Annotated in this window: 47 protein-coding genes and 1 pseudogene (2 of these 48 only partly in view); 27 read left to right on the top strand and 21 right to left on the bottom strand. The window is 72.5% G+C overall.

Annotated features, from left to right (window positions below):
• Positions 1-1,013, bottom strand: partial view of a glycerol-3-phosphate dehydrogenase/oxidase gene (locus ACQPZZ_RS27505; protein WP_432923763.1) — the 5' portion only. It extends 496 nt beyond the left edge of the window; the window shows 1,013 of its 1,509 coding nt (coding positions 1-1,013); it begins with the start codon at positions 1,011-1,013; the stop codon falls past the left edge of the window.
• Positions 1,014-1,070: 57 nt separating this feature from the next.
• Between ACQPZZ_RS27505 and ACQPZZ_RS27500 the strand changes: the two genes are divergently transcribed.
• The 3 genes from ACQPZZ_RS27500 to ACQPZZ_RS27490 all read left to right on the top strand — a co-directional run bounded on the left by ACQPZZ_RS27500 (position 1,071) and on the right by ACQPZZ_RS27490 (position 6,275).
• Entirely contained in the window at positions 1,071-2,747 is a 1,677-nt protein-coding gene (locus ACQPZZ_RS27500; protein ID WP_432923761.1) for an FAD-binding oxidoreductase, read from the top strand.
• A gap of 213 nt (positions 2,748-2,960) precedes the next feature.
• The gene (locus ACQPZZ_RS27495; protein WP_432923759.1) at positions 2,961-4,460 is read left to right on the top strand and encodes a metallophosphoesterase family protein; all 1,500 of its coding nucleotides are present in this window, start codon (positions 2,961-2,963) and stop codon (positions 4,458-4,460) included.
• 120 nt (positions 4,461-4,580) lie between these two features.
• Positions 4,581-6,275 (top strand): bifunctional 3'-5' exonuclease/DNA polymerase, encoded by a 1,695-nt coding sequence (locus tag ACQPZZ_RS27490; RefSeq protein ID WP_432923757.1) that lies wholly within the window; start codon positions 4,581-4,583, stop codon positions 6,273-6,275.
• Between the two features lie 30 nt (positions 6,276-6,305).
• Here ACQPZZ_RS27490 and ACQPZZ_RS27485 read toward each other — a convergent pair whose 3' ends face one another.
• The 5 genes from ACQPZZ_RS27485 to ACQPZZ_RS27465 form a co-directional block, all read right to left on the bottom strand.
• On the bottom strand, positions 6,306-8,213 hold the full coding sequence (locus ACQPZZ_RS27485) for a serine/threonine-protein kinase (protein ID WP_432923755.1): 1,908 nt from the start codon (positions 8,211-8,213) through the stop codon (positions 6,306-6,308).
• Between the two features lie 183 nt (positions 8,214-8,396).
• A complete protein-coding gene (locus tag ACQPZZ_RS27480; RefSeq protein ID WP_432923753.1) occupies positions 8,397-10,526 on the bottom strand; it encodes a protein kinase domain-containing protein in 2,130 nt (709 codons plus the stop codon).
• Positions 10,527-10,678: 152 nt separating this feature from the next.
• On the bottom strand, positions 10,679-12,064 hold the full coding sequence (locus tag ACQPZZ_RS27475; protein ID WP_432923751.1) for a DUF1116 domain-containing protein: 1,386 nt from the start codon (positions 12,062-12,064) through the stop codon (positions 10,679-10,681).
• Between the two features lie 94 nt (positions 12,065-12,158).
• A complete protein-coding gene (locus tag ACQPZZ_RS27470; protein WP_432923749.1) occupies positions 12,159-13,574 on the bottom strand; it encodes an FdrA family protein in 1,416 nt (471 codons plus the stop codon).
• A 95-nt stretch (positions 13,575-13,669) separates the two neighbouring features.
• Positions 13,670-14,572, bottom strand: coding sequence for a DUF2877 domain-containing protein (locus ACQPZZ_RS27465; protein WP_432923747.1), 903 nt, complete (start codon positions 14,570-14,572; stop codon positions 13,670-13,672).
• Between the two features lie 317 nt (positions 14,573-14,889).
• Between ACQPZZ_RS27465 and ACQPZZ_RS27460 the strand changes: the two genes are divergently transcribed.
• From ACQPZZ_RS27460 to cutA, 6 genes are all read left to right on the top strand, one after another.
• Positions 14,890-16,467 (top strand): PucR family transcriptional regulator, encoded by a 1,578-nt coding sequence (locus ACQPZZ_RS27460; protein WP_432934567.1) that lies wholly within the window; start codon positions 14,890-14,892, stop codon positions 16,465-16,467.
• Between the two features lie 9 nt (positions 16,468-16,476).
• Positions 16,477-16,704: an RNA-binding S4 domain-containing protein gene (locus ACQPZZ_RS27455; RefSeq protein ID WP_363638750.1), complete on the top strand. Its 228-nt coding sequence runs from the start codon at positions 16,477-16,479 to the stop codon at positions 16,702-16,704.
• Between the two features lie 146 nt (positions 16,705-16,850).
• Positions 16,851-18,233, top strand: coding sequence for a uracil-xanthine permease family protein (locus tag ACQPZZ_RS27450; protein ID WP_432923745.1), 1,383 nt, complete (start codon positions 16,851-16,853; stop codon positions 18,231-18,233).
• A gap of 147 nt (positions 18,234-18,380) precedes the next feature.
• A complete protein-coding gene (locus ACQPZZ_RS27445; protein ID WP_432923743.1) occupies positions 18,381-19,256 on the top strand; it encodes an FAD binding domain-containing protein in 876 nt (291 codons plus the stop codon).
• Positions 19,253-19,741, top strand: coding sequence for a (2Fe-2S)-binding protein (locus ACQPZZ_RS27440; protein WP_432923741.1), 489 nt, complete (start codon positions 19,253-19,255; stop codon positions 19,739-19,741). Before ACQPZZ_RS27445 ends, ACQPZZ_RS27440 begins: the two co-directional genes overlap by 4 nt.
• On the top strand, positions 19,738-22,122 hold the full coding sequence (cutA, locus tag ACQPZZ_RS27435) for an aerobic carbon-monoxide dehydrogenase large subunit (protein ID WP_432923739.1): 2,385 nt from the start codon (positions 19,738-19,740) through the stop codon (positions 22,120-22,122). Before ACQPZZ_RS27440 ends, cutA begins: the two co-directional genes overlap by 4 nt.
• Before the next feature lie 5 nt (positions 22,123-22,127).
• Here the strand turns inward: cutA and ACQPZZ_RS27430 are convergent, their stop codons facing one another.
• The 5 genes from ACQPZZ_RS27430 to ACQPZZ_RS27410 all read right to left on the bottom strand — a co-directional run bounded on the left by ACQPZZ_RS27430 (position 22,128) and on the right by ACQPZZ_RS27410 (position 26,715).
• Entirely contained in the window at positions 22,128-22,520 is a 393-nt protein-coding gene (locus ACQPZZ_RS27430; protein WP_432923738.1) for a type II toxin-antitoxin system VapC family toxin, read from the bottom strand.
• Positions 22,517-22,777: a type II toxin-antitoxin system VapB family antitoxin gene (locus ACQPZZ_RS27425; protein ID WP_432923736.1), complete on the bottom strand. Its 261-nt coding sequence runs from the start codon at positions 22,775-22,777 to the stop codon at positions 22,517-22,519. The genes ACQPZZ_RS27430 and ACQPZZ_RS27425 overlap by 4 nt, the downstream gene beginning before the upstream one ends.
• Before the next feature lie 57 nt (positions 22,778-22,834).
• Positions 22,835-23,746, bottom strand: a complete 912-nt coding sequence (gene cydB, locus ACQPZZ_RS27420) for a cytochrome d ubiquinol oxidase subunit II (protein WP_432923734.1) — start codon at positions 23,744-23,746, stop codon at positions 22,835-22,837.
• A gap of 11 nt (positions 23,747-23,757) precedes the next feature.
• A complete protein-coding gene (locus tag ACQPZZ_RS27415) occupies positions 23,758-25,227 on the bottom strand; it encodes a cytochrome ubiquinol oxidase subunit I (protein WP_363638768.1) in 1,470 nt (489 codons plus the stop codon).
• Positions 25,228-25,650: 423 nt separating this feature from the next.
• Positions 25,651-26,715, bottom strand: a complete 1,065-nt coding sequence (locus tag ACQPZZ_RS27410) for an alkene reductase (protein WP_432923732.1) — start codon at positions 26,713-26,715, stop codon at positions 25,651-25,653.
• 124 nt (positions 26,716-26,839) lie between these two features.
• Between ACQPZZ_RS27410 and ACQPZZ_RS27405 the strand changes: the two genes are divergently transcribed.
• The 6 genes from ACQPZZ_RS27405 (at position 26,840) to ACQPZZ_RS27380 (ending at position 34,187) form a co-directional block, all read left to right on the top strand.
• Positions 26,840-27,349 (top strand): MarR family winged helix-turn-helix transcriptional regulator, encoded by a 510-nt coding sequence (locus tag ACQPZZ_RS27405; protein WP_432923730.1) that lies wholly within the window; start codon positions 26,840-26,842, stop codon positions 27,347-27,349.
• A 117-nt stretch (positions 27,350-27,466) separates the two neighbouring features.
• On the top strand, positions 27,467-28,132 hold the full coding sequence (locus tag ACQPZZ_RS27400; protein WP_432923728.1) for an SRPBCC family protein: 666 nt from the start codon (positions 27,467-27,469) through the stop codon (positions 28,130-28,132).
• Between the two features lie 178 nt (positions 28,133-28,310).
• Positions 28,311-30,356, top strand: a complete 2,046-nt coding sequence (locus tag ACQPZZ_RS27395) for a hydantoinase/oxoprolinase family protein (protein ID WP_432923726.1) — start codon at positions 28,311-28,313, stop codon at positions 30,354-30,356.
• On the top strand, positions 30,346-32,178 hold the full coding sequence (locus tag ACQPZZ_RS27390; RefSeq protein ID WP_432923724.1) for a hydantoinase B/oxoprolinase family protein: 1,833 nt from the start codon (positions 30,346-30,348) through the stop codon (positions 32,176-32,178). The genes ACQPZZ_RS27395 and ACQPZZ_RS27390 overlap by 11 nt, the downstream gene beginning before the upstream one ends.
• 84 nt (positions 32,179-32,262) lie before the next feature.
• Positions 32,263-32,418: a hypothetical protein gene (locus ACQPZZ_RS27385; protein ID WP_432923722.1), complete on the top strand. Its 156-nt coding sequence runs from the start codon at positions 32,263-32,265 to the stop codon at positions 32,416-32,418.
• A gap of 266 nt (positions 32,419-32,684) precedes the next feature.
• Positions 32,685-34,187 carry a carboxyl transferase domain-containing protein gene (locus tag ACQPZZ_RS27380; RefSeq protein ID WP_432923720.1) on the top strand — a complete coding sequence of 501 codons (1,503 nt, stop codon included), beginning with the start codon at positions 32,685-32,687 and terminating at the stop codon, positions 34,185-34,187.
• On the opposite strand, the gene ACQPZZ_RS27375 is transcribed toward ACQPZZ_RS27380, so the two are convergent.
• The 5 genes from ACQPZZ_RS27375 to ACQPZZ_RS27355 are packed head-to-tail and all read right to left on the bottom strand — an operon-like array spanning position 34,166 to position 37,367.
• Positions 34,166-34,618: a hypothetical protein gene (locus ACQPZZ_RS27375; protein ID WP_432923718.1), complete on the bottom strand. Its 453-nt coding sequence runs from the start codon at positions 34,616-34,618 to the stop codon at positions 34,166-34,168. The two genes, ACQPZZ_RS27380 and ACQPZZ_RS27375, sit on opposite strands and share 22 nt — an antisense overlap.
• Positions 34,615-35,073, bottom strand: a complete 459-nt coding sequence (locus ACQPZZ_RS27370) for a hypothetical protein (protein ID WP_225898026.1) — start codon at positions 35,071-35,073, stop codon at positions 34,615-34,617. The genes ACQPZZ_RS27375 and ACQPZZ_RS27370 overlap by 4 nt, the downstream gene beginning before the upstream one ends.
• A 10-nt stretch (positions 35,074-35,083) precedes the next feature.
• Entirely contained in the window at positions 35,084-35,875 is a 792-nt protein-coding gene (locus ACQPZZ_RS27365; protein ID WP_432923716.1) for a carbon-nitrogen hydrolase family protein, read from the bottom strand.
• A complete protein-coding gene (locus ACQPZZ_RS27360; protein ID WP_432934565.1) occupies positions 35,805-36,839 on the bottom strand; it encodes a DUF418 domain-containing protein in 1,035 nt (344 codons plus the stop codon). Before ACQPZZ_RS27360 ends, ACQPZZ_RS27365 begins: the two co-directional genes overlap by 71 nt.
• Positions 36,840-36,890: 51 nt before the next feature.
• Positions 36,891-37,367 carry a hypothetical protein gene (locus tag ACQPZZ_RS27355; RefSeq protein WP_432923714.1) on the bottom strand — a complete coding sequence of 159 codons (477 nt, stop codon included), beginning with the start codon at positions 37,365-37,367 and terminating at the stop codon, positions 36,891-36,893.
• A gap of 164 nt (positions 37,368-37,531) precedes the next feature.
• On the opposite strand from ACQPZZ_RS27355, the pseudogene ACQPZZ_RS27350 reads away from it, so the two are divergent.
• Positions 37,532-37,898, top strand: a pseudogene (locus ACQPZZ_RS27350) (zinc ribbon domain-containing protein); the annotation flags it as partial.
• On the opposite strand, the gene ACQPZZ_RS27345 reads toward ACQPZZ_RS27350, so the two are convergent.
• Positions 37,877-39,562, bottom strand: coding sequence for a RyR domain-containing protein (locus ACQPZZ_RS27345; RefSeq protein WP_432923712.1), 1,686 nt, complete (start codon positions 39,560-39,562; stop codon positions 37,877-37,879). The pseudogene ACQPZZ_RS27350 and the gene ACQPZZ_RS27345 overlap by 22 nt on opposite strands.
• A 184-nt stretch (positions 39,563-39,746) precedes the next feature.
• On the opposite strand from ACQPZZ_RS27345, the gene ACQPZZ_RS27340 reads away from it, so the two are divergent.
• The gene (locus ACQPZZ_RS27340) at positions 39,747-40,631 is read left to right on the top strand and encodes an alpha/beta fold hydrolase (protein ID WP_363638800.1); all 885 of its coding nucleotides are present in this window, start codon (positions 39,747-39,749) and stop codon (positions 40,629-40,631) included.
• A 28-nt stretch (positions 40,632-40,659) separates the two neighbouring features.
• Here ACQPZZ_RS27340 and fxsT read toward each other — a convergent pair whose 3' ends face one another.
• The 4 genes from fxsT to ACQPZZ_RS27320 all read right to left on the bottom strand — a co-directional run bounded on the left by fxsT (position 40,660) and on the right by ACQPZZ_RS27320 (position 49,109).
• On the bottom strand, positions 40,660-44,583 hold the full coding sequence (fxsT, locus tag ACQPZZ_RS27335; protein WP_432923710.1) for an FxSxx-COOH system tetratricopeptide repeat protein: 3,924 nt from the start codon (positions 44,581-44,583) through the stop codon (positions 40,660-40,662).
• Between the two features lie 76 nt (positions 44,584-44,659).
• Positions 44,660-45,943 (bottom strand): TIR-like protein FxsC, encoded by a 1,284-nt coding sequence (locus tag ACQPZZ_RS27330; RefSeq protein WP_432923708.1) that lies wholly within the window; start codon positions 45,941-45,943, stop codon positions 44,660-44,662.
• A gap of 45 nt (positions 45,944-45,988) precedes the next feature.
• Positions 45,989-46,918 carry an aminoglycoside N(3)-acetyltransferase gene (locus tag ACQPZZ_RS27325; protein WP_432923706.1) on the bottom strand — a complete coding sequence of 310 codons (930 nt, stop codon included), beginning with the start codon at positions 46,916-46,918 and terminating at the stop codon, positions 45,989-45,991.
• 4 nt (positions 46,919-46,922) lie between these two features.
• Complete coding sequence (locus ACQPZZ_RS27320) at positions 46,923-49,109, bottom strand: FxsB family cyclophane-forming radical SAM/SPASM peptide maturase (RefSeq protein ID WP_432923704.1); 2,187 nt, start codon at positions 49,107-49,109, stop codon at positions 46,923-46,925.
• Positions 49,110-49,578: 469 nt separating this feature from the next.
• On the opposite strand from ACQPZZ_RS27320, the gene ACQPZZ_RS27315 reads away from it, so the two are divergent.
• From ACQPZZ_RS27315 to aroB, 10 genes are all read left to right on the top strand, one after another.
• On the top strand, positions 49,579-50,745 hold the full coding sequence (locus ACQPZZ_RS27315) for a pyridoxal phosphate-dependent aminotransferase (RefSeq protein WP_432923702.1): 1,167 nt from the start codon (positions 49,579-49,581) through the stop codon (positions 50,743-50,745).
• A gap of 79 nt (positions 50,746-50,824) precedes the next feature.
• Complete coding sequence (locus ACQPZZ_RS27310; RefSeq protein WP_432923700.1) at positions 50,825-51,028, top strand: ribbon-helix-helix protein, CopG family; 204 nt, start codon at positions 50,825-50,827, stop codon at positions 51,026-51,028.
• Positions 51,025-51,402, top strand: a complete 378-nt coding sequence (locus ACQPZZ_RS27305) for a type II toxin-antitoxin system death-on-curing family toxin (protein WP_432923698.1) — start codon at positions 51,025-51,027, stop codon at positions 51,400-51,402. The genes ACQPZZ_RS27310 and ACQPZZ_RS27305 overlap by 4 nt, the downstream gene beginning before the upstream one ends.
• A 266-nt stretch (positions 51,403-51,668) precedes the next feature.
• Positions 51,669-52,604: a carbamate kinase gene (locus ACQPZZ_RS27300; RefSeq protein ID WP_363638817.1), complete on the top strand. Its 936-nt coding sequence runs from the start codon at positions 51,669-51,671 to the stop codon at positions 52,602-52,604.
• Positions 52,604-53,710, top strand: a complete 1,107-nt coding sequence (locus ACQPZZ_RS27295) for a ring-opening amidohydrolase (protein WP_432923696.1) — start codon at positions 52,604-52,606, stop codon at positions 53,708-53,710. Before ACQPZZ_RS27300 ends, ACQPZZ_RS27295 begins: the two co-directional genes overlap by 1 nt.
• 153 nt (positions 53,711-53,863) lie before the next feature.
• Positions 53,864-54,433, top strand: coding sequence for an SseB family protein (locus ACQPZZ_RS27290; RefSeq protein WP_432923694.1), 570 nt, complete (start codon positions 53,864-53,866; stop codon positions 54,431-54,433).
• A 157-nt stretch (positions 54,434-54,590) separates the two neighbouring features.
• A complete protein-coding gene (locus ACQPZZ_RS27285; protein ID WP_432923692.1) occupies positions 54,591-55,337 on the top strand; it encodes a prepilin peptidase in 747 nt (248 codons plus the stop codon).
• A 94-nt stretch (positions 55,338-55,431) separates the two neighbouring features.
• Positions 55,432-56,610: a chorismate synthase gene (gene aroC / locus ACQPZZ_RS27280; RefSeq protein WP_363638825.1), complete on the top strand. Its 1,179-nt coding sequence runs from the start codon at positions 55,432-55,434 to the stop codon at positions 56,608-56,610.
• A gap of 14 nt (positions 56,611-56,624) precedes the next feature.
• Positions 56,625-57,137 (top strand): shikimate kinase, encoded by a 513-nt coding sequence (locus ACQPZZ_RS27275; protein WP_432923690.1) that lies wholly within the window; start codon positions 56,625-56,627, stop codon positions 57,135-57,137.
• Positions 57,134-57,671 carry the start of a 3-dehydroquinate synthase gene (gene aroB / locus ACQPZZ_RS27270; protein ID WP_432923688.1) on the top strand. It continues 539 nt past the right edge of the window, so 538 of the gene's 1,077 nt are visible here — the first part of the coding sequence; it begins with the start codon at positions 57,134-57,136; its stop codon lies off the right edge, out of view. Before ACQPZZ_RS27275 ends, aroB begins: the two co-directional genes overlap by 4 nt.

Here is a 57,671-nt window from a genome sequence, read left to right as displayed (position 1 = left end):
GCGCCGGCGACGTCCGCGCGGGACAGCGGCCGGTCCAGCACCGTCCCGAGGACGTCGAGCAGGTACGCGACGTCGCGCTCGGGAGCCGCGGGGACGTCGGGGACCGGGCCGTCCAGCGGTTCGTCGGTCAGCCCGGCGTAGATCCGCCCGTCGGCCTGGGGGAGCACCAGCGCGAAGCGGGCGCGCTCGCCGGGGATCGGCAGGTGCAGCCCCGCGCGCAGCGCCCCGAGGGCCCCGGTGCGCAGCACGAGGTGGGTGCCCCGCGAGGGACGCAGCGCCACCGAGGGCGTGAGCTCCCCGGCCCACACGCCGGTCGCGTTGATCACCGCGCGGGCCCGGATGTCGAACTCGTCGCCGGTCAGCTCGTCGCGCACCCGGGCGCCGTCCCCGGCGAGCGCCAGCGCCCGGCATCGGGTGAGGACGCGCGCACCGTGGGCGGCGGCCGTACGCGCCAGCGCGACGACCAGGCGGGCGTCGTCCACCACCCGGCCGTCCCACGACAGCAGCGCACCGCGCAGGCCGTCCGCGCGCAGGGGCGGGGCGAGCGCGAGCGCCCGGCCGGCCGGCAGCCGGGAGGGGCCGGGCAGCAGGCGCCGCGGCGTGTGCGCGGCGGCCCGCAGCGCGTCGCCCAGGCGGTAGCCGGCCATGGCGGCCGCGGCCCGGGCCCGGGGGACGGCCGGCGTCAGCGGCAGCAGATACGGGTGGGCGGCGACCAGGTGGGGGGCGGTGAAGCGCAGCAGGGCGTCGCGTTCCACCGCGCTCTCCCACGCCACGCCGACCTGGCCGCTCGCGAGGTAGCGCAGCCCCCCGTGGATCAGCTTGGAGCTCCACCGGGAGGTGCCGAAGGCCAGGTCGTGGGCGTCCACGGCGACCACGGAAAGCCCGCGCGAGGCGGCGTCGAGCGCGACTCCGGCCCCGGTCGCCCCCAGCCCGACCACGAGCACGTCGACGACGTCGGCACGAGCCTCGCCCAGATCCCACAGGCGCCTGGCCGCGTTCAGTGAGGAGTTCATGTCCTCTCCACTACTTGCGGATTACTCTTGAGTAACCTACCTGGAGGCGTGACGGCCATGGAAACCCCTCTCACCTCGGCGGAACCCATGCTCTGGTCGGGCTGGGGCGATCCCGCCAAGGCCGCCGAGCTGCCCGCACCGGTGCGCGGCCTGCTCACGGAGCTCCTCGGCGTCCGGGCGCCCGCCGCCCCGGCGGCGACGTTCGGGGAGGTGCGGCTGCCGCCGGTGGCGCTGCCGCCGCCCGCCCTGGCCGCGCTCGCGGCGGTGGTGGGCGACGAGCACGTACGGGCCGACGACGACGCCCGGATCCGCCACACCCGGGGCAAGTCCACCCCCGATCTGCTGCTCATGCGCGCGGGGGACGCCTCGGACGCGCCCGACGCCGTCGTGCTTCCCGGCTCGCACGACGAGGTCGCCGCCGTGCTGCGCCTGTGCGCCGAGCACCGGGTGGCCGTGGTGCCGTTCGGCGGGGGCACCTCGGTGGTCGGCGGGCTCGTGGCGACCCGGTGTGGCTCCGAGGGGGGTTTCGCGGGCGTGATCGCGCTCGATTCGGCCCGGCTCAACCGGCTCGTCTCCGTCGACCCCGTCTCCATGGTCGCCGAACTGGAGCCCGGCCTGCGCGCGCCGCAGGCCGAGCAACTGCTCGCCGCGCACGGGCTGACGCTCGGGCACTTCCCCCAGTCGTACGAGTACGCCACGCTCGGCGGGTTCGCGGCGGCCAGGTCCAGCGGGCAGGCCTCGGCCGGGTACGGCAGGTTCGACGACATGGTCGCGGGCATGACGGTCGCCACGCCCCGCGGCACCCTGGAGATCGGCCGTGCCCCAAAGTCGGCCGCCGGGCCCGACCTGCGCCAGGTGTTCCTGGGCTCCGAGGGCACGTTCGGAGTGATCACCTCGCTGCGGTTGCGGGTGCACCGCGCCCCGGCCGTCAGGGCGTACGAGGGCTGGCGGTTCGAGAGCTTCGCGGCGGGCACGGCCGCGTTGCGGCGGCTCGCGCAGCAGGAGGGTCCGTCGCCGACCGTGCTGAGGCTGTCGGACGAGACCGAGACCATGGCCGGGCTGGCGAAGCCCGCCGATCTCGGCGCGGCCGGCCGTGACTCCGGCTGCCTGCTGGTGGCGGGCTTCGAGGGCTCCCCGGCCGACGTGGCCGGCCGGCGGGACCGGGCCGCCGCCGTGCTGGTCGAGGCCGGCGGCGTGCACCTCGGACCGGAGCCGGGGGACAAATGGGCGCAGGGCCGCTTCTCCGCCCCCTACCTGCGCGACTGCCTGCTGGCCGCGGGGGCGACGGTGGAGACGCTGGAGACCGCCGGCTTCTGGTCGAACCTGCCGCGCCTGTACGAGGCCGTACGGCTGGCCCTGCACGGCGCGCTGACCTCGCCGCTGGTCATGTGTCACATCTCCCACGTCTACGCCACGGGCGCGTCGCTGTACTTCACCGTGGTGACCGCGCAGACCGGCGACCCGCTCGGGCAGTGGGCGGCGGCCAAGCGCGCGGCGAACGAGGCGATCGTGCGGGCGGGCGGCACGATCTCGCACCACCACGGCGTCGGCCGGGACCACCGGGAGGCGTACGCCGCGGAGATCGGCGACCTGGGCGGCGAGATCCTGCGCGGGATCAAGGAACGCCTCGATCCCGCCGGGATCCTCAATCCGGGTGTGCTGATCCCCGACGACTCCAGTGCCGGCCACGACGGAGCGGGCCGTGGCGGATGGCGGTCGACGGGGGCCGAGTGAAGGCCGGACGCATGGTCCGTCCGTGACCGCCCACCCGTTCCCGACGGCGAGGGCGGCCCCTCCGCGTCGCACGGAGCGCACCTCGCCGGAAGTCGTCGTCCGTGGGCTCCGGCTACGAGCTCCTCCTCCGCCTCGCGATGCACCACTTCTGGACACCGCTCAGTTCGGGCAAATCTTCTCGATCGAGGCGCTGGAAACGCCAAGATTGTTTCCATGGTCGATGTGGGCGCGGCCGCCGCGCGGGGGAAGCAGGTCTCGTCACGGGTGTCGCAGGGCGGAGCGGGCTGGGACTGCCCCGAGATCGGCACCTTCGAGGCGCTGCGGCCCACCCGGAACTCCTTCACCTGGCTGAACCCCGCGACGCTGTGGCGGTCCCGCAACGAGATCCTCGCCCAGTTGTTCGGCGACCCCTCGCCGCAGGTGCGCCGCCGCTGGGTGGCGGCGCAGCGCGATCGCGGCGCCGACCCGGACTTCCGCGTCAGGCTCGACCCGGGCGAGGAGTTCTCGTTCCTGGTGCTCGGCGACACCGGCGAGGGCGACGCCTCGCAGTACGCGGTGGTGCCCGGGCTGCTCAAGCTCGGCGCGGGCACGTCGTTCGCGGTCATCGCCAGCGACGTGATCTACCCGACCGGGTCGGGCAACGAGTATCGCGACAAGTTCTTCCGGCCGTACAAGGACTACCCCGCGCCGATCTTCGCCGTGCCCGGCAATCACGACTGGTACGACGGGCTCGGCGGCTTCATGCGGATCTTCTGCGACGCGCATCCCCTGTCGGCGGAGCAGCGGGGCTTCCGGTTGTCCCCCGACGGGCTGCGCGGACTGCTGTGGAAGAAGCCGGAGACGATCGACGAGGACGCCCTGGCCGAGGCGAGGAGGATGCGGCCCGATCCCGGCCCGGCGCTGCCGGGGCCGTACTGGGTGCTCGACACCGGACGCCTGCTGCTCGTCGGCATCGACACCGGCATCAAGGGGACCCTCGACCGGGAGCAGGGCGAGTGGCTGCGCCGGGTCTCCGCCGACCCCCGGCCGAAGATCCTGATCACCGGCAAGCCGATCTACGTCAACAACGCCTACCACCCCTGCGACATCGAGGGCGGCGGCACGGTGGACGACGTGGTCCGCGACCCGGCCCACAACTACGTCGCGGCCATCGGCGGCGACGTGCACAACTACCAGCGCTACCCGGTCCGGGCGGAGGGGCGGCTCATCCAGTACGTCGTGTCGGGGGGCGGCGGGGCGTTCATGCACGCCACGCACACGATCCCCCGGGTGGACGCGGGCGGCGTCCACGAGGACGACTTCAAGTGCTATCCGCTGCGCGGCGACTCGCTGTCGTTCTACAGCCTGCTCTACAGCAGGAGGCTCCGGATGCGGGGGCTGTACATCACGCCGGAGGAGGGGCTGGCCCTGATGTCCCGGCGGATCGGCAACACCCCGCCCCGGCCCACGCCGGGGGCGCCGATCGGCGCACGCGTGAAGTGGGCGGCCCGGCTGCTCGGCGGCTGGCCGATGCCGTTCCGCCTGCCGGTGGGGCGGGTCTTCCACCGGTACATCTCCGAACTGTCCGACTGGGACACCCCGCCCTTCTTCAAGAGCTTCCTCCACCTGTCGGTCACCGGGGACACGCTCCGGCTGCGGTGCTTCGCAGCCACGGGCTGCCTGCCGCAGGAGGAGGAGCCCCCGCTGGAGGACGAGGTCGAGATCCCGCTCTGATCCCGGAGGCCCGGCGGTCCCGGCGATCAGGGAAGTGCCGGGCGGCGCACCCGGCCCGGCCGCGCCGGGCGGGAGCAGACCGGCGGTGGGATTGTCGGTGTGGCCTGGCACGCTGGTGAGGTGCACGTTGTGGTGGCGGCCGACGCCGACGGTGGCGGGACGATCCGGGCCCTCGGCGAGCACGGGCACCGGGACGCTCTTCCGGAGTGGCTCGGGGGGCGTGCGGGGGGCGGGAGCCGCGACGGGGGGCCCTCGGTCCGGGTGCCCGATCTCGCGGCGGCCGTGCGATCGCTGGAGGCCGCCGCCAGGCCCCGCTGGGTGTGGGCCGACGCTCGCCGTGTCTACCCGGCGCTCCTGTCCGCCGGCGTACGGCTGTCGCGCTGCCATGACGTCGCGCTGACCGAGAACCTGCTGCTGGCCGCCGACGGGCGCTACGGGGAGCCCAGACAGGTCGGGGCGGCCTACGCGCGCCTGCGGGGCCTCACGGTGCCCGACGACCCGCACGAGGCGTCCGACGCGCATCAGGCGGGCGGCACGCAGGCGAGCCTGTTCGACCCGGCGCCCCCGGGGAACGCCGTCCCCGAGGCCGACATGGTCGCCGAGGTGTTCGAGGACCAGCGCTGCCGTGTCGCGCGCACGCCCGACCCCGGGCGGTTCCGCCTGCTGGTCGCGGCCGAGTCGGCCGGTGCGCTGATCGCCGCGGAGATGAGCCACGACGGCATGCCCTGGCGCGAGGACGTCCACGACGCTCTGCTGACCGATCTGCTCGGGCCCCGCCCCGCCCACGGCATGCGGCCGGTGAAGCTCCAGGCGCTGGCCGACGAGGTGTCGGCCGCCTTCGGCCACCTCGTCAACCCCGACTCCCCGCAGCAGATCGTCAGGGCGTTCAAGACCGCGGGGATCGAGGTCCCGTCCACCCGATCCCACGTGCTGAAGACGGTCGGCCATCCGGCCGTCGCGCCGCTGCTGGCGTACAAGGAACTGGCCCGTCTGTACAGCTTCCACGGCTGGACCTGGGCCGCGCAGTGGGTCAGCGGCGACCGCTTCCGGCCCGAGTACGTCGTGGGCGGGGTGGTGAGCGGCCGGTGGGCCACCAGCGGGGGCGGCGCGCTGCAGATCCCCAAGGTCATGCGCAGGGTCGTGGTGGCCGACGACGGCTGGACGCTCGTGGTGGCCGACGCCGCGCAGCTCGAACCACGGGTGCTGGCCGCGCTGTCGGGCGACCGGGGGCTCGCGCGGGCGGCCGGGGAGATCGACCTGTACGCCGCGCTGGCACAGGCGTTCGGCGGGGTCCGCGAGTCGGCCAAGATCGCCATGCTGTCCGCGATGTACGGCGGGACCAGCGGTGACGCCTCCAAGCTGCTGGCCGTCATGCGGCAGCGGTTCCCGAAGGCGTACGCGTTCGTGGAGGACGCGGCCCGCGCGGGGGAGGACGGGCGGCTGGTCCGCTCGTGGCTGGGCCGCACCTGCCCGCCTCCGTCGGAGCGGTGGCGGCGCCTGGTGGCCGGTCCCGAGGGCGCCCGGGCGGCCAGGGACCGGGGGAGGTTCACCCGCAACTTCGTCGTGCAGGCCACGGCGGCCGAGTGGGCGCTGACGCTCCTGGCGGTGCTGCGGGGGCTGCTGCCCGATACGGCGAGGCTGGTGTTCTTCCAGCACGACGAGGTGATGGTGCACTGCCCCCTCGACCTGGCGGGCGAGGTCCGCGAGGCCGTCGGCCGCGCGGCGGACGAGGCGACCCGGCTGCTGTTCGGCGACACCACGGTCCGCTTCCCGATGGAGGCGGTGGCCGTCACCTGCTACGCCGACGCCAAGTGACGGCACGCCCCCGCGGCCGGTGAACGGGCCTCAGGGGGCCTGGCGTGACATCCGGGTGACGAGAGCGGCCAGCAGCAGGCCCGGCACTCCCAGAAGGGCCAGGTAGGCCAGGATCGCGACGGCGATGCCGACGAGCTTCCGTACGCCGGCGGAGGGCGCCGTCCCGACGCCGAACGCGTCCTGGTCGCCGGAGCACGTCACCGTGTAGGTGTCCGTCTTCGGCGCGCGGATCTCGTAGAGCAGCCGCCACCTGCCGCCCTTGACGAACGGCTGGTAGTCCGCCGCCGGCCGGGCGAGCCTGACGTTCCGCCCACGGCCGTTCTCCACTTTGCACCGCGGATCGCCCGCCGCGCCGGAGACGTAGATCGCCGGCATCGGATCGGGGTTCAGCGTGACGGTCAGCGCGGAACCGTCACTGGAGGTCGAGACCCTCTCAGGCACGGCGGAGAGGGCCATGCGGACCTCGCTCACGGCGACGACGGCGATGAGCAGCCCGCAGAGGACCACCCAGACGCGCGTGGTCCGCCGTAACCAGGCGGGGTACCGCCGGGGCCGGCGCTGAGGTGTGGGACGCGCCGGCGGCGGATACGGCCTCGCCGCGCCGCGCGCGGGTCCCGCCGCGTAGGGGGCGGGGGGCGCGTAGGGGGCGGGAGTAAGGTGCGCAGGGCTCGGCGCGGGGAAGGCGGGCCGCGGACCGGGTGCGATCATCCCCGGCCCGCCGCCCGGCCGGGGACCCCCGGGCGTCCCGGCCGTGTACGGTTGCGCCATCCCCGGCGGTCCCGAAGCGCCCCGGGGTCCTGAGGCCCACGGCGGTCCCGGGGGTCCCGGAGCTCTCGGCGGTCCCGGAGCGCCGCGCGGTCCCGAAGCGCCCCGGGGTCCTGAGGCCCACGGCGGTCCCGGGGGTCCCGAACTCCACGGCGGTCCGGGAGCTCCCGGCTGTCCCGGCGTTTCAGGACCACGCGGCCCGCGCGGGCCGGGCATCCCCGGGCCGGGCCTGTCGAACGGCGGCGAATTCCGCGTCTCCGGCGACGCGGGGAGGACGCGCGTGGGGGCGCCGGGCGTGCGCACCGCCTGCGCGACGGCCGGGGGAAGCCACCTGCCCTGCTGGACGGGCGAGACGAGGTCACGGCCGCCGTCGGCCAGTTCGTTCAGCAGGGCCGACACGGTGGGCCGTCCCTCGGGTTCCTTGGCCAGGCACCGGGCCACCAGCGCCCGCGCCGCCGGCGGCAGTGCGCCGAGGTCGGGCTCCTCGTGCACGATGCGATACCACAGCCCTTGCCAGGACCCCTGTCCGAACGGCCCGGCGCCGGTCGCGGCGAACGCCAGCACCAGCCCCAGGCAGAACACGTCGCTCGCCGGTCCGACCCGGGTGCCCCTGAGCTGCTCCGGGGACATGAATCCGGGAGTTCCCATGGCGATGCCGGTCTTCGTCAGCGCGCCGCCCTCGATGGCCAGGGAGATGCCGAAGTCGATGACGCGGGGGCCGTCCCCGGCCAGCAGCACGTTGGACGGCTTGAGGTCCCGGTGCACGACTCCGGCGGCGTGGATCGACTCCAGCGCCTCCGCCAGCCCCGCGCCCAGGGCCAGGACCGAGTCCTCGGGCCACGGCCCGTGCTCGTTCACGGCGTCTTCCAGCGACATGCCCGGCACGTACGCCGTCGCGAGCCAGGGCGGCGACCCCTGCGGGTCGGCGTCGACCACTCCGGCCGTGAAGAAGCCGTTGACCTTGCGGGCCGTGGCGACCTCGCGGTCGAACCTGCGGCGGAACTCGGCGTCGCCGGCCAGCTCGGGCCGCACCACCTTCACCGCGACGGCCCGCCCGCTCCGCGAACGCCCGAGATACACCCGGCCCATCCCGCCCTCTCCCAGGCGTGCCTCGATGCGGAAGGGGCCCACCTGCCGCGGATCGTCCTCCCGCAGCGTCTCGAAGGTCCGCACCGGCACTCCTTGGGATCCGGGTTCACGCCTGGTCGATCAGGACATTCTCTCCAAGCAGCCCACAACAGGTCGCCGGGAACCGGCGCAGACGGGCACAGGGTCCGGGGCGGGCCACCGTCCGTACGGGCGCGAGACCACGCCGCCGGCCCGCCCCGGCCCCTCAGCTCCGTGCAGGCGCCGGCGTCAGGCGGGGCGGAAGGTGCTCCAGAGCGCCTGCCGTACCGGTGCGGCCGACTCGTTCCAGTCGAAGTCGGGCGAGGCGAACAGGACCGCGTAGGCGCGCCCGCCGCCCGTCTCCAGGTAGCGGATGACCGCGTGGACGGTGACCTCGCTGGCGTTGGTGTAGGTGTACTCCCAGTCGGCGGCGGGGTAGCGGTAGTTCACCTCGCGCAGCTGGATCTGGGTGTAGTCGGTGTAGTCCTTGATGTCCAGGTTCTGCTCGGCGGCCCGCAGCGCCTCCAGGCTGCCGTCCGGGATCCGCTTGATCGTGATGCTCTGCCCGCTGTCCTTCGGGCCCGTGAGCCTGACGACCCCGTCGTCGACCGTGGTGCTCCAGTCCTTCGGCACCGCCGTCGACACCCCGCCCTCGGCCACGGCGCGGTAGCCCTCGGGCACGCGTACGGCCGACAGCGGGCGCTCGGCCGACGCGGCGGCGCCGCCCGTCCCCGCGGAGGGGTCCGCCGCGGCCGCCGTGGAATCCTGCCGCGCGACCGTGGCCTCGTCGTCGTCCGGGCCGCTCGGCAGCAGCACGAGCACGATCGCGACGATCACGGCGATCACGGCCACACCGGCGACGGCCGGCAGGAGCATCGAGCGGCCCTCGCGCTCGGGGACCTCGTCGGCCCGCTCCTTGCGCCTGCGGCCCACCCGGGGCCGGTGCGGGCCGGTGGGCTCCGCGACCGGCCCGGAGTCGCCGGCCTGCGGGGAGACGGCCTGCGAGGGTGCCGCGTGCTGGGGTGCCGCGTGCTGGGGTGCCGCGTGCTGCCCGGACCGATGCGGCGGCTGCGCCGTCCCGCCCAGATCGCCGGGCATGTCACCCGGCGTGGGCGTGGGCCACATGGCCTCCTTCGGCCGCTCCGGCGCGTGCGTCGACCCCGAGGGGGACGACAACGCGTCGAAGGCCATGCCGGTGGAAGGGGGCTGCCCGAAGGCACCCAAGGGCCCGAACGCGCCCGGAGGCTCGTACGCCGGCTCGGCGGGCCGCGCCTCCACGGAACGCGCATCCACGGAACGGGGCTCCGCGGGATAGGGCTCCCCCGAGCGCGGCGCGGCGCCGGACAGGTCGTCGGCCGTGAGCGGCACGCGGACCGGGCCCGAGGGCGTCTCGATGATGCGTGAGGGCAGCGGCCCCGAGGGGATGTCGAGCGGTGGCAGCAGCCCCGCGGGCGTGGAGTCCTGCGGCGTCGGCACCGAGGCCGGCCTCCCGCCCCGGCCGGGCAGTCCGGCGCCGTGACTGTGCAGCACCCGCTCCAGCATTTCCGCGACCTGCGCGGCGGGAAGGCGGTCGGCCGGGTTCTTGCGGAGCAGGCCCTCGATGACCGGCAGCAGCGCGCCCGCCCGGCGAGGCCGGTTGGGCTCCTGCGTCAGCACCGCGCCGAGCACGGCGACCGCGTCCGGGCCCTCGTACGGCGGGCGGCCCTCCACGGCGGCGTACAGCGTCGCGCCGAAGGACCACAGGTCGGCGGCGTGCGTGATCGGGCGGCCCTGCAGGCGCTCCGGCGGGATGTACGCGGGCGAGCCCATGAGCAGCCCGGTCTGGGTGATCGTGACGTCGCCCTCGATGGCGGCGATGCCGAAGTCGGTGAGCACCACGCGGTCGGCGGTGAGCAGCACGTTGCCGGGCTTCACGTCGCGGTGGAGGATGCCGGCGGCATGGGCGTGACGCAGCGCGTCGAGCACCCGGATGCCGATCTCGGCGGCCTGCACGACCGGCAGCGGCCCGCTCTGCCGTACGGCCTGTTCGAGGGACCAGGCGCGGACGAGCTCCATGACGATCCAGGGCCGTCCGTCCTCCTCGACGACGTCGTGGACGGTGACGATGCCGGGATGGCTGAGCCGGGCGGCCGAGCGCGCCTCACGCAGCATCCGCCGGTGGGCGACCTGCGCGCCGGTGCTGTCGAGCCCGAACGGCAGGAGCAGTTCCTTGACCGCGACGTCCCGGTCGAGCAGCACGTCGTGGGCGTGCCACACCATCCCCATGCCGCCGCGGCCAACCGGGGACAACAGCCGGTAGCGGCGACCGACGAGACGTCCCTGCCCTTCGGGGGCGCCCCCCGCGGGGACGCGGCCCACAGGCCCCTGACCCTCTGGCATAGGGGGGACCATACCGAGCAGGCGATCGGTCGTCATAGACAAAGTCCCCAATTCACGCTCGTTCCGCAGGATCCCCCGAACGGACCGTGCGAATTGCATCGGATATCTGAGGTTGACGACGATATTACGGTCTGATGACGGTCAAAGGGAATTCACGCGTCGGCCAGCGCGGCGAGGGCGGCCGTGAAGGCCTCGGCCGGAGGGCTGACCAGACCCGCTCCCACCTGCCCCGTTCCGGCGATCCTGCCAGCGATGCCGGTGTTGACGACGGGCAGCAGACCGGTCCTGGCCACGAGCGCCACGTCGATGCCGGCCGGGGTGCCGCGGAAGCCGAGCGCCGGGACCTGGTACGCCGGGTGCTCGGCCACCGTGATTTCGTACATCGAGGTCGTCGCCGCCACGGCGTCGGACACCTCGCCGCCGACGAACCGGACGATCGCCGGGGCCGCCGCCATGGCGAAGCCCCCCAGGCCCGTCGTCTCGGTGATCGTGGAGTCGCCGATGTCGGGGTTGGCGTCGTCCGGGCCGTACCCGCCGAGGTAGAGGCCGTCGGGCACCCCGGCCGGGCCGGTGAACCACCGGTCGCCGAGGCCCGACACCTGTATTCCGAAATCCGTTCCATTGCGCGCCATGGCCACGACCAGGCTCGACCCGGGCACGCCGCGGGCCGCGTCGGCGCTGACTTTCGCCGCCGCCATTCCGGCGTTCAGGAAGAAATGATCATTGCCATTGATGAATCGCAGCACCTCGGCGGCGCGGTCCGGGGCAGCCTCCACGATCGCGGGCGCGACCTCGCGTACCAGCAGGGACGTCGCCGCGCGGTTGCGGTTGTGCAGCTCGTCGCCCATCTGCAGCGCCTGGGCGATGAGCGCGCGCAGGTCGAGCGGGCCGCACCGCTCCAGCGCGGCCGCCAGCACCGGCCCGAGGACCTCGCCCATCCAGCGCAGCCGATCGATCACCTCGGGCCCGTACGCGCCGTAACGCAGGACCTTGCCCAGCCCCTCGTTCAGCGAGCAGTACGCCCTGCCGCCGTGCTCGGCGTCGGCGACCTCGAGCATCCACATGGACGGGCTGACCACGCCCGCCATCGGGCCGACCGTCCGGTGATGATGACAGGAGTCGAGGGTGATCCCCGCGCCGGCGGCCAGGCGGCCCTGCGCCTCCTCGGGGGTGGCGGCCAGGCCCTCGAACAGCATGGCCCCGACGAGCGCTCCCCGCATCGGGCCGGAGGCGCGCTCCCAGGTGATCGGCGGCCCGGCGTGGAAGAACTCCCCGGCGCGCAGGCCGAGGACCGCGTGCGCCGGACGCACACCCGTCAGCATCGGCCGGGCCGACAGCATCCTTCCGGCTGCGGCGGTGTTGGCGCTCTCGCGCCGGGGGTCGGCGAGCACCCGGGCGAGCGCCGCGGAGACGCCCGGCAGCGGCGGCCGCCAGTCGACCTCCCGGCGCGGCACGGCCTGCCGGTCCAGTGCCTCGCCCAGCACCTGCGCGCCCACGGTGATGACGCGCGGCTCGCCGTACAGCATGGAGAGGGTCATGAGAACCTCCGAAGGGACTCCCGCCTTCGGACGGGGAGGGGGCGGACCCCTGCGGAGCAGGGCGGGCGGCTCGCCGCGAGGCGGGGCACGTCCGTCACCCGTCCGCCAGGAGGCGGGCGTGCCGGGCGGCCGCGGCGTTGGAGGTGAAGACCGCCGCCCCGGCCTCGTTGAGCCGGGCGGCCTGGGCGCGCAGCCCCTGCGGGTCGCCGTCGGTGCCGACGACGGCCACGACCACGGCCACGCCCCTGTCCGCCGCGTCGCGGATCGCGGGCGCGAGCCAGGAGGCCGGGTCGGGGTCGGCGCCGTGCCCGAGCACGACGTCCATCAGCACGACGCCGGAGGCGACGCCGCGCAGCGCCTCCAGGCGCAGCGCCGGGTCGATCATCGGATGGGCCCGGCCCCGGGTGAAGGAGTCGTCGCCGAAGTCGGTGAACTCGCCGGCGCCGGCGACCAGAGCCGCCTCCGCGCACAGCGTGCCGCCGGCGTAGAGCCCCCGCAGGGCCTCGCCCGGCTCCGCGGCTCCATCCCGCCCCGCAGCGCCGTCGCGCGGGACATGGGCTGCGGAGTGCGGCCGGTTCGCGGGGGCGGGCCAGGAGGGCCACTCGGGCACCTCGCGGCCGAGGGCCCGCAGCACCTTCTCCGCGGCGGTGGTGAGGTCGTCCTGCCCCGGCCCGAGCAGCGCGGTCACGACGGGCGTCGCCAGGTCGAGGTCCCGTACGGCGCGGGCCACCTCGGGCGCGGGGGGTTTGGAGATCAGCACGATCAGCTCGGTCGCGGGGTCCTCGTCGAGCGCGCGCAGCGCCTGAACGGCCGAGCGCCCGCCCACCTCGGCGGACAGGTCCCTGCCGCCCACGCCGAGCACGTGGGACACGCCGGCCCCGGCGAGGTCGAGCAGGCTCGTCACCTGCTGGGCGCCGGTCCCCGAGGCGGCCACGACGCCGACCGGCCCGGGGCGGAGCACGTTGGCGAAGCCCAGGCCCGCCCCGCCCACGACCGCGGTGCCGCAGTCGGGTCCCATCACGAGCACCCCCCTGGCCCGCGCCCGGTCCTTGAGCAGGATCTCCTGCTCGACCGGCACGTTGTCGCTGAAGATCATCACCGAGAGCCCGGCCTCCACGGCGTCGAGCGCCTCGGCGAAGGCGTGCTCGCCCGGCACGCTCACCAGCGCCAGGCTCGCCTCGAAGGCCCGTGCCGCCGACCGGACGGTGCGCGGCGGCGCGTCGCCCCGCGTCCCGCTCGCCGGCGCCCGTGCGGCGAGCTGTCGTTCGAGTTCGGCGGCGGCGTCCTCCAGCTCCCCGGGTGAGGAGGCCCGGACCGCCACCAGCAGGTCGCCGGGCGTCGCGGGCGGCACCGCGAAACCGAGATCGCGGGCGAGCCCCGTGTTGAGCTCCGTGGCCATCGCGACGACCGCGACGGCCACGCCGGGCCGTCCGGCGAGGGCCCGGCTCACCCGCATGAGCGTCACGGAGTCGCGGTATACCCCGGGGCGCACCTCGACCAGGTCGTTCACCGGCCCTCCCTTCCGGGTCGTGTCCGGCAGATCATGGCCCTGCTGCGCGCGGCCCGGACGGCGCCTCGATCCACGCTCGCGACGGGCGGCATTCGTCAGACCCTCCCGAGGGCGAGGACGGCGGACAGACCGATCTGCACGCCCCACGCCAGATCGGCGCCCGAGGTGTGGCCGAGGCGGAGCAGACGGTGCAGGGCCGGCTCCAGCGGTTGCTGCCCGGCCGCGCCGCGCAGCACCCCGGTGACCTCCGGGCTCGCCTCGCCCCTCGCGGCGCAGTGCAGCAGGGTGGCCGAGATGGGGGTGGTCCGGGTGCGGGCGTCGTAGGTGACCGCGGCGGCGAGCCAGTCCGCCAGCCAGACGGCGCGCGGGACCCCCGCCGCCGCGCCGAGATGCCGCAGCGCGACCAGCAGGCCGGCGAGCATGTCGTCGCCGCTGGGCGTCAGCCCGGGGCCGAGACCGATCAGCCGCTCGGCCGCCGTGATGCTCTCCACCAGCGAACCCGCCAGGCAGCCACGTTCGAGCAGCGCCGGGGCGCCGCCCGGGTCCAGCCCCGGCCGCCGGGGCGAGGCGGCGCGGGCGTCGCGGAGCAGGGCGAGGGCGGGCGCGAGCCGTGCCGGGCCGGCGGGGGCGAGCGGGGGAGCGGGATCCCACCAGCGGCGCACCCGGATCGACAGGCCCCCGACCTCGACGGCGCCCTCGCCGACCCAGGCGTCGTCGCCCGCCGACACCCCGTCGAGGCGCCCGGCGAGCACCACGGCGTTGGGCAGGCGGGTGGCCTCGCCCGTCACCACCGCGACGACGTGCGGCTCGGCCTCACTCCTGATCTCCAGGTAGAGCGCGAGGGGAAAAACCGCCAGCACCCTGGCCGGCCTGCGGGGCGACTCCAGCGCGGGCCGTACGGCCACGCTCGCGGCGCCGCTCACGTAGGCGGGGGCCGCCGGGGGGCGGGACGCGGGCGTCGCCGCCCGCCGCCCTCTCGGGCGCGTGCCAACACTCACCGGACCTCCCGAAGCCAGTCGTTGCCGACGCTAAGGCCCGGTCTCCCCCCTCCGTACGGAGAAAGATGCCAACAGTCGGCCGAATGCTTGGCTCTTCCTGACAGGACCGGTGGTCGTGCACAATCGGGCTGAGACGTTCCCGGGGCCCGCGTAGCGAACGAGGAGCGGTGAGCGACCGATGACCAGGGACGTCGCACCTTGATGAAGCACTGTCCGAAAGCACTGTTCGAAAGCACTGTTCGAAAGCACTGTTCGAAAGCACTGTTCGGCAAGCAGGACCGGAGACGGCATTGCAGAACGACCCGGCCCCGCCCGCGATGCGCCTGGCGAGCACGGGAACGATCCTCCACGGCGTGTCGGTGGGAGAGGTGCTCGGGGTCTCGTCGCTGGCGGACGCCCGCCTGATCGCCGGGCGGGGCGGCCTGAACCGCATCGTGCAGCGCCTCAACGTGATGGAGGTGCCCGACATCCTCGCCTGGGTGAAGCCGCACGAGCTGCTGCTCACCACGGGCTACCCGCTGCGCAACACGCCGCAGTCGCTCGACCGGCTCGTGGCCGACCTGGACGAGCGCGGCCTCGCCGCGTTGGCGATCAAGCTCGGCCGCTACCTGGACGAGCTTCCGGGGGAGATGGTCGAACAGGCCGACCGGCTGGGGTTTCCGCTGATCCTGCTGCCCAACGACGTGGGCTTCGACGACATCCTCAATCAGGTGCTCACCGACATCCTCAACCGGCAGGCGGCGATCCTCGCCCGTACGGAGGAGGCGCACCGGGCGCTCGTGCAGATCGTGCTGGCCGGGGGCGGGATGCGGGAGGTCACGGCGGAGGTGGCAGGGCTGCTGCAGGTGGCCGTGGGGGCGACCGACGCCGCCGGTCACTTCCTCGCGGCCGCCGGGGAGTCCGCGCAGGTGGCGCGGCTGCGGGAGATGAACGCGGCCCTCACGCGGACGCCGGTGGCCCCGCCCGCGGGGGGCGACGGGCACTACGCGGCCGTGCCGATCGTCGCGGGCGGGCACCATCACGGGAGGATCGCGGCCTACAGCGCCCACGGCACGCTGACCCCCAGTGACATCGGCATCCTGGAGCGCGCCGCGACCGTCGCCGCGCTGGTGATCACCAAGCAGGAGGCGGTCACCGCCGTCGAGAGCAAATACCGCGCCGACTTCCTGCGGGACGTGCTCACCGGCAGGGGCGGGCTGCGGGTGGCCGAGCGTGCCCGGGCGTTCGGCTGGGACCTGGAACGCCCGGTGAGCGTGCTGGTCGCCGAGATCGATCCGGACGCCGAGGAACGGCCGGTCCAGGACCGCATGCTGGCGGCGTGGCAGGCGTCGGTGCGCAAGCACGATCCGCGGGGCGCGGTCGCCGGGTTCTCGCACGAGGTCGTGGCGATCGTCGGGGCTGCCGCCGACCCGGCCAAGGTGGCCAGGGACGCGCTCGCGGCCGTCTCCGACGGCACGTTCTCCACCGGCCTCAGCCGGGTCGCCTCCGGAGCGGACGCCCTGCCCGGCGCGTACGGCCAGGCGCTGAAGGCCGCCCGGGTGGGCCGGCAGCTCCACGGGGCGGGCGCGGTCGCCCACTTCGACGAGCTGGGGGTCTACCGGCTGCTCTCGCTGGTGAACGACACCGACGAGCTGCACTCCTTCGTCCGCGAGACCCTGGGCCCGCTGGCGGGGGACGACGACGCCGAGAACGCCGACCTGCGCCGCACCCTGCAGGCGCTGCTGGAGACCAACCTCAACGTCGCGGAGACCGCACGCCGGCTGCACTTCCACTACAACACGCTGCGCTACCGGATCGGGAAGCTGGAGCGCATGCTGGGCAACTTCACCGAGGACGCGCATCTGCGGCTCAATCTCACCCTCGCCCTGCACGTGCTGCGCATGAGGGGTATCTAAGCTGGCGGCGTGAACGACGCGAAAGCCCCGGCCATCATCTTCGAGCTCGACGGCGACTACATCCCGCTCTGCGATCTCCTCAAGTTCTGCCAGATCACCGACAGCGGCGGGGCGGCCAAGCACCTCGTCGCGGAGGGCCGGGTGCGCGTCGACGGACGCGTGGAGCTGCGCAAGGCCTGCAAAATCCGGGCGGGCCAGGTCGTCACCGGCGATGGGTACACGATCCGTGTGGTATGACGCCCCAGAGCGCACCGGTTTGGCAGATCATGCCAATGTCTGTCGCGCACGCCAGTCCTAAAGTGCCCCAAACGGTCTAGAAGCGCCGCGGAGGGACGCCTGGGGGGTGCCTGCCGGCCCACGGCCCATGAGCAAGAGGGGCGTACATGGCTTTCAGATGGACAGTCCACGGCGACGGGAAAGGCCTCGCGCCCGGAGACGTCGTCAGGCCCGGCGAGAGGCTGAGCTGGCCGCGCATGGTCGGCATCGGCGCCCAGCACGTGATCGCCATGTTCGGCGCGACCTTCGTGTTCCCCCTCGTCATGGGACTGGACCCGAACACGGCCGTGATGATGTCGGGCGTCGCGACGATCCTGTTCCTGCTCTTCACGCAGGGGCGGATCCCCAGCTACCTCGGCACGTCGGCGTCGTTCGTCGGCGGCGTGGTGGCCGTGCGGGCGGCGTTCGGCGGCGACACCCCGGCGGCCGACCAGGTCGTGACCGGGGCGATCCTCGTCGCCGGCCTGGTGCTCGCTCTGTGCGGCGTGGCGATCCACGTGCTCGGCGTGCAGATCATCCACCGCGTCTTCCCGCCGGTCGTGACCGGCGCGGTGGTCATGCTGATCGGCTTCGGCCTGGCGTACGTGGTGGCCGACGTCTACTGGCCGCAGGACCCGTGGATCGCCCTGATCACGATGATCGCGACGTTCGTGTTCATCGTGGTGTTCCGCGGCTTCCTCGGCCGGATCGGCGTGCTGCTCGGGCTGGTCTTCGGGTTCGTGCTGTCCTGGCTCGCCGACGAGGTCTTCGGGAACATCACCGCCTACAACGCGGGCACCGGGAAGATCGACACCCACCCCCGGGTGAGCTTCCAGGCCGTCGCCGACGCCGACTGGATCGGGCTGCCGCACTTCCACGCCCCGTCGTTCCAGGCGTCGGCCGTGCTGGTCGTGCTGCCCGCCGTGATCGCCCTGATCGCGGAGAACGTCGGCCACGTCAAGGCGGTGGGCCAGATGACCGGCGCCGACGTCGAGCCCCAGATGGGCAGGGCGGTCATCGCCGACGGCGTCGGCACCGTGGTCGCGACCGCCGTCGGCGGCTCGCCCACCACGACGTACGCCGAGAACATCGGCGTCATGGCCGCCACGCGGGTCTACTCGACGGCCGCCTACTACATCGCCGCGGTCATCGCGATCCTGTTCGGCCTGTGCCCGAAGTTCGGCGCGCTGATCGCCGCCACGCCCGGCGGCGTGCTCGGCGGCGTCACGGTCATCCTGTACGGCATGATCGGGCTGCTCGGCGCGAAGATCTGGGTGGAGAACCGGGTGGACTTCGCCGACCCGGTCAACATGGTGCCGATCGGCGCGGGGATCATCCTCGCGATCGGGCCGGTCACCCATCAGATCACCGGCGACTTCTCGCTCGCCGGGATCGCGCTCGGCACGATCGTGGTGCTCGCCGGCTATCACCTGCTGCGGGCCATCGCGCGCAGACCAGCGAAGGAGGTCACGGGTGGGGAGATCGGGTTCGAACGCGACCCGGCAGTCTGACGGGCACGGGCCGGACACGCCGCCGTCGCACGGGGCGTCGCACGGGCCGTCGCACGGGCCGTCGCATTGGCCGGCGTACGGCGGCCGTGCGGCCCCGGGGGCGGGGCCGAGGACGCGGACGCGCCGGAAGACCTGGCGGACCATCCGGTGAAGCCGCCCCCGTTCGATTACCACGGCCCGGCGGCCCTCGGCGAGGCGCTCGAGGTCCTCGCCGAGGCCGGGCCCGACGGGAAGGTGCTGGCGGGTGGCCAGAGCCTGATCCCGCTGCTCAACATGCGGCTGGCCGCGCCCGCCCAGATCGTCGACGTGAACCGCGTGCCCGGCCTGGACGGGATCGAGGCCGGGCCGTCCGGAGTACGCGTCGGGGCCCTGGCCCGGCACGCCGCCGTGGAGCGTTCGCCCGAGGCCGCGGCCGTGCAGCCGCTGCTGCGGCAGGCGTTGCGGCTGGTCGCCCACCCCGTGATCCGCAACCGCGGCACGGTGGTGGGCAGCCTCGTCCACGCCGACCCCGCCGCCGAGATGCCCGCCGTCCTCGCCCTGCTCGGCGGGTCCGTACGGCTGGCGCGGCGGGGCGGGGAGCGGGAGGTGCCGGCCGCGGAGTTCTTCACCGGACCGATGGAGTCGGCCCCGCGTCCCGGCGAACTGGCCGTCTCGGCGTTCTTCCCGGCGCTGCCCGCCCGGTCGGGCACGGCCTTCCACGAGGTGGCGCGGCGGCACGGCGACTACGCGGTGGCCGGGGTGGCCGCCGCCGTCACCCTGGACGAGGACTACCGGATCGCCGCCGCCCGCGTCGCCTGCGTGAGCGTGGGACCGGTCCCGGCGGTCGTGGACGTGACCGCGGCCTGCGGCCCGCGTCCGGCCGCCTCGGCCGGCTGGGAGACCGTTGCGGCCGCCGTACGGGACCGGATCGATCCGGAGGGCGACATCCACGCGACGGCGGACTACCGGCGGCACCTCACGGGGGTGCTCGCCGTACGGGCGCTGCGGGAGGCCGCCCGCGCGGCACGCGGGGAGGAAGCGTGAACGAGACACGCCACACGGTGACGCTGACGGTCAACGGGGTCGTGCGGGAGGCGACGGTGCCCGGGCGGCGGCTGCTGTCCGACTGCCTGCGCCACGACCTCGGCCTCACCGGCACCCACGTGGGCTGCGAGCACGGCGTCTGCGGCGCCTGCACGGTGCTGCTGGACGGCGAGCCGGTGCGGTCGTGCCTCACGTTCGCCGTCACGGTGGACGGCCACGAGATCACGACGGTGGAGGGGCTGGCGCGCGAGGGCGAGCTGTCGCCGGTCCAGCGGGCCTTCACCGAGTGCCACGCCCTGCAGTGCGGGTTCTGCACGCCGGGGTTCCTGTGCACGGTCACCGCGTTCCTGCGGGACAATCCCGCACCGACCGAGGAGGAGGCGCTGGAGGCCGTGGCGGGCAACCTGTGCCGGTGCACCGGCTATCAGAACATCCTCAAGGCGGTCCACCGCGCAGCGGAGATCCAGGCGGAGGGCGGGGCATGACGACCAGGCTGTTCGGCGAGCCGGTCCGGCGGCGCGAGGACGCCCGGCTGATCGTCGGGCAGGGGCGCTACCTCGACGACCTGGGCGCGGACGCGCTGGCCGCCGCGTTCGTCCGGTCGCCGCACGCCCACGCGCGGATCCTCGACATCGACGTGTCGGCCGCCCTCGACGTCGAGGGCCTGGTCGCGATCTACACGTGGGAGGACCTGCCGGGCGCGCTGGCCGAGCCGCTGCCGCTGCTGATCCCGCATCCCGCGCTCACCCACGGCCGTACGGCGTACCCGCTGGCCCGGGAGATCGTCCGGCACGTCGGCGAGCCGGTCGTGATGGTCGTCGCCCGCGACCGCTACCTCGCCGAGGACGCCTGCGCCCTGATCCGGGTCGACTACGAGATCCTCAAGCCCGTCGTGGGCATCGAGGAGGCCGTGCGCGGCGTTCACCTCGTGCACGAGGACGTGCCGGGCAACGTCGGCGCGCACCTCGTCCAGGAGGTGCCGGGGCCCGGCGGCGTGACCGCGAGGGAGGCGATCGAGGCCGCCCCGCATCGGCTGGAGTTCCGGCTCGACGTCGAGCGCAGCGCGTGCACGCCGCTGGAGGGCAAGGGCGTGTACGCCCGCTGGGACGCCGACGACCAGTCGTTGCGGGTCTACTCCTCCACCCAGTCGTCCACCAGCGTGCGGATGGCGATCGCGGCCAAGCTCGGGCTGCCGCTGCCCAAGGTGGAGGTCATCGCGCCGGACGTGGGCGGCGGGTTCGGCGTCAAGATCGTGCATCCGTGGCCCGAGGAGGTCCTCGTCCCGTGGGCGGCCCGCCTGCTCGGCCGCGAGGTGAAGTGGGCCGAGGACCGGCGCGAGCACTTCGTCTCGTCGTCGCACGAGCGCGGCCAGGTCCAGCACGTGCGGGCCGGGTTCGACGACGACGGGCGCGTCCTCGGCCTCGAGGTCGAGATCCTGCACGACCACGGCGCCTACACGCCGTACGGGATCATCGTGCCGATCATCACCTCGACCCAGCTGCTCGGGCCGTACAAGGTGGGGGCCTACCGGGTCGAGTTCTCCTCGATCTACACCAACACCGTCCAGGTCACGCCCTACCGGGGCGCGGGCCGCCCGCAGGGCGTGTTCTGCATGGAGCGGACGATGGACCGCATCGCCGCCCACCTCGGCAGGGACCGCACCGAGGTCCGCGCGGCCAACTTCATCCAGCCGGACGAGTTCCCGTACGACCAGGGGCTGACGTTCCAGGACGGGCGGCCGCTGATCTACGACAGCGGCGACTACCCCGAGGCGCTGCGCATGCTCAAGGAGCTGATCGGCTGGGACTCCTTCCCCGAGACGAAGGCCCGGGCGGCGGCCGAGGGACGCAGGATCGGCATCGGCGTCGGCTGCTACGTCGAGGGCACCGGAGTCGGCCCGTACGAGGGCGGGCACGTGCAGATCACCTCGGACGGCCGGGTGCACGTCTCGACCGGCCTGACCTCGCAGGGACAGGGCCACGAGACCGTGTTCGCGCAGATCGCGGCCACCGAGCTCGGCGTGCCGATCGAGAAGGTGTCGGTCGTCACCGGCGACACCCGGCGCTTCGGATACGCCGTGGGCACCTTCGCCTCACGGGCGGCCGTGATGAGCGGCAACGCGATCGCGCTCGCCTGCCGCAAGGTCAGGGAGAAGGCGCTGCGGATCGCGGCGGAGGCGCTGGAGGCCGACCCGCGCGACCTGGAGATCACCGACGGGACGGTCCACGTCGCCGGCGTGCCGTCGGCGTCGATCCCGCTGGCGACCGTCGCCGTGCTGTCCAACCCGCTGCGGTACGCCTTCGACGAGGAGGCCAAGCGGGCCACCCAGTTCGCCGGGCACGCCTCCGACGACCGGCCGCCGGTGGCCGAGGGGGAGGAGCCGGGCCTGGAGGGCCGGGACTACTATTCGCCGATCAGGTCGACCTTCGCGGCCGGCATGCACGCCGCGATCGTGGAGACCGACCCGGACACCGCGGAGATCCGGATCCTGCGCTACGCCGTCGTCCACGACTGCGGCAGGCTGATCAACCCGATGATCGTCGAAGGGCAGATCCACGGCGGGGTCGCCCAGGGCGTCGGCGGGGCGCTGTACGAGAAGATGGTCTACGACGAGCACGGCCAGTTGCTGAACGCCTCGTTCATGGACTTCCTGATGCCGTACGCCACGGAGGTGCCGCGCATCGAGACGGCCCACCTGGAGACGCCGTCGCCGCTGAACCCGCTCGGGATCAAGGGCGCGGGGGAGGCCGGCGTGATCCCGGTCTCGGCCGTCATCGCCTCCGCGGTCGAGGACGCCGAGGGCATCCCGATCACCCGTATGCCCATCTCTCCCTCCGACCTCCACCACCTGCGGCAGTCTCGGTGATCGGGTCAGAGTGCCGGGGTCACGTCCGTGTGAACGAAGTCGTCGCCCTTGAACAGCAGCGGTTCCTGGCACTCTCTCGCAAGCGCGTAGGAGAAGCAGTCGCCGAAGTTCAGTCCGGCCTTGTGCCCGCTGCCCCTGCCGTAATCCCAGTAGGCCCGGCGCGCAGTCCGAGCCTGATCAGGTGTCACCGGCATGATCTGCACTTTTATCCGGAGGAGGAGGTCATCCAGAAGCCGTGAGGCGGCGGGGTCGCGGGCGCGTTCGACCACCGCCGCCAACTCGATGTAGGTCCCCGCCGACATCCGTCGCGTCGGTGCGTCCCTGATGGCTCTGGCCAGGTCGACGGCGTCCGGCTCTCCGTTGAGGATCGCGACGATCGCGCTGGTGTCGATGATCACGACGGAAGGCCGGTCGCAGGGTCGTAGAGGAAGTCGCTGGACAGCTCAAGCTCACCTACTCGTGAGCGAATCCTCGCGGCGAGCGCGAGGATGTCGTCTTCCATCGCGACGTCCTCGGTCTGCTGGAGCTTCGCGAGCAGCCGCTCGTGCCGCTCCCGCAGGGCGGAAATAACAGCGGCGGTCTTGCTCTCGCCGGTAAGCGCCCCGATCTCGGCCGCCAGCCGCTCGGCCTCGGGATTCTTGATGTTCAAGCTCACGGCCATCCCTTTCTGCCCTGTCTACCTAAGGACTCTACCCTTTCTGTCGTTCCTCGATCAGGACACTTGGGCGGTGAGGCGCTTGCGGAAGACCCAGTAGGTCCAGGCCTGGTAGGCGATGACGCCCGGCAGGGCGATCAGGCCGATCCAGGTGAGGACGGTCAGCGTGTACGGCGCGGAGGCCGCCTCGGCCAGCGTGAGCCCGGGCAGGGGAGCGGTCCACAGCACGCCGAAGACGGTGGCCGTCGTCGCGGCGATGGCCGTGGCGGTCGCGGTGAAGGCCCAGCCCTCCCGGCGGCCCCACACCAGCGTCACCCCGGCCGCCAGCGCCGCCGCGGCGAGCAGGGCCGTCCCCAGCGTCCACATCGGTCCCTTGCCGGGTACGGACGGCAGCGTGCCGATCGCGACCGGCACCGCGCCGACGGCCGCGAGCAGCGCGGCGCGGCGGGCGCGGGCGCGGACCGCGCCGGTCGTCTTGAGCGCCACGAAAACCGCGCCGTGCAGCACGGCCACCGACAGCGACAGGGCCCCGCCGAGCACGGTCGCCAGCGCCGTGCCGAACAGCAGGTTGCCGAAGATCGCCCCCCACAGGAACGCCGGGAGCACGCTGCCGGTGACGATCCCGGCGTCGCACAGCGCGACCTCGCGCCGGGAGTGGACCTTCCCCCGCCACTCCAGGCCAACGCCGCGGACGATCAGACCGGCGATGACGAGGAAGACCGCCAGGTAGAAGCCGCTCAGCAGGCCGGAGTACCACGCCGGGAAGGCGGCGAACATCGCCCCGATCGCGGTGATCAGCCACACCTCGTTGCCGTCCCAGACCGGCCCGATGGTGCCGAGCACCTGCTTGCGGTCGGCCTCCGACCGCGACAGCAGCGGCAGCAGCGCGCCCACGCCGAAGTCGAACCCCTCCAGGACGAAGTAACCCGTCCAGAGGAACGCGATCACGATGAACCAGAAGGTCGTCATATCGTGACTCCTCAGTACATGAGCGTCGGCGTGAGCCGCGCCTCGTCGGGGCGGGCGGGAACGGCCTCGGCGGGCGCGCTCTCGACCGGCGGCAGCTCCGGGCCCGCCTTGACGTGCCGCACCAGCAGCACGCCCTCGGCCAGCGCCAGCACGCCGTACAGGACCGTGAAGACCGCGAGGGTGATCGCGACCTCGCCGAGCGAGACGCCGGGCGACACGCTGGCGGCCGTCATCAGCTCGCCCTGGACGGTCCACGGCTGGCGGCCGATCTCGCTGAGCAGCCATCCGGCGACGATGGCGACGGTGGGCAACGGGAGCGCCAGCACACACACGCGGGCGAACCAGTCCGGCACCGGCTTCGGCGCGCCGCCGCGCTGCCGCCGGGGCCGGCGGGTCAGCCACAGGCCGAGCGCGGACAGGCCCACCGTGGCCATGCCGAAGCCGATCATCACGCGGAACGACCAGAAGACGACCGGCACGTTGGGGGTGTAGTCGGCCGGTCCGAAGGTCTTCTCGTACCGCGCCTGGATGTCGTCGACGCCCTGGACCGTCGCGCCGGGGTCGTGTGCGGCGAGCAGGCTGAGCAGACCCGGCACCTCGACGCCGGGGGCGATCGAGAACGGCGCCCCGGCGGTGTCGTGGCGCAGGCCCTCCGCCGCGGCGAGCTTCATCGGCTGCTGCTCGCGCAGCAACTGGCCGGACAGGTCGCCGCTGCCGGCGACGACGGCCCCCGCGATCGCCGTCATGACGAGCGCGGCGCGCAGGCTGGTCCGCCACATGTCCGGGAGGCGACGCATCGGCGTGGTGGCGTCTCCCGCGGCCGTACGGATCCGGAGGCCGGGCCGCAGGCCGAGACCGCGCTCGCGCAGGATGCGGTAGCCCGCGACGGCGATCACGAACCCGCCCGCCACGACGAACGAGGCGGCGACCACGTGCGGCACCTGGGCGAGGGCCGTCGAGTTGGTCAGCACCGCCCACAGGTCGGTCATCCTCGCCCTGCCGTTCACGACCTCGTAGCCGACCGGGTGCTTCATCCAGGCGTTGGCCGCGAGGATGAAGTACGCCGACAGGTTGGAGCCGATGACGGCGGCCCACAGGCAGGCGAGGTGGATCCGCTTGGGCAGCCGGTCCCAGCCGAAGATCCACAACCCCAGGAACGTCGACTCCAGGAAGAACGCGAGCAAAGCCTCCAGAGCCAGCGGCGCGCCGAACACGTCGCCGACGAAGGTCGAGTACTCGCTCCAGTTCATTCCGAACTGGAACTCCTGGACGATGCCGGTGACCACGCCCATCGCGAAGTTGATCAGAAAGAGCTTGCCGAAGAACTTCGTGAGCCTGAGGTAGTGCTCCTTGCCCGTCAGGTGCCAGGCGGTCTGGAGCCCGGCGACGTAGACGCCGAGCCCGATCGTCAGAGGTACGAAGAGAAAGTGGTACACGGTGGTCACCCCGAACTGCCACCGTGCCAGGTCAAGCGCGTCCATGTCTCCCTCACGACGGAGCTCTACAGCTCGTAGTTCTATAACCAGTAGTACTACAAGCTGTAGAGCATTGGGGCCCCGCGAGGTGCGATCTTCGTCACAGCCGGGCGGTGCGCCACCCGGACTCTGGTTCGCGGTGCCGGATCCCCGTTCCTTGCAGTACCGACGATTGCGGCCGGATCGTCCCGGCCGCCAGGGACACCGGTCCCGTCCCGCCGGGAGCGCCTCCTGGGGAGGCACGGGATCAAGGATGGGCGAACGACGACGAGTGCCGCGTCCGCCGCGCGGCTGATTCGCCCGTACGCCGCGCGGTTGAGGACCCCGGTCCGCGCGGACGGGTTGCGGGAACGGCGAAGACCCCCGGTCCGGAGAACCGGGGGTCTTCGAGCGCTCTGTGTTCTTGCGCCTCTCGCGCCCTCTGTGCCGCTACGCGGCGGCGGGGTGGAGGGAGAGCGTCGGGTAGTCGGTGTACCCGCGGTGGTCGCCGCCGAAGGCGGTGCTCAGGTCGGCCTCGTTCAGCGGTGCGCCGACCCGCAGGCGCAGCGGCAGGTCGGGGTTGGCCAGGAAGGCCTTGCCCAGTGCGACCAGGTCGGCGCCCCAGCCCAGCAGCCGCTCCGCGGCGGACGCCGGGTCGGTGGCCGCGGGGTCGTTGACGATCAGGGCGTTCGGCCACAGGTCGCGGATGCGGGCGTTGAGCTCGTCGCCGCCGGTCGCCATCAGGTGCAGGTAGACCAGGTCGAGTTCGCCGAGCGCGGACACCAGGGCGGGGTAGATCTCGTGCGCGTCGTCCTCGGCCAGCCCCTGGGCGCCGTTCCTGGGGGACAGCCGGATGCCCACGCGGTCGGGGCCGATCTCCTCGGCGACGGCCCTGGCGGTCTCCACGGCGAACCGGATCCGCCCGGCCGGCGACCCGCCGTAGCGGTCGTCGCGCAGGTTGGCGTTCTGCGACAGGAACTGGTGGATGAGGTAGCCGTTGGCGCCGTGCAACTCGACCCCGTCGAATCCGGCGTCCACCGCGCGCCGTGCGGCGGCGGCGAAGTCACGAACCGCCGACTCCACCTCGGCGGTGGACAACGCGATCGGCACCGGCGTGTCCTGCGGGCCCGACGGCGTGAAGATCTTCTCCCCGATCCGTACGGCCGAGGGGGCGACGGGAAGCCTGCCGGTGTTGGCGGGGTGGCCCACCCCGCCCGCGTGCATGATCTGGGCCACGATCCTGCCGCCGGCCGCGTGGACGGCCTCGGTCACCTCGCGCCAGCCCGCCACCTGCTCGTCCGTGTGCAGTCCCGGTGTGTCCATATAGCCCTGCCCCGCCGCGCTCGGCTGGACGCCCTCCGTGACGATCAGTCCGGCCGAGGCACGCTGCGCGTAGTAGAGCGCGGTCAGCGGAGAGGGGATTCCGTCCACGTATGCGCGTGACCGCGTCATGGGCGCCATGACGAGGCGGTTCGGCAGGTGGAGGGAGCCCAGCTCGAAGGGTGTGAACGGCATGACCGTGTCCTTTCGTCAACGTGTGGCCTGCCAACTTGGTCGGCAAACTTGGTCGGCCAATGCAAGTCATACAACTTGGCCGACCAATATGCAAGCGGTAGGCTCGATCGTCGAGGAGGGTGGGATGGTGGATGCGCTGACAGAAGACGAGAGGATGTGCGGAGAGCCGCCGGATGCGGACTCCGACAGCTTGAGCTGCCTGATGGCGCAGGCGGCCCGGGGCCACCGCGTCCTGCTCGCCGCCCTTCTGGCGGAGATCGATCTCTACCCCGGCCAGGACCGCGTGCTCAACGTGCTGTGGAGCAACGGCCCCATGTCGCAGAACAAGCTGGCCGCGGCCCTGGGCATCGACATGTCCACGATGACCAAGAGCCTGCAACGGCTGGAGCGCAGCGGGTTCGTGAGCCGCACGCCGTCCCCCGCCAACCGGCGGATCAGCGTGGTGAGCACGACCCCGAAGGGCGACGCCCTGCGCCCCGAGGTCCGCCGGGTCGAGGAGGAGCTCCACCGCCGGATGTCCGACGGCCTGACGCCGGAGCAGGTGAAGACGCTCCACGCGCTGCTCACGGTGGTGCGCCGCAACACCTGCAGGGAGGCCGCCGCGTCCCCGCTCGCGGCGCCGGCCTCCCGGTAGCCCGCCGTGCCGCCCGCGCATGTGAACTCCGCACGACCGCCGCGCCGTGACGGGGCAGATCTTGCCGTTCTCGCCGTACGGGTGATTCTCTAGGGTGCTCGGCATCGGAGGTGGCCCATGAAGGTCTCAGGCAGCGCGCTGGTCGCGGCGGAGCGCAAGCGGGTCTGGGACGCCCTCCAGGACCCCGGCGTCCTGGTGCGGACGATCCCCGGCTGCGAGCGCCTGGAGACGGTCGGCGAGAACGCGTACGCGATGACGGTGACCGCGGGAGTCGCCTCGATCAAGGGCGTCTACCAGGGCGAGGTGACGCTGCGGGACCAGGAGGAGCCGGACCGGTTCACGCTTGCGGCGCGCGGCCAGGGCGCCCCGGGCACCGTCGAGGCGACCGTCGCCGTACGGCTCGGCGACGCCGACGGCGGCACCCGGATCGACTACGACGCGGAGGCCGTGGTCGGCGGCATGATCGGCGGTGTGGGGCAGCGGATGCTCGCCTCGGTCGCCAAGAAGACCGCGGGAGAGTTCTTCGCCGCCGTCGAGCGGCACCTGCTGTCCCTTCCCGCCGTGCCCGCCGCTCCCGGTGCGGTGGCGACGGCGGTGGGCGAGGTGGCGCCGTCCGGGGAGACCACGACGCGGGTGTTCACCAGGGAGCCCGCGGTCAGGCCCGCGGGCCGGCCGGGCGTGCCGGCCTGGACCATGCTCGCGGCCTTCGGCGCGGGCGCCGGTGTCGCGCTCGGCAGCGCCGTGATCGGCTGGCTGCTGGGCCGCCAGGGCCGCCGAAAGTAGAACCGCGCGGCCGTCCGCCGGGCCGTCAGGGCCGCCGCATGGCGAACCGCGGCCGTCCGCGGTTCCCGGCCCGGCGCCGTCCCGTACGCCCGTCCGGGCAGGGTATGACGACAGGACGGCGATTCTTCGGCAGAGTGCGCCGGTTCTTCCGGTCGGCGGTGATCGGTAAACACGGAGCATGTCCAGCGTGCGCATCGGGGTCGACACAGGCGGCACCTTCACCGACGTCGTGCTCGTCGACGAGGAGTCCGGCCAGATCGTCACGACCAAGACTCCGTCGACTCCCGCCAACCCGGCCGACGGTTTCATGGCAGGCGTGCACAAAGTGCTCGAGGCCCACGCGGGGTCTCACGCTCTCGACGCCGTGTCCGCCCTCGTCCACGGAACCACCGTCGCCACCAACCAGTTGCTGGAGGATCGCCCGGACGGCACGTCCCACCTGGGCTTCGTCACCACAGAGGGCTTCGAGTCCGTTCTGGAGATCGCCCGGCAGAGCGTGCCGGACGGGTACGGCAACTCCTACTTCTGGGTCAAGCCGCCACGGATCGTGCCCGTCCACCGGGTGCGTACGGTCGGGGGACGACTCGACCACCTCGGCGGGGAGGTCCGGCCGTTCGACGAGGAGCAGGCCGCGGCCGTCGCGCGATGGTTCAGGGAGCGGGGCGTCACCGCGATCGGGGTGTGCTTCCTGCACTCCTACGCCAACCCGGGCCACGAGCGGCGGATGCGTGAGGTGCTGGAGCGCGAGCACCCCGAGGCGGTCGTGTCGCTGTCGAGCGACGTGCTGCGGGAATACCGGGAGTACGAGCGGTCGGTGACCACGCTGGTGGACGCGGCGGTCAAGCCGACCATGCGGCGGTACATCGAGAACCTGTCCGAGCGGCTCGGCCGGCCGTTCTCGGTCATGAAGAGCAACGGCGGCGTGCTGTCGGCGGCCGAGGTCGTGCACCAGCCGATCACGACCGTGCTGTCCGGACCGGCGGCGGGGGCGCTCGGCGCGGCGCTGATCGCGGGGACCGCCGGGCACACGAGCGCCATCACCCTCGACGGCGGCGGCACCTCGACCGACGTGGCGGTGGTGGTGGACGGGGAGCCGTCGCTGACCACCGAGGGCCGCATCGGCCGCTACCCGTGCAAGATCCCGATGATCGACATCGTCACGGTCGGGGCGGGCGGCGGCTCGATCGCCTGGATCTCTCCCGAGGGGACGCTGAAGGTCGGCCCGAGGTCGGCAGGGGCGGATCCCGGCCCGATCTGCTACGGAAAGGGCGGCGCCGAGGTGACGGTGACCGACGCCCACGTCTTCCTCGGCCGGGTGCCCCCGCACCTGCTCGGCGGCGAGATCGCCCTCGACGTCGCCGCCGCTCGGGCGGGTGTCGAGGCGCTGGCGGCCCGGCTGGGGCTGACCCCGGAGCGCTGCGCCACCGGGATCCTGGAGATCAGCGCGTTCAACCAGTCGAACGCGATCAGGCAGATCACCGTCCAGCGCGGCCTCGACGTGCGGGACTTCCCGATGGTCGCCTTCGGCGGCTCCGGGCCGCTGCTGGCCTGCCGTCTCATCGACATCCTCGGCCTGCGGGCCGCGATCGTCCCGCCGGACCCCGGGAACGTGTCGGCGTTCGGCCTGCTCACGGTCGACGTGAAGAACGACTACGTCCGCACGCACGTCGCCCGCGACCCCGCACCGGAAACACTCGCCGGGATCCTCGCCGACCTGGAGGCCGAGGCGGCCGCCGCGCTCGACCGCGAGGGGTTCGCCGGGCACGTCTACGCGCGCAGCGCCGACCTGCGTTACTACGGCCAGGCGTACGAGGTGCGGGTGCCGGCCCCCGACGGGCCCGTGGACGAGGCGTGGCTCGGCGTGGTCGCCGAGCGGTTCCACGCCGAGCACGAGAGGCTCTACGGGTACGGCTACCGCGGCGATCCCCGCCACGCCGTCGAGTGGGTCAACCTCCGGGTGTCGGGCATCGGTCCCATCACCCGGCCGAAGATCGCGCGCAGGCCGCGCCAGGAGGACGAGCCGAGCCCGGTCGCGACCCGCGACGTGTACTACGAGCGGTGGGGCAGGACCGTGATCTACCGCCGCGGCGACCTCGGCGCGGGAGCCGTGGTGCGCGGCCCGGCCGTCGTCGAGGAGTACGGCTCGACCCTGCCGGTGCACCCCGGCTTCACGGCGACCATGGACGACTACGGCAACCTCGTGGTGGTGAGCGATGACCGGTAGGACCGCCGACCCCGTGCTCGTGGAGATCGTGGAGGGCACGCTCGCCTCGGTCGAGATGGAGGTGGAGACGGCGATCGCGCGGACCGCCCGCTCGCCCATGATCCGCGACGCGCACGACTTCCGTGCCGGCATCCACGACGCGCGGCTGCGCAAGCTGACCGGGCGCTCCTATTCGGCGCTGGTGCAGCCGGTCGTCCGCGACTTCCCGATCGAGACGATGCGACCGGGCGACGTGTTCTTCCACAACGACGTCTACCTGTCCGAGGGCGGCATCGGCCACCTGCCCGACCTGTGCGTGACGGTGCCGGTCTTCCATGAGGGCGAGGTCGTCGCGTTCGTCCAGGCGTTCGGCCACCACGACGACATCGGCGGCGCGGTGCCCGGGTCCATGCCGTCGCACGCGCGCAGCGCGTTCGAGGAGGGCCTGATGGTCCCGCCGATCAAGCTGTGGGACCAGGGCGCGCCCAACCGCGCCGCGCTCACGATCATGACGCGCAACTCCCGCATGCCCGACTCCCTGGCCGGAGACCTCGACGCGGAATGCTCGGCCTGCCTCATGGGCGCCCGGCGGCTCGGCGAGCTGTTCGACCGGTACGGCAGGGAGCCGGTCGAGGCGTGCTTCGACGCGATCATCGACACGACGACGGAGACGTTCCGCCGCGAACTGCTGGCGAAGATCCCCGAGGGGGTACACGTCTGGGAGGACTACGCGGAACACGACGGCGTGGACGAGCCGCGCCTGCACGCCCAGCGCATCACGCTCACCGTCGACCACTCCGCGGACACCCCGCTCACCATCGACTTCACCGGCACCTCCCCCCAGGCCAAGGGGCCGATCAACCACGCGGGCGACTACGCCGACGGGGTCTTCCTGAAGAAGTGGCTGGCGCCGGTCCTGCGCAACCTCGCGGACACGCCCGAACGGATGGCCGAGCTCGACGTCAACGAGGGCGTCGTGCCGCTGATCAGGATGGTCTTCCCGGAGAAGGGCACCCTGCTCACGCCGATCTTCCCCGCGCCCACCAACGCCCGCACGTTCGTGATCCTGCGCCTGCTCGGCGTGCTCGCGGGCGTCCTGGCCAAGGCGACCGGCGGCCGCATGCCCGCCGACCAGGAGACCATCCGCTACACCGGCGTGTACGGCGAGTCGGACGACGGGCCGTACCTCATGCGTGAAGTGCTGGGCGGCGGGTCGGGCGGGCGCTGGTACGCCGACGGGGAGGACACCATCCACGTGGTGCCCGACAGCCGCAACATCCCGGTGGAGTTCGCCGAGTCACGCTGGCCGTTCCGGGTGGAGCGGCTGGGCCTGGCCGTGGACAGCGGCGGGCCCGGGGAGTTCCGCGGCGGCCTCGGCTACGACAAGCACATCCGCATGCTGCGGGACGCCTCCTTCATGTCGATCGCCGACCGCTCGATCCTGTCGTGCTGGGGCGTCAACGGCGGCCGGGCGGGCCGTCCCTTCCAGGTCACCGTGGACGGCGTGGAGATGGAGGGCCTGGTCGACGACTTCCCGGTACGCGCCGGGCAGGTCATCCGCATCCGCACGACCGGCGGAGGCGGCTGGGGCTCGCCGTACGACCGGCCGGCCGAGAAGGTGGCCGCCGACGTCCGCGACGGGAAGGTCTCGTTCGAGGGCGCGCGGGAGGACTACGGCGTCGTCCTGACCGGCACCCGCGACGAGATCGTCGTCGACGCCGAGGCGACCGGGCGTCTGCGGGAGCGGCTGCGCGAGACGCGTCCCGCCGCCTTCTTCGACCGCGGCCCCGGCTATCCGAAACTCTCCGGCGGCCTCCAGCGCGCGGAGGTGGACACCGTCTGACGCCCGCCGCCGGGCGCCGGTGATTGGCGGCGGTGTCCGTGGGTAGCCGTTCAGTAGCGGCACAAACGGGATGGTGAGATACAAATGGCGTCTATCGTTCAGCGCATCAGGGACTACCTGCAGAGCCCCAAGGGTCGGGAAAACGTCGAGAAGACCAAGACCGCGGTACGTGATCCGCAGAACCAGCAGCGGCTGCGCCGGCTGATGGACCAGGTGCGCGGCCACCGCGCGCACCGCTGACGGACCGGACGGCCGGCGGCCGTCGCCACGGGGTGTACACGGGGCGCGGCGGCCGGTCCGGGTCACGGCCCTCGCCGGTGGGCAGCGGCGCAAAATCGCTCAGCTACTGGACATCGATCCTGAAATGCCGAAATATGCGACAAACAGGGAGATAGGTTCGTCCAGCGGGAAGAGCTGATCGCCGATATGGAGAAGGCGCTGGCGACGCACGACCCCGAGCACCGGCTCGCGACGTTGCGGGAGATCGGTGTGCCGGCGGGCGCGCCATGAACAAGGCGGACGTGGGCAGGCCGGACGCGAGGACGCTGATCGCGCGGGTGCTCGACCCGCACTCGTGGAAGTCGTGGGACGAGCCCCCGCGTGACCGGGCCGCGCCGGGGTCGGAGTACGCCGCCGAGCTCGCCCGCGTCCGCGCCAGGACGGGATACGACGAGTCGGTCGTCACCGGCGAGGGCACCCTCGACGGCCGCCGGGTGGCCGTCGTCGCCTGCGAGTTCTCCTTCCTGGCCGGCTCGATCGGGGTGACGGCCGCCGAACGGCTCGTCCGGGCCGTCGAACGGGCCACCGCCGAGCGTCTGCCGCTGCTCGCCGCCCCCGCCAGCGGCGGCACGCGGATGCAGGAGGGCGCGCTGGCCTTCACCCAGATGGTGAAGATCACCGCGGCGGTCGCCGCCCACCGCGCCGCCGGCCTGCCGTACGTCGTCTACCTGCGTCATCCCACGACGGGCGGAGTGTTCGCGTCGTGGGGCTCGCTCGGGCACGTGACGGCCGCGGAGCCGGGAGCGCTCATCGGCTTCCTCGGGCCGCGGGTCTTCGAGTCGCTGCACGGCTATTCGTTCCCCAAGGGGGTCCAGGTCGCCGAGAACCTCTACGCCCACGGGCTGGTCGACGCCGTGGTGTCGGCCGAGGACGCACGGGAGATCGCGATCCGGACGCTGGCGGTGCTCTGCGCGCCGCGCGCCGGCATGGAGCCCGGCCCGGAACCCGAGGAGCCGGCCGAGCCGGTCCCGGCATGGGAAGCCATCACCCGCTCGCGCCGCGACGACCGCCCCGGCGTGCGCGACCTGCTCAAGCACGGCGCGCGGGACGTGACCCCGCTGCACGGCACCGGCACGGGAGAGCGCGACCCCGGCCTCCTGCTTGCGCTGGCCAGATTCGGCGCCGCGCCGGCCGTCGTCCTCGGTCAGGACCGGCTGCGGCAGCGGGCGGGCGGCTCACTCGGCCCCGCCGGGCTGCGGGTGGCCCGGCGCGGCATGCGCCTGGCCGCCGAACTGCGCCTGCCGCTGGTCACGGTCGTCGACACCGGCGGCGCAGAGCTGTCGAAGGCGGCCGAGGAGAGCGGCCTGGCCGCCGAGATCGCCCGCTGCCTGGCCGATCTCGTCATGCTCGACGCGCCGACCGTGTGCCTGCTGCTGGGCGAGGGCGCGGGCGGCGCCGCGCTGGCCCTGCTCCCGGCCGACCGGGTGGTCTGCGCGCAGCACGCCTGGCTGTCTCCGCTCCCGCCGGAGGGCGCGTCGGCGCTGCTGTACCGCACCGTCGACTTCGCCCCGGAGATCGCCGCGGCTCAGGGCGTACGGGCCGCAGACCTGCGGCGGGACGGCATCGTGGACCGGGTCGTGCCGGAACGTCCCGACGCGGCGTACGAGCCGGAGGAGTTCTGCCGCAGGGCCGGCCGCACCCTCGAACACGAGATCGCGGGCCTGCTGGAGCGCCCGGCGGGGGAGCGGATCGCGGCCCGGTTCGCACGCTATCGGTCGCTGGGCTCCTGACCGTCCGCCCGGTCAGGAGCGAGCGGCACGGGCACGCGCTCCACCCGGATCGCGTGGACCTCGTCGCGGGGTACGACCACCTCGTACGCGCCGTGGTCCACCAGCCAGTAACCGAGCGCCTCGGCCTTGAGGCCGTTGTGGCCGGTGTAGGCGATGTGCAGGCCGCCCTCTCCGCCGTCGCCGCCGTCGTCCTCGTCCAGCACCAGGCACGGCTCGCCGCCGAAGGCCCCGACCGTGCGCAGCAGGGTGAGCCGTTCCAGCGCGGACCTGCTCACCCGGAGCCGCCAGTAGCCGCCCCCGGCGGTGAACCCCTCCTGCGGCGTCTCGCTGAACAGCACCACGTCGTCGCCACCGGGCCCGACCGCGGCGGCGTAGTCCCGGTCGCGGTAGCGGGCGACGAATCCCAGACCGGCCGGCTCGATCTCGCTCATCGCGCCGGCCGCCAGGTCAGGCCGTCGTACCCGGCGAAGGGACGCTCTCCGGCCGCGGTGAGGTGCACGATCTCCGCGCCCGCGGGGATCGGCATGGGCATCGTGTGGAACTGCGGCACCACCTGCTCGCGCGAGGCGGTGAAGCCGTTCCCGGTGAAGGGCGGTGCATCGCTCCAATCACCGCCCATGTGCGGGCCGTACGGGACGACGTAGGTGTCGATGTCCCGCGCGTCCCAGCGCATGATGTACAGCTCGGGCACGTCCGGCGTCAGCTCCGATCCGTCGAAGCACAGGTCGAGGGCCTCGACGAGCGCGGCGGGGGTGGTGAGGCGGTCGCAGTCCTGCACGCGGTAGACGTAGCCGGAGATGATCGTGCGACGGCCCGACAGGTACGGCACGAGCAGCCGCGGCGGAACCACCTTCTGCATCCGCGTCCTGCGTCCCGGCTCGCTCATGGGGCCAAGTTTACGATCTCCCGACTCCGAGCCGGCGGTGTTCGAGCGAGGGGAGGGTGGCGCGCGCGGTCTCGGTCCACGCCGCGTCGATCTCCGCGATCAGCACGCCGGGGCCCGTGCCCAGGTCATGCCGGGCGACGCCCATCGGGTCGGCGAGCATGCTGCGGCCGACACCAAACCCGTCCGGTATGGCGGGATTGGGTGCTTGACCGACCGCGATGGTCCACGTGGTGTTCTCGATGGCCCTTGCCCGGACGAGAGTCGTCCAGTGGTCCTCCTTCAGCGGCCCCGAGCCCCAGGCGGCGATCACCGCGAACGTGTCCGCGCCCTGGTCGACCAGCGCGCGGGCCAGCTCGGGGAAGCGGACGTCGTAACAGGTGATGAGCCCGATCCTGAGCCCCGCCAGCTCCACGACCGCCGGCGCGTCCCCCGGCGCGACCAGCTTCGACTCCTTCGCGCCGAAGGAGTCGAACAGGTGGATCTTCCGGTAGGCCGCGGCGAGCGAGCCGTCCTCCCGCAGGGCGACCGCGGTGTTCCAGACCCTGCCGTCCGCGGCGGGTTCGAAGACGCCGGCGATGACGGCCGTGCCGTGCTCGCGCGCGGCCTCGGCCAGGCCGGTGACGAACGGGCCGTCCAGCGGCTGGGCCGTCTCGAGGATGCCCGGGCCGAACCGGGCGAGCGTCGCTTCGGGGAACACGGCGAGGTCCGCCCCCCGGGCCCGCGCGAGTGCGTCACGCACGGTCGCGAGGTTGGTCTCCGGGTCGTGGTCGACGGGGATCTGGCACAGCGCTACGCGGGTCACGGACCACAGTCTGCCCGGTCGCCGCCACGCCCCACCAGGTGCCCCGCGAAGTGCCCCACCAGGTGAGCGTGCGCCACACCCGTTCCAGCGGGCCGTACCGGTGCCGGGTGAGCCACCACCTGCAGAAGACCGCCTGCGCGGCGACGGTGACGACGGCGAGCACCACGATGGCGGTCCCCGTGCCGTCGGCCTCCAGCAGCGGCATCGCCAGCGCGATCACCGTCGTGCCCGTCACGTAGTTGGTCAGCGCCATCCGTCCCAGCGCCTCGAACACCGCCGTATGACGGGCGAGCAGCAGGAACGCCGCCGCGTACGCCACCGCGCCGCACAACGCCGCGGCCTGGTAGACCCCGCCGCCGGGCGGCGCGTGGTTCCACCACCAGGTGAGCCCGGCCGCGAGCAGGGCCGCAGTTCCGCACACGACGCCGAGCAACGGCCCGCCGCCCAGGCCGTCGGCCCCGCCGAGGCGTGTCGCCCCCCGCTCCGCCTCTGCCGGAACGGCGCCCAGGCCGAGCAGGAACAGCGCGGTGATCAGCACGTACGGATGAGAGTCGAGCACGGCGGCGACCAGCGTGCCGCAGCCCACGAGCAGCACCGCCCCGCGCGGCAGGAGACTCGCGGGAAGCAGGACGACGGCCCCCAGCAGCGCGTACGGCAGCAGCACCTCGCCGGGCTCGATCACCGTGTGCGCCGCGCCCAGCACGGCGAGCACGGCCAGGCGCCGGAGCATGACGACGCGCGGGCGCCGCGTGCGCAGCCGCGCCGAGCGCAGGAACAGCGCGAACGACAGCCCGAACAGGAACGCGAACATCGGGTAGAAGCGGCTCTGGAACAGGTTCGCCATCACCCAGTCCAGCGAGGTCGGCCCCCGCCGCACCGTCTGCTGCCAGGCGTTGACCAGCATGATTCCGCACACGGCGAACCCGCGCAGCGCGTCGACCCGCCGGATCCTGCCCACCGCCATGCTCACCCGCCAGCCCCCTCGTGCCGGTCCCTTCGTGCCGATCCCTTCGTATCAGTCCCTGCGCGAGCCGGGCGGCCAGAGCACCAGCACCCGCATCTCCTGCTCGCGGGCGTGCGCGACGACGTCGGCCGTGCCGCCGAAACCGCGTGCCGGGAGCCCGTCCCAGACGGCGAGCAGCTCGTCCGCCCGCTCGAGCATGAAGACGGAGGCGGCCATGAACGCCACAGGCTCCGGCCGTTCGAACGGCATCCGGTGCACGCGCCGCGCGAGTGAGAGCAACTCGTCGTAGGCCGTCCGGGCCACGCGGGGCAGGCTCTCCCGGTATCGGCCGGCGGGCACGACCACGTCGAGGTCGCCGCCGGCGCGCAGCACTTCCCGTGCGAAGAGCTGGTCCGCGCCCTCGGCGAGGCAGGACAGGCCCACCAGCGGCCGGCCCCGCCCGGCGAGCACGGCCCGCAGGGCGCGTCGGACGCGGTCGGCCGTGTCCCGCGGCAGGCCCCGGTGGCCGGTGAACGCGATCGTGGTCATCCCTCTCACCGAATCCTCCGGAGGAAGTCCGGTCCTTCAGCTTCAGGACCGGGAGGAATCCTGCCCCCGTAAGGGGTGACCCGACGAAGCCGGGACAGCCCGGAGCGTGAAGCGGTGATGTCTTGCTCATTTCGCTGACCGGCCGGGCGAAGCGCCGCGGGTGGGGGGAGTTTCGCCGTCAGCTGGAGTACAAAAGCGCGCGTGCCGGGCGGTGCCTGGTCGTGATCGACCGCCGGTTTCCCAGCTCGAAGACGTGCAGCGGGTGCGGGCACCTGCTCGCCGCACTGTCCCTGTCGACCCGGCACTGGACGTGCCCGGGATGCGGCACCCGGCACGACCGGGACGTCAACGCCGCCACGAACATCCTGGCCGCTGGTCGAGCGGTGTCCGCCTGTGGAGCTGACGTGAGTCCGCAAGGGTCCTCCCTTCGGCGGTCGGCGGGTGAAGCAGGAAACCCATCCCGTGAGGGGTGGAACCCCACGTTTCAGGCGGGGGAGGAAGTCAATCGTTCAGCCGACCCGTACGATCTGAAAACCGGCGGTGGCCAGGATGCGCGGAAGGTTCCGCACGGTGTCGCGGTCCCTCTCCTTCGCAGCGTCCGAGATGTTGTCCCAGCTGTCCAGGTCGGGGTGTCTCCTGTTCTCCTCGTCGCGGACAGGGCCGCGGGCCCACCCGTCGGCGACCAGGTCCCGCAGCCACCGCTCGTGCTCCATCATCGCAAGTTGCTCGATCTCATAGTCCTTGAAGGCGAAATGCAGCTCGGGCTCCACGCGCGGAGCGAGGGCGCAGCCGATGCTCGTCAGCTTGCGGCCGATGTCCTCCGCCTGCCCCCGGTTCGCCGCCCGCAGGTGCGGCGGCAGGCTCTCCCACGGGACCAGCGACGGGTTGGTCGCCCGCACGTGACGGCGCGCGGTGTTCTCCGCGACGTAGCTGTCGTGGATCGCCCGGGCCAGCGTCTCCACCAGGTCCTCCACGATGAGCCGCGGGTCGCCGGCCTCTTCGTTGACCGCGAAGACACGCAGGGCGCCGGACAGCCCCTCCAGCAGGTTGACGCTCTCGAAGGCCCGGCCGAAGGTGCCGGCCTCCTCGACCCGCACCACGAGCGACCCCGGCCCGCAGTTCCACAGGCGCAGCGAGGTGAGCGCGGTCTTGAGCGCGAGATCCTGGTCGGCGTGACAGACGAACACCCGCTGCGGCGGCTGCGACGGCAGCAGCTCCCCGAGCGGCAGGTCGCCGGGCGGCGCGTCGTGCGTGGTCAGCGCGCACACCTCGGTCACGAACTCGAATCTGCGGCACACCGCCTCGACGGTCCGCGCGGCGTCCGCGTCGATGATCGTCACGGGCAGCGGGTACGGCGAGGGGATCAGCCGCCTCCTGCGCGCCATCTCGACCAGCAGGCTGCGGCCGAAGGCGTCCAGCCCGATGACGACGACCGGCCGCTCGTTCACGATCGGGTGCCGGTTCAGGAGCACCCGGGCGGCGAGTTCGTCCAGGTTGAAGAAGTCGAGGCGCAGCCGGGGCCTGCCGGGAAGGCTCAGCCTGCGGGCCCGCAGGGCGGCGCACAAATCGGGATCGGAGATCAGGGCGTACGCCGCCAGCGGCCGCCTGCCGCCGGGCCTGGTCACGCCGTGCGCCGCCAGCGCGATCGCCGTGTTGGCCGAGCTGTCCTGCTCGCAGGCGTACAGGACGGAGGCCCGCTGGATCCCGGCGGCCCGCAGGGTGGCGGGGCTGCGTGCGTCGCCGCCGACATGGAGCACCTTGCGGTCGCCCGCGGCGGCGACCGGGGCCGAGCTGATCACCACTATCCGCGTTTCCGTCACCCGCAGCCGTTCCACCAGGGCCAGGGCCGCCGACCCCGACCCGCACACGACCACGTGCTCCTTCGACCTGCGCGCCCGCAACCGCCGCAGTTCGGCGGCGAACAGGAGGCGGGCTCCGTCCACCAGCGTGTAGACCGTCACGCCCGGCGCGGCGAAACGGGCGAACTCCAGCGCGGCCGGGAGCGGGTTCGGCTCGTCGAGCGGCGCGGAGTCGAACACGAACAGCTGCAGGTCCCAGTACAGGAGGTCGAGCGGATTCGACGGCAGGCCCAGCGTTTTCGCATACGTATGGAGGCCGATATATCCGGTCACTAATGCGGCCACCGCCAGGCCCGCGAATATCGCACGCACCACATAGCTCGCGGGAAAGGCCATAAACCCTCTCCTTCGCTGGGCGGCACATGCCTCTTTTTGAAAATAACCCGTCTAAAGGGAACGCTCCAGCCTCCATTCCACAAAGGTGTTGCCGTTCCGATGCCGTCGGGCTCTTTCGCGTCACACCGGTTCGGTGGATGCTGGGCCTGAGATCCATCGACGATCGCCACGGGAGGGCCGGGCGTTGACGGACGGGGTGTGGTCGGCGGATCGCGAGCGGCGCCTCGCGGTCGCGCAGCGGGGAAAGATCCACGGGGGCAGGCCGGTGTTCCTGCTCCACGGGACGCCGGGCAGCCGGATCGGCCCCCTTCCACGGGAAGGCCTGCTCTACCGGCTCGGAGTGCGGCTCATCACCTACGACCGGCCGGGATACGGCGACTCCGACCGGCACGAGGGCCGCAGCGTGGGGGACGTCGCCGCCGACGTGGCCGCCATCGCGGACCACCTCGGCCTGGACCGCTTCGCGGTGGTGGGCCGCTCCGGCGGCGGGCCGCACGCACTCGCCTGCGCCGCCCTGATTCCCCACCGGGTCACCCGGGCCGCCGTGCTCGTCGGGCTCGCCCCGCGGGAGGCGGAGGGCCTCGACTGGTTCGACGGCATGACCGAGGGCAACGTCACGGAGTACATGACCGCCATGCAGGGGCGGGCGCGGCTCGCGGCGCGGCTCGGCCCGACCGCCGCCGAGATCCGCGAGGACCCCGTACGGCTCGTCAACACCCTGTACGACGAGCTGCCGGAGCCGGACAGGAACGTGATCGCGGACGCCGGGATCCGGACCATGCTGGTGCAGACCTTCGCGGAGGCCGTACGGACCTCCGCCTACGGCTGGATCGACGACGCCATGGCCTTCTGCTCGCCGTGGGGGTTCGACCCCGCGGACATCAGGGTGCCCACCCTCCTGTGGCACGGCGAGGACGACGTGTTCTCGCCGGTCAGCCACTCCCGCTGGCTGGCCGGGCGGATACCGACCGCCACGGTGCGGATCCAACGGGGCGCGGCGCACTTCCACGCCTTCCACGTGCTGCCCGACCTGCTGGGCTGGCTCGCCAGGGACGGGCAGGCGGCCTGATCCGCCCGCCTGCCGTCCCCGGCGGGAGTCACCAGGGGAGAGGTTCCAGCTCACGGTCGAGGCGGCGCCAGTCCAGGACCGCGGCGACGACCGGGTGCGCCTCCCCGAGGATCCGGCGGAGCTGCACGAGCAGGGGCTCGCGCAGCACCCGCGCCTCGTCGGTCCGCCTGACGTCGCGCAGGGTGACGGCCAGGTCGGCCTCGCAGATCAGCGTGGTGGGGTGATAGGAGCCGAGGACCGTCCGCAGCCGGTCGAGCGTGTCCCGCTGCAGCTTCTCGGCCTCGGCATAGTCCTGCAGGTCTCCCAGCACGTTGGCCACGTTGACGGCGCACGCGAGCGAGAAGGGGTGATCGGGCCCGAGCTTGCGCCGCAGCGTCGTGAGGGTCCGGGTGCCCAGCGCCCGGCTCTCGGCGAGCTCCCCGAGCTGCCGCAGGTAGATCGTGAGGTTGTTGGCCGCGATCAGCGTGTACGGGTTGTCCGCGCCCAGTGTGCCCTCGTAGCTGCCCCTGACCTCGGAGGCGAGCTCGAACGCACGTCGCCTGTCGCCCGCCGCGGCGAGGTCGCAGGCGAGACTCAGCTTGCACGCGACGGTGTCGGGCGACTCGGGGCCGAAGCGCTGGAGACAGCGCTCGTAGGTCGTCTCCGTGAGCCGCCGGGCCTCCGCGAGCGCGCCGGTCTCCCGCAGGGACACGGCGAGGCTGCGCGCCGTGTTCAACGTGTCGGGGAGCTCGGGGCCGGACACCTCGGCGTAGCTGTCGAGCGTCTCCCGCAGCAGGTCGGCCGACTTCGCGAACTCCCCGGCCTCGCGGATGTCCAAGGCGAGGTTCGTCTCGGACAGGAGCGTGAACGGATGGGCGGGACCGAGCACCTCACGGCGTTTGTCCGCGGTTTCCTGGTCGAGCCGGCGCGCGGCGTTGATGTCGCCGACGTGCCGCAGGGCGACGGCCAGGTTGTTGGCCGCCGCCAGGACGCGCGGATGGTCGTCGAAGAAGAGCTCCTTGGTCCGGGCATAGGTCTCCTGCTCCATCCGCAGCGATTCGGTCAGCTCGCCGAGGGCCCGCAGGTCCGCGGCGAGGCTTCCCGCGGTCTGCAGCGTGTGCGGGTGCGGGTCGGGCAGCACCCGGCGCTGGTCGTCAAGGATCGCCCGGTTGAGATCGCACGCCTCGCGGTACCTGCCCTGGGCGCGCAGCACGTTCCCCATGTGGAAGCGCAGGTAGAGCGTCTGCCGGTCGTAGTCGCCGAGCTTCCTGATCCAGAGCTCCTCCAGTCGGAGGCCGAGGCTCAGCGCCCGGTCGAACTCGCCCCGCCGATACAGGTACCGCACGCGGTCGATCAGCAGCTGCCGGGTCTCCTCCTCGTCGCAGTCCTCCGCATTGGACGGAACGAGGTGCGGCCAGATCTCGTCGTACCGGGGCCAGTTGCCGGGGTCGTCCGTGTCGCCCTCGCGCGGCCGGGCGCCCAGGAGGATGCGGTGCACCTCGTGGACGGTGCGCTCACGCTCGTCGTCGTCCATCTGGTCGCGCAGCACGGCCTGCACGAGCCTGTGCACCTGCACCGAGTTGTTGCGCTGGTCGACCTTGGCGAGGGCGAACCTGTTCAGCTCGCGCACCAGCCGCCCGACCATGATCTTCTCGCGCAGCGAGTCGTCGTACGGGACGAGGCAGCGCACGGTCTCGTCGCCGTACAGCATCGACAGCGACACCGGTTCCGCGGCGAAGAAGGCCAGCAGCTGGAGCAGCCGGACCGCCGCGGGCGACTTTTCCCGCAGGCGCTCGAAGGACACGTTCCAGGTCGCGGCGACCGAGGTCGGGTAGGTCGGGGAGTCCCCGAGCGCGAGCGTCCTGACGGGCTGCTTGGAGAGCTTGTCGACGTACTCGTCGACGCTCATGCCGGTCTCCTGCAGCCACGCACCGGCCTGCTCGATGGCGAGCGGCAGGTCGCCCAGCGCGGCGGCCACCCGGTCGGCGTCCTCGTCGCTGAGATCGGCCACCCGCCGCCGCAGGTGCTCCAGACTCTCCTCCCGGGTGAAGACGTCGATCTCCAGCGGTTTGGCGATCTGCGACCAGGTCTGGCTCCGCGACGTGATCAGCACATGCCCGGAGCCACCCGGGAGATAGTGCTGCACGTCCTCCGCGCTGTTGGCGTTGTCGAAGATCAGCAGCCAGCGGGCGTACGGCTCGCCTCGCCGCAGCGCGTCCTTGGCCGCCAGCGCCGCCTCCGCCAGGTTGTCGCCGGTCCTGATGCCCAGCCGCTCGGCCAGATCGGCCATCGAGCCGTTCAGCAGTTCCGGCTGCTCCGCCGACACCCACCACACCACGTCGTAGTCGCTCATGAAACGGTGGGCGTACTCGATGGCCAGCTGCGTCTTGCCCACGCCGCCGAGCCCGAACAGGGCCTGGGTGCGGCCTTCCTGCACCTGGGTCACCACGGCCTGACTGCCGCCGACGAGCTGGTCCCGCAGCCGCTCCAGCATCTCGCTGCGGCCCGTGAAGGCGGCGTTCCTCGTCGGCAGGTTCACGATGGCCGGCTGGATGCCGGGATACCGCGGCGTCCCTCCCTGCCCGGCGGCCTCGGCCCCCGACGGGCGATCGAGGGCGCGCAGCAGTGCGGCGGCCGCGTGCTGCTCGTCCAACCGGAACAGGTCCAGCGCGGGCGGGTCGGCGTACGACTGCGGGAGCCGTACGTCCGACACCCGGACGGGGACGAGATTGACCGACAGTGCGGCGAGGCCCTCGGCGGCGCGCCACGTCTCGCGTGCCTGCCGCGAGCGCAGGTACGCGGGGGACAGCAGCGCGACCGTGCGGGCCGCCGCCTCAGGGGGCCGCCCCTGGCCGCCCTCGACCTCCTCGCGGTCGCCCCCCTGCGTGCGGACCCGCAGACCCGCCTGGGCCAGCACGGCGGCGATCCACTCCGCCCACAACCGGTCCTCCGGGACGTAGCTCAGGGTGACCTCGTTCGACAGCGACGGGCGGCGCCGGACGAACAGTTCCCGGTAGCTCAGGCGCAGGTCCTCGTCCAGCGGGGAAAGGGACGCGACCCGGCCTCCGGTGATGACGCTCGTGAGCCGCTCGTAGGCGGCCAGCAGCGAGCCGGGGGAGCCGGGCGCGTCGCCGAAGGTCGCCAGGGTCTCCTCGTACGCGTAGAACGGCTTGTAGGGGATCTCGACGGCGCCCCAGTAGTTGCCGTGATCATGGGCGATGCCGCTGGGGAACCCCTCGAACTGGCTGCGGGCGAACGCCCGGCCGGCGTCGAGCTTCTCCTTCTCCGCGTCGTCCACGCGCATGGGGATCGGCAGGATCCTGATACGGCGGTCAGGGAACCGCTCGGCGATCTCCGCCGCGACCCGTGCGGCCCCCTCGATGCTCTGGTCGCTGAGGGTGAAGCAGGTCACCACGGTGTCGGGGAAGTGGACCGTGCAGATGTCGGCGATGTCGCTCAGCCCGGTGCGGCTGTCGATGAGCACGTAGTCGTAGCCGCGCCGCATGTCCACCCGCAGGGCGTCGAGGAACTGCCCTCCGCCCAGCCGCTCGTAGAAGTTGTCCCAGTCGAAGGTGGACACCAGCGAGGAGTAGTCGCGGTTCTGCCGCCCGGCGGGAAGGAAATCGAGAGAGCCGCCGTCGGGGAAGTGGGGCCATTCGACCGACACGACGTGCCGCCCCACGTTCGCGTACTGCGTGTGCCAGTCGGCGGGACGTGGATCGGGACGGGTCGCGGCCCAGGCGAAGTCCTTGATCAGGTCGATCACGCCGGCCGTGCCGCTGATCATCTCCCCGTCCAGGAAGGGACGGAAGAACTTGTGCAGGCCGGGAGACTCCAGGTCCCAGTCCACGACCAGCACGCGGTGGCCGCTGGAGGCGAGGATCCAGGCCGTGTTGGCCAGCGCCATCGTCCTGCCCGTCCCCCCTTTGTAGGAGTAGAAGGTGATGATGTGGCCGTCCCGCAGCTCGCTCATGCCACCCCCTCGCCTCGCGGCTCGGGGTCGCGTGAGCCAGGGGCACGATGTTTCCTGATGCGTTCGTTTCGCTCGCTCATGGCCTCCCCTTCCGTACCGGCGGGTCGTCTGGTGCGGGTTCTTCCGGCGTGAGCGGCCACAGCCGCGGGCGCCCGCTGCCGGGCACCTGCGGCGGGAACGCGCGTCCGTGCCGTAGGTAGGAGTTGCCGGCGGCCTCCACGACCGGCCGCAGCGACGTCTCGAAACCGGCCACGGTGGAGGTGTCGCTCACGGCCCGCCGCGCGGCCGGCCGGCCCTGCGCCAGTTTCGCCGGCAGCAGGGCACGCAGCGCCGCGCGTAACTCCGGCGCGTTCTGGCCGGTCTGGGAGTCGGCGCCGCTCCAGGGCACGACCACGCCCACCCATGGCTTGTCGGCCCGGTCGAACGCCTCGAGCAACGGCCGGAACTGCGGATCGAGGGCCGTCCACACGTCCAGCAGCACGATCCCGGGGCAACTGGCCGCCCCTGCACCCAGCAGTTCCTCATGGTGGTGGAGGAAGGTCCCGACGTCGGGTTCGAAGCCCAGGCGGCGCACGATGTCGGCGGCGATCTGCGCCACGGGCCGAGGGTCCTCGGGGTGATAGGGGTTCCAGTCACACGGGGAGGACCCGTAGAACCGCGCATCCCGCGGTGCCGTACGAGTGGCCGTCGTATGGGCGAGTACGGCTATCAGGAAACGGCGTTCCTCGTCGCGGTTGAAGGCGCTCTTTATGCTGCCGTAGTCGCAGGGCGTGCTCGGCGGGAGCCGCACTCCCTCGGCCACCTCGATGATGCGATGGGCCAGCGCGTCCACTGCGGACTTGTAATGGTCGCGGTATCTCCTGATCTTCATGAGGCCGTACAGGCCTCGTTCGAGATAGTGCGCCCCGAGGTCCGGATGGGTGAATTGAATGGATCTGACCATATCGGGAAGTTCGAAGTCCGGAACCGGAACCCAGAACGCGGGGACGATCACTTCGGGAATGCTCCGGCGCCCGTCCAGATGCAGCCGTCTGCGCAGGTCGAAGGCGGCCCATTCCTTGCCGCACTGCTCGCTCCGGAAGTAGCGCCGCGAGTAGAGGGGGACGAAGACCCGGCAGGTCGCCAGCTCCTTGGCCAGGCGTTTGTCCCACTCGACGCCCGGGGGGATGTCCATGTCCATGAAACCCGGAGGAACGCCCGCGGGCAGGGACGTGTGCTGCAGTATCTCCCGGCACAGCTCCTTGTAGAGCTTTTCCACGGGAAGGTTGGGGTTGTCGTCGTCGGGATGCGTGCGGGGCGTGCGTGCATAGCTGAGGAAGAAATACGGAAGATGGTCTCCAGTACCCGAGGTACCAGCCACCACACCTCCCGCACGCCGCCGGTGCCCTCACTATAAGCTCTCGCTTCAGAGCAGACAGGAATATCGCATTATTCCTCTGCTCGTCACCCGTTTTTCGGACAACCATCGCTCGGCGAAGGCCACGGCCATCGGAAGTGGGAACAGCCTGCTTTCGGCATTACCCACCCGGCCCCGGCTGATCTTTTCGGTCCTTTCCAGTGCGGCGCCGCACTCCGCGAAATCACGGTCGTCCAGAACGACGTCCTCGTAATCGACCCACGTGCGTCGTCCGCGGATCTCGACCACGCATCCGTACCGGGTCTTCGGCGGGTCGAGCCGGTACCGGTACTCCGCCAGATGGAAGGAACTGCACTTGTCGAACCCGACGCCGAGCAACAGCACCATCGCCTCCGTCTTCACCAGTTTGGCCAGCGGCGACTGCTCCCCGAGGTGGCTCTCGAGATCGTGGTCGGCCATGAGCCACCCCGCGTTCCGGCCGACGGCGGCGAAGGAGGTCTGCGGATGCGCGCTGCGGACCGCGCCGTCCAGCGTCCGCAGATGCTCCGACAGCACTCCGCACTCGATCGAGGAGCTCTTCCTGACGTCGAAGGCGGGCATGGCGTCGCGGTACCGTCTCCTCTCCTCGTCGGTCATCCCCCGGGTGGCCTCGCGATAGGAGCGCGATGTGTCCGAGTTGCCGGACGTGAAGGTGGGGACGACGAGGGTGCCCCTGGCGCCGAGGACTCTCAGCAAGGCGCCGGCCAGCGAGGCGACCCCGCCTTCGATCCTGCCGATGCTGCGCAGCGAGGCGTGCACCAGCACGGTCTGACCGGACCGCAGGCCCAGCCGGCGCAGCGACCGGACCAGCGCGTCCTGCCGGAGGGCGCGATCCGCACGGCCGTCGGCCCGGCCCCGTGCCCCCGATGACGGCGGGCCCGTGGAGAGGCGGCCGAACAAGGAGATGAACGCGAGGGCGGACATGGCCAGGTCCGGCATCGCGTCACTCCTGCCGGGAACCCGCGAGCAGGGGCAGGCGGGCGGCGGCCTCGGCGAGCCCCTCGGCGAAGCGACGCCCCATCACCGGCAGCGTGCCGCCGGTGATCCGGCCGATCGTCGTCGCCAGCCGCTCGCGCTCCTCGTCCGCGAGGAAATCGGCGACGGAGAGCAGCCCGTAAGCGTCACACAGCAGCAGTTCGCGGCTCGTGTCGCCGCCGGCGAGATCGAGCAGATCGAGCAGCGCACCGAACTGGGCCCGGTGGAAGTGCTCGACGAGCAGCCGGGCCGTCGTCTCCGGGCCGGCGCCGAGAGGGAGGGCGACCGCGCCGTACGCCGCGCGGCTCGTCGCGCCGTTCGCACCGCGGGGCAGGGGCGTCACCACCCGAAGGCCGGCTCGTACGGCGGCCCGCCGGTCCTCGGACAGGAAGGCCAGCGCGGCGCCGACGACCTCACCCAGGGCGGCGGCCGCCTCGTCGGTCAACCGGTCCTCTACGGGCGTGCCGTAGCAGTCGCGGTAGGCATCGACGTCGTCGAGCAGCAGACGGAGCCCGGCGGCCTCGATCGGGCGGATCGGCTCCCAGAGCGGGCTGTCCTCCGACAGCCACCGGCCGTCCACCCGCACCGCGAACGACCCGTCGTGAACGTCCACCTCTGCGCGGTCCTGGCCGACGGCGCGCATCCGCCCGAGGCCGGGAAGATGGACGAAGGTCCCGCGGACCGGCACCGCGACCTTCGCGGCCAGACCGGTCCGTACGGCGGCGACCGCGGCGACGGCGGCGAGGTGACCGGTGTCGGCGGCGGTGAGCAGGGTGGGGCTGTCCACGCAGCGGGCCCCCCAGGCGTGGACATAGGGGTGACTCAGCAGGTCGTCGACCGCGGCGCGGTCCGCCCGCTCGGCGTCCACGAGGACCGACCACGACTCCTGGTCGCCGGTGACAGCCGCCGCGCGGCGCGCGGCGAGGCGGGCCCTGCTGAGCTGCGGAGCGCGCAGATGGGCGACGTCGCCCGCCGTGGCGGTTCCCGACGCGAGCGAGTCCAGCGTGGCGACCGGCAACCGATGGACGGGAGCCGCCGGGCTCCGCCGGTCGTCAGCGACCAGGTGGGAGATCAGCCGGAAGAGGTCCGGGCAGTAGACCGAGGGATTGGCGAAGCCCGGGCCCGTCCGGTAGCGATGCGCGTAAAGGCCCCCGCCGCAACTGGTGACGAGCGGGCAGCGGCGGCATTCCTCGGCCAGAGAGTCCAGTCCGCCCTGGCGTGCGGCGAAGCCGGGATGTCGCGCGGCCTCGCTAAGAGAGTGACGGAAGACGTCGAATCCGGTCGCGGGCGCGCCGTCGAAGGCGGTCTTGAGCGAGTCGGCCTGCTCGTAGGAGCCGTCGGTCTCCATGACGACGAGGTCGGACGGCCGCAGGCCGAGCGACTCGGTCTGGCTGTCCCCGCCCATCGCGGTCAGGGTGATCGAGTCGAACATCCTGACCGGGACCGGCCTGCCGTCCGCGCGCCACCGATCGTGCACCGCGATCAGCCAGTCGGCGTACGCGGTCTCCCGCCCGGCGGGACGCAGCGGCGGATGGTCCCACGTGGCGTGCGGCAGCAGGAAATCGACACGCGGAGGGCGCAGTGCGACGAGGGCCTCGTAGACGGCGACGGGATCACTGCGTACGTCGATCGTGCACAGCAACCCGGCGTAGAGAGCCGGATAGTGGTCGCGCAGCAGGGTGATCGCCCGGACGACCTGGTCGTAGCTGCTGCGGCCGTCGGCGTACCGGCGGTGGAGGTCGTTGGCCGCGCGGTCGCCGTCGATCGAGACACCGACCTTGACGCGCTCCTGCGCGAACATCTCGCAGAACGCACGCGACAGGAGCACACCGTTGGTATGGATGCGCAGATCGAGGTCGCAGACACCGTCCACCGCCCGGCGGAGCGTACGCGCGAATCTCCGGAGCCGCTCGATTCCGGCGAGGAGGGGCTCGCCTCCATGAAAGACGACGTGCGCCGTCTGAATTCCGTGCTCGACGGCATGCTCCGCGATCCGGTCCGCCACCCGGGCGGCGGTCTCGTCGGGCATCACCATCGGCCGTCCCCGCCAGCTGGTGTCGGCGTGTTCGTACACATAGCAGTGATCACAGGACAGGTCACACCTGCTCGCCACTTTGAGCACGAACTGCCGGAACGGCACGATGGGCGGATGCATTATGAGCGGGCGGAATCAGATGGATGAATTGAACAACACGCCCGAAGTCTCCACGGGATGACCGTCCGTCAGACCGGACAGTGGAGAAGCGGTGACATCGGCGACATGTGTCTCAATCGCATCGTTGTGCATGGCGGCACCTGTTTCTGGGCATGAGAGCAGTAGATATTGGAACCCTGTGGTGCAGGAGAACGCCTGCTATATATCCGCAGGTGAACGCGCCTACGCCGAGGGGAACCAAACCAGGGCAGCCTATCAAGAGAACTATAACGACGGCGTTACAAGTTGTATTCGCACTACTGTAATTTGCCGAAGGCGGGCGTTTTATTCCCCGATATGTCCGATTGGTTATCGGAATTGGCGTAAGGGCTCGTTGAGTGTTTTAGGGGTCTATGGGGTAATCGCCGGGGCGCCGGGGGAAGCCAGGCGGCGCGTGCCGCCCGGCGTGGCCCCGGATAGGGTCAGGGTCGTGACTGAGCCGCTGGTGCGGCGGATGCGGGAGTTCGGTACGACCGTGTTCGCCACGATGACGAAGCTGGCCGTGGAGACGGGCTCGATCAACCTGGGCCAGGGTTTCCCCGACACCGACGGGCCGGAGCGCATGCTCGAGCGCGCGGTCGAGGCCGTGCGGAGCGGCCTCAACCAGTACCCGCCGGGCCCGGGCCTCCCCGAGCTGAGGCAGGCGGTCGCCGAGCACCGCAAGCAGTGGTACGGCCTCGCCTACGACCCCGACGGGGAGGTTCTCGTCACCGTCGGGGCCACCGAGGCCATCGCCGCGGCGATCCTCGCGCTCTGCGAGCCGGGTGACGAGGTGGTCGTCTTCGAGCCCTACTACGACTCCTACGCCGCGGCCGTCGCGCTCGCGGGAGCCGTACGCAGGGCGGTCACGCTGCGTGTCGACGCGGGGCGGTTCACCTTCGACCCTGCCGAGCTGGAGGCCGCGATCACGCCCCGCACCCGGGCGATCCTGGTGAACTCGCCGCACAACCCCACAGGGACCGTGTTCACCCGCGAGGAACTGGAGTGCGTCGCCCGGGTCTGCCTGGAGCACGATCTGATCGCGGTGACGGACGAGGTCTACGAGCACCTCACCTTCGACGGCGTCGAGCACGTTCCGCTCGCCACGCTGCCCGGCATGCGCGAGCGCACGGTCATGATCTCTTCGGCGGGCAAGACCTTCAGCGTCACGGGCTGGAAGACCGGCTGGGTATGCGCCCCGGCGCCGCTCACCGCCGCCGTGCAGACGGTCAAACAGTTCCTCACCTACACCGCGAGCGCCCCCTGGCAAATCGCGGTCGCGTACGCCCTGCGGGAGGAGATGGACTGGGTCGCGGCCCAGCGGGCGGCCCTGCAGGCCAAGCGCGACCGTCTCGCGGCTGGCCTGACCGAGGCCGGCTTCGATGTGCTCCGGCCGTCCGGCACCTATTTCGTGCAGACCGACATACGGCCGCTGGGCTTCGACGACGGGCTGGAGCTCGCCCGGCGGCTGCCCGAACTGGCGGAGGTGGTGGCAATCCCCACCCAGGTCTTCTACGACCACCCCGCACGGGGCCGTCACTTCCTGCGGTTCGCCTTCTGCAAGCGGGACGAGGTCATCGACGAGGCCGTCGCCCGCCTGCGCCGTCTCGGCGGCTGACGGTTTACTCGCTGAGAGTTACCGCTCTTATACTCTCCGGTGATGGTATCAGTGTGATACCGCGCCGTAGCATGGAGGCATGGCTATGACGCTTCGCCTGAGTGACGAGCAGACCGAGGCCCTCCGGCGGCGCGCCGAGAAGGAAGGCCGCAGCATGCAGCAGATCGTCGTCGCCGCCGTGGAGGAGTACCTCGCCCGGCACACTTCCGATGAGGAGGTGCACCGCTTGGGCGTCGAGGCGGTGCGCCGTTGGAAGCCGGTGCTCGACCGTCTCGCCCAGTGACTCGCTTCCTGACCGTCGAGCAGGTTCTGGATCTGGCCGAACTGGCCATTGAGGGAACGCCTCAGCTCCGCGATCTCGGCCTGCTCGACTCGGCTGTGCACCGGCCCCAAGCGCAGATGTTCGACCAGGAGGCATACCCCGATCTCCTGACCAAGGCCGCCGCGTTGCTGCACTCGCTGGCGATCAATCACCCCTTCATCGACGGCAACAAGCGGGTGGCCTGGGTCTCCACCGTGGTCTTTCTCGCCTACAACGGCGTGGAAGTGGACACGGACGACGATTCGGCCTACGACCTGGTGATCGCGGTCGCGTCGGGGAAGCTCACGGAGGTCGACGAGATCGCGGACGTGCTGCGCGGCTTCACCGCCTGCTGAGCACCCGGACCGTGCCCGTTCGGAGGGGGGCAGTGGTGAGCATTCTGGCCGAGGCCCCCGGGAGGGAGCGGGCTCGGCGACGCGGACAGGAGGGCTCCGCATCCGGACCGCTGTCCCGGGCCCCGCACGCGGACCGCATCGCCCGGAGCTTGGCGTAAACGGCCCCGCCGCCCAGTGCCGGGCTTGGTGAAATCTGCCCATGGATGCGGCAGGGGTGGGCGAGACTCGCCAATGAAGGCCCGGGTGGGGCTGGATAGTTTCCCGATGTGGGCGGACGCGTACTGATCGCACTCGGCGGCAACGCCATGACGGCTCCCGATGGGAGCGCGTCACCGGCCGACCAGCGGCTGGCGATCGGTGAGGCGATGGCTCACGTGGCGGCGCTGAGCAGGGCCGGTCACGAAGTGGTGCTCACGCACGGCAACGGCCCCCAGGTCGGCAACCTCCTGCTGAAGAACCAGCTCGCCGCCCACGTCGTGCCGCCGGTCCCGCTCGACTGGTGCGTGGCTCAGACGCAGGGCACGATCGGGACGATCGTCATGAACGCCCTGCAGCGCGAGCTGGGACACGCACGGGTGGCGACGATCGTCACCCGCACGCTCGTGGACCCGGCGGACCCGGCGTTCCACGACCCGGTCAAGCCGATCGGGCGGTACTTCGGCGAGGACGAGGCGCGCCGCTTCGAGGAGCACGGCCAGGTCTGGCGGCGCTTCGAACGCGGATGGCGGCGGGTGGTCGCCTCGCCGCGGCCCGTGGAGATCCTGGACGCCCCCGCCGCCGTCGCGCTCATCGAGGCCCGGTTCACCGTCGTCGCCGCAGGCGGCGGGGGAGTGCCGGTCGTGCGCGGCGCGGACGGCGCGCTGACCGGAATCGAGGCCGTGATCGACAAGGACCTCGCCGCCGCCGCGCTGGCCGCCGCCGTCGGCGCCACCGATCTCGTGATCGCGACGGACGTGCCGAACGCCGTCGTGGACTTCGGTACGTCCCGCGCCCGTCCGATCGGGGAGACGGGTGTCGCCGCCCTGCGCGAGTTGCAGGCGGCCGGCCACTTCGCCGGGGGCAGCATGGGGCCCAAGGTCGAGGCCGCCCTGCGCTTCACCGAGGAAACCGGGGGACGCACCGTGATCACCTCGTTGCACCACATTGGTGCCGCGCTGTCAGGAAATATCGGTACGAGGGTGTACAGAGAGGTGGAGAGATAGTGCCGGATCCGATCGAGGTACGGAAAGTCCCCATCGAGAGCGTCACCGACGCCTCCGGGCTGGCGAAGCTGATCGACGACGGCGTGATCGAGGCCGACCGGGTGCTGGCCGTGATCGGCAAGACCGAGGGCAACGGCGGCGTGAACGACTACACCCGGATCCTGGCCGACCGGGCCTTCCGCGAGGTGCTCGTGGCCAAGGGCACGCGCACCGCCGACGAGGTCGCCCAGGTGCCCCTGGTGTGGTCCGGTGGCACGGACGGCGTCCTCAGCCCGCACGCGACGATCTTCGCGACCGTCGACCCGGCCAAAGCCGTACGGACCGACGAGCCGCGGGTGAGTGTCGGCGTCGCGATGAGTGAGGTGATCCTCCCCGAGGACATCGGCAGGCCCGCGATGGTCGAGAAGGTGGCGGCCGGGGTGCGGGAGGCGATGAAGATCGCCGGCATCGACGATCCGGCCGACGTCCACTACGTGCAGACCAAGACCCCGCTGCTCACGCTGTCCACGATCACCGACGCCAAGGAGCGCGGCCGGACGGTCGTCACCGAGGACACGCTCAAGTCGATGGACATCTCCAACTCCACCACGGCGCTCGGCATCGCCGTCGCGCTCAGCGAGATCGAGATGCCGTCGGCCGAGCAGATCCACAAGGACCTGTCGCTCTACTCGTCGGTGGCGTCGTGCTCAAGCGGCGTCGAGCTCGACCGGGCCCAGATCGTGGTGGTGGGCAACGTACGCGGGATAGGCGGGCGCTACCGCGCCGGACACTCGGTCATGAAGGACGCCCTGGACACCGACGGCATCTGGGAGGCGGTCCGGAGCGCCGGGATCGACCTGCCCGAGCGCCCGCATCCGAGCGACCTCGGCGACCGGCTGGTGAACCTGTTCATCAAGTGCGAGGCGGACCCGTCGGGCCGCGTGCGCGGGCGGCGCACCATCATGCTCGACGACTCCGACGTCCATTGGCACCGCCAGATCAAGGCGACCGTCGGCGGGGTCGCGGCGAGTGTGACCGGCGACCCGGCCGTGTTCGTGTCCGTGGCGGCGGTCCACCAGGGCCCGTCCGGTGGAGGCCCCGTCATCGCCGTCGCCGACCTCGCGTGATCATGTAGTTTGTCGCACCGGTGCCGCCCGACCTGCACCGAGAGCCTCGATGACCACGCAGGAAATCGAGGCGGACGTACCCTCGGCTGCGGTGCCGTCCGCCGTGATCTCGCGGTCCGGAGGCGGCCTCGGCCGGGGGTAGGGTCGGGAGACGTGCCAACGATTCCGCAGCCCCTGCGCCCCGACGACGACGGCGGCGCCGACGCGCCCGTCGCGGCGGTGCTGTCGGCGTTCCAGGCCGGTACGGCCACGGCGGCCGACGTCCTGGCGGCACTCGCCGGGACCAGGTTGCTGGTGCCCGTGGTCGCGCTGCTCACCGAGTCGGAAGTGGGGGAGCACGGCCTGCGCCAGGAGAAGGAGAGCGAGATGGCCCTCCCGAAACTGGTCGGCAAGGACGGCCGTGAGGCCGTGCTCGCCTTCACCGGGACCGAGCCGATGCGCAGGTGGCGCCCGGACGCCCGTCCGGTGCAGGCCACCGCGCCGCAGGTCTGCCAGGCGGCGCGGCACGAGAGCGCCGCGGCCGTGGTCGTCGACGTGGCCGGACCGGTCCCGTTCGTGATCGAGGGCGGCATGCTGCAGGCCCTCGCCACCGTGGAGGAGGCCAAGAGGGACGCCTCCGCTGTGGACCGCCTCGCCCGAGAAGTGCCGGACGCCACCGTGGCACGTCTCGGCGCTCAGGAGGAGCGGCGCCGCGGCCGCTGGTGGAGCCGCCGCCGCGCCTGAGCCGCTTCGACGGCAACGCGTGCCCGCCCGGCTCGCGTGGCCCGGCCCTTTCCGTGCGATCGGCCGGGCGAAGGCGCGTCGTCCACAGGAACGCGTCCGTCCACAGGAAAGCACGCGTCCGGGCACACGGTGGCGTGCGGGCGTTAGTGTCGGCCGCGTGTCCTTAGTCGTCCTCGCCGCCGCCGTCCCCGGCCTGATCGCGGGAGCGTACGCCCGGGCGGTCGCCGCGCAGTTCGCGGCACGGCCAGGAGGCGAACCGGACGACCGCGGTGAGGATCGGGACGATCGAGAGAACCGCGGTGAGGGCCGGGAGGATCGCGGCGAAGGCCGTGAGGACCACCGGAAGGAGGCGCGGCGAGCCTTCGCGGCGGCTGCCCGCGCCGTGCCCCTGCCCCGCCCGCCGTACGTGGTCGAGGGCGCGACCGCGCTGGCCACGGCGCTGGTGATCTGGCGCGTCCACGACGGCTGGGTGGTGGCCGCGTGGCTGTACGCGGTGGTCGCGGGCGCCGCGCTCGCGGAGATCGACCGCAGGACGTGGCGCCTGCCCGACGCGATCACCCTGCCGTCGTATCCGATCCTGCTGGCCCTGCTCGCGCCGTCGGGCCGCCTGCTGCCCGCGCTGGCGGCGGGCTGCGCGCTCGGCGCCGTCTACGCCGTGCTGTGGTTCGCCCGCCCCACGGGCCTCGGGCTCGGCGACGTGAAGCTGGCCGGGCTGATCGGCCTGCTGACCGGAGCGCTCGGCGCGCAGGCCACGGTCGTGGCGGGGATGGCGGGTCAGATCCTCGGCGCGCTGTACGCCCTCGGCCTGCTCCTGGCCCGCAGGGCCACCCGCGCGACCGAGTTCCCGTTCGGTCCGTTCATGCTGGCGGGGGCACTCGTGGCGGTGGCTTTTCCCGGGACATAGCACACACGGTTTTTCCGGTCGAAAGCACCCGTGAGAAGGCCATGGGGGTGTCAGGGTGACGTCGCAGTCGGGTGCACATGGAAGACTTGTCACCATGCTGCGCTGGTTGACCGCCGGGGAGTCACACGGCCCCGAGCTTCTCGCGATCCTGGAAGGACTGCCCGCCGGGGTGGAGGTGACCACCGCCGACCTCGCCGAGGCGCTGCGCCGCCGCCGTCTCGGATACGGCCGCGGGGCGCGGATGAAGTTCGAGCAGGACGAGGTGACGATCTCCGGAGGCGTACGGCACGGCCGTACGCTCGGTTCGCCCGTCGCGATCCGGATCGGTAACACGGAGTGGCCGAAGTGGGAGACCGTGATGGCCGCCGACCCGGTGGACCCGGCGGTGCTCGAGGGCCAGGCGCGCAACGCCCCGCGCTCGCGCCCGCGTCCGGGCCACGCCGACCTCGCCGGAATGCAGAAGTACGGCTTCGACGACGCGCGGCCGGTGCTCGACCGGGCCAGCGCCCGGGAGACCGCCGCGCGGGTGGCGCTCGGCCAGGTCGCCCGTTCCTTCCTCAAGCAGGCCCTCGGCGTCGACATCGTCAGCCACGTCGTGTCCATCGGCGAGGCGAGCGCGCCCCGCGACGTGCTCCCCGGTCCCGGTGACATGGAGGCGGTGGACGCCGACCCGGTGCGCTGCGTCGACCCGGCCGCGAGCGCGGCCATGGTCGCCGAGATCGACAAGGCGCACAAGGACGGCGACACCCTCGGCGGCGTGGTCGAGGTCGTCGCCTACGGCCTGCCGCCGGGCCTCGGCAGCTACACCCACTGGGACCGGCGCCTCGACTCCCGCCTCGCCGGGGCGCTCATGGGCATCCAGGCGATCAAGGGGGTCGCGGTCGGCGACGGCTTCGAGACCGCGCGCCGCCCCGGCTCGCGGGCCCACGACGAGATCGAGAACACCCCCGAGGGCGTGCGCCGGATGACCAACCGGGCCGGCGGCGTCGAGGGCGGCATGACCAACGGCGAGCCGCTGCGGGTCAGCGCCGCGATGAAGCCCATCTCCACGGTGCCCCGCGCCCTCGCAACGATCGACGTGCTGACCGGCGAGCCGGCCAAGGCGCACCATGAGCGCTCGGACGTCTGCGCGGTCCCGGCCGCCGCGATCGTCGCCGAGGCGATGGTGGCGCTGGTGCTGGCGGACGCGGCCGTCGAGAAGTTCGGCGGCGACTCCGTGGAAGAGGTCGCGCGCAACCTGGCGGGCTACCTGTCGTCCCTGGTCATCAAGTAATAGGGTTTGTGATCATGCATTCGGCGTCCCAAGGCCCCGCCGCGGTCCTCATCGGCCCGCCCGGCTCGGGCAAGTCCACGGTCGGGCGGCTCCTCGCGGACCGCCTCGGCCTGCCGTTCCGCGACACCGACGCCGACGTCGAGGCCGTCGCCGGCAAGTCCGTCAGCGACGTGTTCGTGGAGGACGGCGAGGAGCGGTTCCGCGAGCTGGAGGCGCAGGCCGTGCGCGACGCGCTGGAGACGCACCCCGGCGTCCTGTCGCTCGGCGGCGGCGCGATCCTGCACGAGCACACCCAGAAGCTGCTGTCCGGCCACCGGGTGGTGTATCTCCAGGTCGGGCTCGACCAGGCGGTCAAGCGGGTCGGGCTCGCCTCGGCACGGCCGCTGCTGGTGCTGAACCCGCGCAGCCGGCTCAGGCAACTGATGGAGCAGCGCCGCCCGATCTACGAGAGCCTCGCCGCGGTCACCGTCGCCACCGACGGCCGCGAGCCCGAGGACGTGGTGACCGAGATCGAGGCGGCGCTGTGACCGCGACGCGCATCACCGTGCGGGGCGACAGCCCGTACGACGTCGTCGTCGGCAGCGGCGTGCTGCCGGAGCTGCCCGGTCTGCTGGACACGAAGGTGCGCACGGTCGCGGTGATCCACCCCGCCGGGCTGCCCGAGATCACGAGGCCCGTGCGCGAGACGCTCGAGGGTGCCGGGTTCGAGGTCGTCGCCCTGCCCGTGCCGGACGGCGAGGAGGCCAAGAGCGTCCACGTTGCGGCCGAGCTGTGGTCGGCGTTCGGCCGGTACGGCATCACGCGTTCCGACGCGGTCGTCGGCGTCGGCGGCGGGGCGACCACCGACCTGGCCGGGTTCGTGGCCGCGACCTGGCTGCGCGGCGTCCAGGTCGTGCAGGTGCCCACCACGCTGCTGGCCATGGTGGACGCGGCCGTCGGCGGCAAGACCGGCATCAACACGCCCGAGGGCAAGAACCTCGTCGGGTCCTTCCACCCGCCGAAGGGCGTGCTGTGCGACCTGACCACGCTGGCGAGCGTGCCGCGCGAGGACTACGTCGCGG

This window comes from Microbispora sp. CA-135349 (assembly GCF_050947365.1).
GTDB lineage: Bacteria > Actinomycetota > Actinomycetes > Streptosporangiales > Streptosporangiaceae > Microbispora.
Note: the sequence above shows the minus strand (reverse complement) of the source record. Positions and strands in the feature narration are given on the sequence as shown.

Bases quoted from the DNA above. Each gene is read 5' to 3' on its own strand.
- ACQPZZ_RS27360 (WP_432934565.1), bottom strand. From the start codon at position 36,839: ATGGCGGTGGGCAGGATCCGGCGGGTCGACGCGCTGCGCGGGTTCGCC.
- ACQPZZ_RS27370 (WP_225898026.1), bottom strand. From the start codon at position 35,073: ATGAGCGAGCCGGGACGCAGGACGCGGATGCAGAAGGTGGTTCCGCCG.
- ACQPZZ_RS27375 (WP_432923718.1), bottom strand. From the start codon at position 34,618: ATGAGCGAGATCGAGCCGGCCGGTCTGGGATTCGTCGCCCGCTACCGC.
- ACQPZZ_RS27325 (WP_432923706.1), bottom strand. From the start codon at position 46,918: ATGCCGGACCTGGCCATGTCCGCCCTCGCGTTCATCTCCTTGTTCGGC.
- ACQPZZ_RS27400 (WP_432923728.1), top strand. From the start codon at position 27,467: ATGAAGGTCTCAGGCAGCGCGCTGGTCGCGGCGGAGCGCAAGCGGGTC.
- ACQPZZ_RS27275 (WP_432923690.1), top strand. From the start codon at position 56,625: ATGCATTCGGCGTCCCAAGGCCCCGCCGCGGTCCTCATCGGCCCGCCC.
- ACQPZZ_RS27415 (WP_363638768.1), bottom strand. From the start codon at position 25,227: ATGGACGCGCTTGACCTGGCACGGTGGCAGTTCGGGGTGACCACCGTG.
- ACQPZZ_RS27480 (WP_432923753.1), bottom strand. From the start codon at position 10,526: ATGCCAGAGGGTCAGGGGCCTGTGGGCCGCGTCCCCGCGGGGGGCGCC.
- ACQPZZ_RS27495 (WP_432923759.1), top strand. From the start codon at position 2,961: ATGGTCGATGTGGGCGCGGCCGCCGCGCGGGGGAAGCAGGTCTCGTCA.
- ACQPZZ_RS27345 (WP_432923712.1), bottom strand. From the start codon at position 39,562: ATGGCCTTTCCCGCGAGCTATGTGGTGCGTGCGATATTCGCGGGCCTG.
- cydB (WP_432923734.1), bottom strand. From the start codon at position 23,746: ATGACGACCTTCTGGTTCATCGTGATCGCGTTCCTCTGGACGGGTTAC.
- ACQPZZ_RS27355 (WP_432923714.1), bottom strand. From the start codon at position 37,367: ATGACCACGATCGCGTTCACCGGCCACCGGGGCCTGCCGCGGGACACG.
- ACQPZZ_RS27310 (WP_432923700.1), top strand. From the start codon at position 50,825: ATGGCTATGACGCTTCGCCTGAGTGACGAGCAGACCGAGGCCCTCCGG.
- ACQPZZ_RS27460 (WP_432934567.1), top strand. From the start codon at position 14,890: ATGCGCCTGGCGAGCACGGGAACGATCCTCCACGGCGTGTCGGTGGGA.
- ACQPZZ_RS27395 (WP_432923726.1), top strand. From the start codon at position 28,311: ATGTCCAGCGTGCGCATCGGGGTCGACACAGGCGGCACCTTCACCGAC.
- cutA (WP_432923739.1), top strand. From the start codon at position 19,738: ATGACGACCAGGCTGTTCGGCGAGCCGGTCCGGCGGCGCGAGGACGCC.
- ACQPZZ_RS27380 (WP_432923720.1), top strand. From the start codon at position 32,685: ATGAACAAGGCGGACGTGGGCAGGCCGGACGCGAGGACGCTGATCGCG.
- ACQPZZ_RS27320 (WP_432923704.1), bottom strand. From the start codon at position 49,109: ATGCATCCGCCCATCGTGCCGTTCCGGCAGTTCGTGCTCAAAGTGGCG.
- ACQPZZ_RS27405 (WP_432923730.1), top strand. From the start codon at position 26,840: ATGGTGGATGCGCTGACAGAAGACGAGAGGATGTGCGGAGAGCCGCCG.
- ACQPZZ_RS27385 (WP_432923722.1), top strand. From the start codon at position 32,263: ATGGCGTCTATCGTTCAGCGCATCAGGGACTACCTGCAGAGCCCCAAG.
- ACQPZZ_RS27410 (WP_432923732.1), bottom strand. From the start codon at position 26,715: ATGCCGTTCACACCCTTCGAGCTGGGCTCCCTCCACCTGCCGAACCGC.
- fxsT (WP_432923710.1), bottom strand. From the start codon at position 44,583: ATGAGCGAGCTGCGGGACGGCCACATCATCACCTTCTACTCCTACAAA.
- aroC (WP_363638825.1), top strand. From the start codon at position 55,432: ATGCTGCGCTGGTTGACCGCCGGGGAGTCACACGGCCCCGAGCTTCTC.
- ACQPZZ_RS27475 (WP_432923751.1), bottom strand. From the start codon at position 12,064: ATGACCCTCTCCATGCTGTACGGCGAGCCGCGCGTCATCACCGTGGGC.
- ACQPZZ_RS27390 (WP_432923724.1), top strand. From the start codon at position 30,346: ATGACCGGTAGGACCGCCGACCCCGTGCTCGTGGAGATCGTGGAGGGC.
- ACQPZZ_RS27500 (WP_432923761.1), top strand. From the start codon at position 1,071: ATGGAAACCCCTCTCACCTCGGCGGAACCCATGCTCTGGTCGGGCTGG.
- ACQPZZ_RS27450 (WP_432923745.1), top strand. From the start codon at position 16,851: ATGGCTTTCAGATGGACAGTCCACGGCGACGGGAAAGGCCTCGCGCCC.